The organism is Sporosarcina thermotolerans (assembly GCF_042658975.1).
In the GTDB taxonomy this organism is placed as follows: Bacteria; Bacillota; Bacilli; order Bacillales_A; family Planococcaceae; genus Sporosarcina; species Sporosarcina thermotolerans.
In genome coordinates this window covers 1-57,671 of record NZ_JBHSRM010000028.1, presented here as the reverse complement: position 1 = coordinate 57,671, position 57,671 = coordinate 1, and the positions used below count along the sequence as shown (strand labels likewise).

Genomic DNA, 57,671 nt, shown 5'->3' with positions numbered 1-57,671 from the left:
TACCCGGGAATAAACTGAATCGTGCACGATCGGAAAGGTCAACCAAGTGTTGAATTTTGAAGACGTGTTAGTTAAGTATGAAACAATGATTTTTGCATGTATGCGTCAATTGAATATTTATCGCGATTATGAGCAATTCCGGCAAACAGGTAGGGTGGCTCTCTGGCTTGCGTGGGAACGATTTGAATATGAAAAAGGGGATTTCGCACCGTTCGCTTATCGGTACATCCGTGGTGCGATGATGGATGAAATGAAGAGGGCAAACCGCTTTGAGCAGCGTTTCATGCCAATTGAGGATGAGATTTTGACAAAATTAATCGAGGTAGATGACGCAGGAGACAAAAGGGGAAGTGAACGTCTTCGATATGCGGTTGAATCGTTAACTGAAGATGATAGGAAATTGTTGCAATGGCTGTTGATAATGAGTAGGGAAAGAACAGGTGTTGAAATTGAATATAGTGGTTTGATATATCGGGATATTATTGAGGATGATAAAAAAACAAGTTTCACGATAACTATTAAGTAGTTTAAATTTAGGTGTTTCCGGACAGCGTTTCTTGACATTCCCGGATTAGATGCAATACCTCTTTGTGATCGTCCTTCAACCACTTTTTAATATTTTATACGATTGTTTTGAGCCATGTCGATTATCCTTTTATCTTCCCTGATAATTGGAAATCGCGTGGCTCATTTTATATGTTGGACCTATCCTTATTTTTCAAGATGTATAGTGTTTCTATTAGTTAATTACATAAAAGAAGTTATGAAGAAATTTAAATATTTTAGTTTGTATAACTTTGTAGCTTATTATCTGATAAAGTATTAGAATTTAACTGGTAGACTTTATAATTATTGGAAGATAGGGGAACGGCATATGGCATTGGCATTATTTTTCATATTTTTCCTACTATGGTGTGTGTCATTCGTTATGAATATAGTAGGACTTGTTAAACCGAAGTTGGTTTTGTATTGGGGCAGTCAAGAAAAGAAAACTCGAGGAAAGGTCTTCCTTTACTATGGGGTATCGTCTTTTGTATTTTTCATTGTATTCATGGTCTCCTTAGGTACCTATGGAGCTTCGCTTCCTGACCCAACACCAAGTGAGGTGGCAGCTGCTCAGGCAGAACAAAAAGCCAAGAAGGAAGAGAAAGCTAAGAAAGAGGCTGAAGAGAAAGCGGAAAAAGAAGCCAAGGAAAAGGCTAAGAAAGAAGCCAAAGAAAAGGCGAAGCAAGAAGAAAAAGAAGCCGCAGAAAACGCGAAAGCAAAAGAAAAGGCTGAAGAAGCAGTAACAGAAAAGGAGAAGGCTGAATCCAAAGTTAGGAAGGAAGCAGAAGAAAAGGCTAAGAAAGAGGCCAAAGAAAAGGCGAAGCGAGAAGAAAAAGAAGCTGCAGAAAATGCGAAAGCAAATGAAAAGGCCGAAAAAGAAGCCCAAGCTAAAAAAGCAGCAGTAGAAAAAGCAGAAAAAGAAGCTCAAGCGAAGAAAGAAGCTGCAGAAAACGCTGCTTTAGCCGAAGAGAAATTTAAAACATCGGCTGTAGAAATAGATTATATCGAATTGGCAAGAGATCCTGACTCTTTTATAGGAACAAAAGTGTTGTTACATGCCAAGGTTATGCAAAATTTAGAGGATGGAAAAAAACTTACCCTTCTATTAAACGTAACGGATGTAGGATATGGTATTTGGGATGATACTATTTTAGTAAATTACACGATGACCGAAAAAGATAAAAGAATACTCGAAGATGATATCATTTTTTTATGGGGAACAGTTAAAGGATTGAGAACATACGGATCCATATTAGGAGAGCGAATTACCGTTCCGGAAGTGGACGGCGCCTACGTGGATATTCTATGGAACGATAAATAATAGTGTCAAGTACCAGGTTCTCATTGAATTCGGAATTGTTTTAGAACCTGGTACCTTTTCCAATTTATGAAGAATCCGGGGGGGTTACCCGTCTATTCTATAGTTGATGATGGGTTTATTACCAGACAACCCTGATTAGCTTTGAAGGATCTGATTATGAGGTTCAAATAGAAAATCATCCTTTTAAATACTGTTAACGGATGGATAGTCGGTGAGTTTCAGTATTTGTAAATCGAGTAAGGGCAAGTAATTAGCACCGACCTCTCGCACCACAGCGGTTGGTTTATTTTATAAATACTGGTGTTAAATTGGCATGCACAAGCACCGATACTAATAATTCGTACATAAGCAGTTAAAAATCGTACTGAGTCGTTGTCATAAATTGTCTGGTCATGGAAGGGGATGTATGTGAAGATAGTACCTATTATTAAACTAATTAATATGAGTTTGGGAGACTATTATGATAACAACCTATTGCACTAATTGCGGAGAAGAAGTAATTGCTAACTCGAATTTTTGTGGTAATTGTGGTAAACCAATTAAAGTAATAACAGACATTAATGATTCAAAAACTAAGCCGAAAACAAAGTCCAGATTATTGAAACAAGAAAAGCGCAAATTACTTTATGTTTTGCTTATTGTGTTTGGTGTTTTTATTATAGCTTTTTATTTAAATAATACGCCATCTAATGCAGTTGGAAAATACATGAAGTATGCGCGTGTATCAAATACTGGGGAAGCAATGAAGTACTTGAGTGTTGATGCAGATATTAGTTCGATTGAAGTTACACTAAGAAATGCAAGATACTATACACGAAATGAAATTAGATATGAGATTGATTCATTTACAATTATTTCCGAAGAGAGAGATGGGAACAAGGCAACAGTTCTTACACATGCTACTTACGAAAATGGTGGAGTAAAAAAAACCAAATACACTTTATCCAAAATAGAGGGAAAGTGGAAAATTACTGGTATCGAACGATTAAATTAAATTTAGGTAAAGTTAGTCACAAGTTGAACATGGATAAAAAAATGAATAGAAATTGGCATGCGAGGGCGATTACCATATAATCATGGGCAACAACCGACAATATCTTTTGCGGAAAAGAAGAAATGGATGAATACCTTTGATGAAGCAAGGGATATTCTTGGTTTAAAAAATCATTCTTATCAATAATCATCATCTAAAAAACCCAACCTTTAATTTAAAAATTAAGGGTTGGGTTAGTTTTTGGGGTACCAGGCTCTCATTGAATTCGGAATTGTTTTAGAACCTTTTTTCTTTCCTACACAGGCACCTTTAAAAACGACAGGAAACTGCTTTTCCATTCAACACATCACTTTAGGCGAGTGAGTATGCAAGTTGTATGCTAATTTCTTTTAGTTGATCATTTCCTAAATCTGTAGGTGATTCTTCAATGGTCCAGTTTTTTGAGAGAATCTGATTCAGCGTTGTTAATTCTGTTTTTGTAACTTTTAACTGTTCCATGCCCTTGTCTGTCAAAGTATAATCTTCTTCAGCTATTTTTTTGAATTTCATTTCCAAAAGGGATTGTAGCCCTCTTATGGTAATGAATTTAACTTTATATCCATCCGTAAGAATAGATTTGAATGCACTTTTATCTTGATTGTAAAGTGCGATTAAATCATCATAATTATAATTCTTATTGATGGATTCCCAAGCACTTTTATTCTCTTTCTCAAGTTGGGTCAACAATTCCTGATTTGAAATGCCATTGCTTCGGATTGTTTCAATCATATACGCTTCCATTAATGTAACTTTATTAATGCCCATCGTGAACCCTCCAGTGTTAATGTAATTGGTGCGCCTCTCAAAAACGATTTTACAGGCATTGCCACTCAGTGCCCTTTTGAAATCTCTACAAACTCAGATTGTTGTAATCGGTATTTATCTGTCTCGTTTTGTTCTTCCATGGATTTAGGATACCATGTTCTCATTGAATTCGGAACTGTTCCAAAACCTGGTGCCGTTTTTAACTTTTTAGGCAGCCCCTCTTTCTCCATCCAACCAAATACCATCCCCCCACGACAATCACCGTACCAACAAAACAAACTAAAATATGCAGTGGCGCGTGTCCAAGGCCCATAAGAATCCACCCGAATACCGCCATGCAACCGGCAATGATAAATGGAGGCACTCCAATTTTTATTTTCGATAAAAAGACCAATAGTATTACGGGCGCAACCGCTGCAAAAAAGGTTCCGAAGACGAAAAATAACTCCAATAGAGTAATTTGGGTTAAATGCAACGTAAACGGGACTCCGATAATGACTAAAATCGCGATGGCTTCCTTTATGTACGTTGCCTTTGCCTGAAGATCAGATGCAATCTTGAAAAGTGTCGTTACTTGACTTGAGAGGGATAGTAAAAATAGGAATAAAAATATCAAAGTCAACATAATACGAATGACTTCATTATCGTAGTTGGTAAATATTCCTGTGAACATCGTAATGGTTGTGTCGAACTTTCTGTTTTGAATGGCAGATAGTGTAATCATTGTAAAGGAAAGCGGAATCGTACTTAAAATAATTCCGCTAGTGAATAGCCCGATTTTTAACTTTTTTTTATCACTGAATAAAAGAATATCCCATGTTTTTCGATCCGAGAGTAGATGACCCAAAATGGCAAGCATAAAAGAGACGATTAATGTTGGTAACATACTTTTACCCATATAAATGATATATGGATGATAAAGGCGAACGCCTTGATAAACTGATTCTGTTCCTTTAATAAAGTATCCGTTAACTAACAGCATAATAATGGTAAGAAACAACAAGCCAACCTTAATCGTATCAATTTTTTCTGTGTAGCCCAATCGGATAAGAAAGTGGCTTGAAAAACCGGCTAATAGGAAGAATCCACAACCAATTGGAAAAGGGATATTGAATACATAAAGTACAATTGCTGCGGAATATGAAAGAATGACTAAACTTGCAAGTGTGCCGACAAATAAGACAATGTTAAATAGCCTGCGGGCACTCGTAGACAATTTCAATTCCAAAATATAATTAAAGGAGTGGTTGAAATGATTTTCGCGGACAATCAAAATAATAGGAACTAATAGTGTAAATGCTAATACAACCGCAATCGAGAAACTAATTGGGCCAACTATACCATAGGGAATGAAGCTTGATGGGGCGGTAAAAATGGCATTGCCCAACGCCCACCTAGATACAATAGATATCGCTAACAATCCCATACCGAAAGACAAATATCTAGTTTGCATAAAGCGTCATCTCTCTGAATTGTTTTGGGGTTATCTGTTCCTTCTTTTTAAACTGTGTTGAAAAGTAATGCAAACTGTTGAATCCGATTTGTTCCGCGATTTCAGAGATATTTTCATTTGTTGATGTCAATAGATATTTCGCCTTTTCAATTCGATAATCATTCAAGTAATTCATAATGGACGTCTTAGCCTCATCACTGAACTTCCGGCTTAAATACGAGGGGCTTACATGGATCCCTTCGGCAATATCATTTAACGAGATTCGACTCCTGTAATTTTCTTGGATGTACGTAATGGCTGCATTCACAACACGGGAGTAGTTCCTTAAAAAGGTGTCGGGCGTTAACTTTAAAACAACGTCTATTAGTTCAGATTCGATAATGGGCTTCGTTAAATATTCTTTAACGCCAATTTGAATGGCTTTTTGTGCAAAGGAAAAGTCTTGGTGAGCGGATAAAATGACCACTTGCGTATGAGGTTGTTTAGAGATAATATCTTTGGCAAGTTCCAACCCGGATTTACCCGGCATTTCAATATCTAAAAACGCCAAATGTAAATAGGTTGAGTTCATAAAGGACTTTGCTTGTATACTGTCATTTGCTAAAAAAAGATTCCAAGACGGAAAAGCAGGTTTTAATATAAACTCCAATTGTTCGATGACAATCGGTTCATCATCCACGCATAATATATTCAATGCCGTCAATTCCTTTCTTAGTGAGACTTCGGAATTTGGATTCGAATAGATGTCTCCCCGCTTCTTCCCTTTACCAATTCCATTAAGCTGTTCGTAAAAAGCAAGTCCAAACGTTGTTTCAAGTTAAGTAAGCCATGTCCATTCTCCATAGCTTTTTCGAGACTGAGATGTTCAAACCCTAACCCATTATCCGTTATCGTAATAGAGAAATGGTCGTTCTCATTTTTGGTTTCAAGTTGTAACAAAAGTTGTCCTACTTTCTTCTCCAATCCATGTTTGAACGCGTTCTCTGTCAATGTTTGAATGAGATACGGGGGTATTAAGTAATCCAATGTGCTTGCATCAATTGACCATTCAATCGTTAAGCGATTGGAAAAGCGTAAACCTTGTATTCGTAAATAGGATTTTGTATATTCAATTTCGCTATGTAAAGGGATGAGTGGATCTTTATTCTGATACTTGAATTTCAATAATAGTGAAAGTGATTCCAATGACTTGATGAGCGTATCAAGGCGGTTTAAGCGGGCTAAACCGATTAATAAGGAAATCGTATTGAAAAGAAAATGAGGGTGTATTTGCTGATTCAACTGCATATAAGTACTTTGCTGCAGTGAATTTGTCAGTTCCATTTCCCTTTTTTCATGGGATAGGTCCGAGATTTGTTTCTCGAAGGAGATGACCATTAGCAATAGGAGCAATGCCGCCATTGTAACGAAAACGGACATAATGGAAAGAAATGAAAAGGTTTCGGATGAAATGATCATTTTTTGCTCATCCTTTCAAATGCTAGGTAAGTATAGTAAAAACATAGTGGGTAGATAGTAATAGTTTGATTGTTTAGAACCTTTAAAGTAGTATAGCATAATTCGAAATAAAAAAAGAGCAAAGATGAATATCTTTGCCCTTAAAAAATGATAGTCGATTTTACATGAAGTCCGAACTAAAATGGCATGCGGATTGGTGGTCGGTAGCGATTTCGAGTAAAGGTGGTTCCGTAGTTCTACAAATTTCCTGTGCAAATGGGCACCTTGTTTGAAAGCGGCAACCTGTAGGCGGGTCGATAGGGGAGGGAATATCTCCTTGAAGAATGATGCGCTCCCGTTTTAATGCCCGATTTGTTTCAGGGATTGCTGACAGTAAAGCCCTTGTATACGGATGATTGGGTTTGTCGAATAACGTTTTTTTAGATGCGGTTTCAACAATTTTTCCAAGGTACATGACAATTATTCTGTCCGATATATGGCGAACAACGGCCAAATCATGCGAGATGAATAAATACGTAAGACCGTAAACTTTTTGCAGATGTTTAAGCAAATTTAATACTTGGGCCTGTACAGAAACATCCAAGGCAGAAACTGCTTCGTCACAAATGATTAATTTTGGTTCAACTGCCAACGCACGTGCAATTCCAATTCGCTGGCGTTGTCCGCCGCTAAATTCATGTGGATACCGGTCAATATGTTCTTTTCGCATCCCTACTTGCTCCAATAATTCGATTGCTCTCTCTTTTCGTTCATTCTTCGGAACAACATTTAAAAGCCTCATTGCTTCCTCAAGTGTTTCCCCAATTTTTTGTCTCGGATTTAGTGAGGCGTATGGATCTTGGAAAATGGCTTGTATATCTTTTCGAATGAGACGCATCTCTTTTTTACTTTTTCGTAACAAATTTGAATTTCGGAACAGTACTTCTCCATCTGTAGCCATCTCCAACCGTAAAATCGACCGGCCTGTCGTTGATTTCCCACACCCGGATTCCCCGACAAGGCTTACTGTTTCACCCTCGTTGATTTTAAAGCTAATGCCATCCACGGCTTTTACATGATTGACGGTTCTTCCGAATATGCCCCCTTTTATGGGGAAGTATTGTTTTAAGTTGTTTACTTCAAGAAGGACGTTGTCTTCATCATACAGGTATGTCAATTTTCATAGCCTCCTCACGTGATGAATGATCATATCTGTCCGAATACATCCAACATCTTATTTTATCGTCATTTTCCACTAGTAAAGGCGGTGCTTCCTGTATGCATAGTTCTTTCGCGAAAGGGCAACGTGGTGCAAAATTACACCCAACGGGAAGGTCTGTCGGACTTGGTACCGTACCTAAAATCGTTTCCAGCTCGTCCACGTCTTCGTGGATCGTTGGGATGCTTTTCAGTAAGCCTTGTGTATAAGGATGCTTTGGATTATTGAACAATGTGTCGACGTCTGTATGCTCCACAACTTGTCCACAATACATGACAACAACTTCATCACAAGTTTCCGCTACAACCCCTAAATCATGGGTGATGAGCATGACAGCCAATCCAAGATTATTCTGTAATTCTTTTAGTAAAGATAAAATTTGTGCTTGAATCGTTACATCAAGAGCTGTCGTAGGCTCATCGGCAATGAGTAGTTCGGGATTACAAGCAATTGCCATCGCAATCATAACTCGTTGCCTCATGCCTCCACTTAATTCGTGCGGCTCTTGTTTTGCCCGTTTTTCGGGTGAAGGGATGCCGACTAATTTTAGCATTTCAATTGCTTTTGCCCATGCTTGTTTCCGAGGGAGTTTTTCGTGAATCCGGTATGCTTCAGCGATTTGTTCACCTACTGAAAAAACAGGATTGAGTGATGTCATTGGTTCTTGGAAGATCATTGAGATTTTATTCCCCCGGATTTTCCGCATGCTTTCTTCGGACTTTTGAAGGAGGTCATCTCCGTGCAGCAATATTTGTCCGTCCACAACTTTTCCGGCAGTTGGATCTACAAGGCGCATGATGGACAGGGAAGTTACGCTTTTTCCACTTCCAGACTCCCCGACGATTCCGATCGTTTGTCCCTTCCGTAAGTCAAAATCCACTCCATCTACCGCTTTTATAACTTGCGAACCCGAAAAGAAATGTGTTTTCAAGTTCCGTACTTGCAAAACGATCTCGTTACCCATTGCCCTACCTCCTTTTTGATTAATTCAAATCAACCTTTTTATTGAGCATCCGATAGGAAATGTCGACGACTAAATTGACTAAGACGAAAATAACGGAAACAAATAAAATCGTCCCTTGCACTAACGGAATATCACGTGACCGGATGGCGTCAATGATGAGACGGCCGACTCCGTTTATGGCAAATACTGATTCGATGAGGACAGTTCCCCCTAACAATGCCCCGAATTGCAACCCTACGACTGTGACGACTGGAATAAGTGCATTTTTTAGCGCATGTTTATAAATAATAATGCTCCGCTTAACCCCTTTGGCCTTCGCCGTTCGGATATAATCTTGGTTTAAAACGTCCAACATACTGGAACGTGTCATCCTCGCTACAATTGCTGCGCCACCGATTCCAAGCGCAATTGACGGCAATACGACATGCTTGAATGTCCCCCATCCAGCGACCGGAAACCATCCAAACCCGACAGAGAAATAAATGATTAAGAGAAGTCCGAGCCAAAAACTTGGAAGGGAAACGCCAATCAGTGCAATGATCATGAGCCCCAAGTCGATGAAGGAGTTTTGTTTATTCGCTGCCGTGATGCCGATGAAAATCCCAAGGATGATCGTGATTAATATACTCCAAAATGCCAATTCGATTGTTATAGGCAGCCGTACTAAGATTTCCTCCAATACGGGTCTGCCCGTGCGAAGGGAAATGCCCAAATCCCCCTGTACGATCTTGCCAACATAGTCGACGTATTGGACGATGACGGACCGATCCAATCCAAGTTCGCTGCGAATACTATTGATTTTCTCATCACTGGCCCCTTCGCCTGCAATTAAGAGCGCAGGATCACCCGGTACCATTTGCATAATGAGAAATACAACGAGGCTGACGCCCAAAAGTACTGGAATGATTTGGATGAACCTTCTTAAGATAAATATGATCATACAATCCCCTCCTTATCGTTTCATTTTAGGATCCAACACATCTCGTAGGCCATCGCCGAAAATATTGAATGCCAATACGATGATTGCGATTGCCATGCCGGGGTAGAGCGCGAGGTGTGGTGCTGTCATGATGAAATCCCGCCCTTTGCTTAACATTGCCCCCCATTCGGGTGAAGGTGGCTGCGCTCCCATTCCTAAAAATGAAAGCCCGGCAACCGAAAGGATAGAGGTAGCTAATCGCAACGTCCCTTGTACGATAATCGGACTGAGAATGTTCGGCAGTATATGTCTAAAAATGATTGTTGAATCATGAGCCCCTAATACTTTTACCGCATCGATGTATTCGCTTTTTTTGATGTCTAGCGTAGAGCCTCTCACAATCCTTGCGAACGTAGGGATGGAAAAGATTCCGACTGCAATAACGACATTAATGAGGTTTGGTCCTAAGGCACTTACGATTGCCAACGCCAACAATAGCCCTGGAAACGCTAATAGAACATCGACAAATCGCATGATGACCGTGTCAATCATTTTGCCGTAGTAACCTGAGATCAGGCCTAAAATAATTCCGAAAAATGCTCCGATAAAAACAGAAAGAAAGCCGACCCCTAACGAAATTCTTGCGCCATAAAGAATTCTGGTGAAAACATCCCGCCCTTTGTCGTCGGTTCCCATGAAATGTTCAAATGAAGGCGGTTTTAGCTTATCTTGAAGCATGACCTCATATGGGTCGTAGGGGGCAATGACTGGCGCAAATAGTGCAATGAGAATGTACAAAAGTACGACGATGCCACCAAATAAAGACATTTTATTGGCGAGCAGTCTTCTTAAAATGGTCGCTCCCTTGTCTGGTTTTATTTTGGCTTCTTTTTCAGTTAACGTTATCCCAATTGGCGATTTCATTTGATCACTCCTTGGCTTTAATTTCGATAAACTTACCTTAACAAAAATCCGATGAATATTTAATTGAATATTGCGAAATGGTAAAAATCCAGTAAACAATGAACAATATTTTATAAACATGCCATCTGATATTTTTCTATAATTGAGGTAGAAATAAGAGAAAAGGGGTTGGTAAAGATGAATGAGCGTCTCTCTAAATTGACGGATAGGTTGATAGGTAGAGAGTGGCAAGGGGTAATCATTTATTCACCAGAGAACAGATACTACTTTTCAAAGTATCGTGGGACGGCGGGGATGTTAGTTATCCAATCGGGTAGTCAAAAACTGATTACAGATTTTCGCTATGTAGACCAAGCCAAGGCCCAAGCTTCAGACTTTGACGTATTGCAACATCAACAAAACATGGTAGAGCTAGTTTGCGATCAATTTTCACATCTGAAGCGTGGAGTGGTGGGGCTCGAATTTGGCGCTGTACCTGTCGAAATCTATTTGGAGCTGAAAGAAAGGCTCCCGCAAATTGAATTTGTAGATTGCAGTGAAGTTACAAATGCAATTCGTTCGATTAAGGACGAGGAAGAAATCGAAAGTATCGCAAAAGGAATTGAAATTTGCGATCAGGCGTTTGCACATATTTTGACCTTCATCGAACCAGGAAAAACAGAGAAAGAAATCGGGCTTGAGCTTGAATTATTCATGAAAAAAGCGGGGGCGGAAGGAATTAAGGCAAATCACGTGATCGCCTCGGGTCCTCGTGCCAGTTTGCCCCATGGACAGGCAACCGACAGAGTACTCGAAGTAGGGGACTTTCTCAAAATGGATTATGGGGCAATCGTTAACGGGTACATTTCGGATTTTACCCGTACAGTTGTATTGGGACCTCCAACTGAAAAGCAACTAAAAATCTATTCGATTGTTAGGAAAGCCCAGGAAGAAAGCTTGAAAATCATTGGTCCAGGCGTAAGATGCTGCGATGTTGACGATGTTGGACGAAGTATCATTGCGGACGCAGGGTACGGTCCTAATTTTGGCCATAGTTTAGGGCATTCATTAGGCTTATTTATCCATGAAAGTCCGGCCCTACGCTCAACCGATCAAACGATTTTACAACCGGGCATGGTCATTACAGTAGAACCAGGAATTTATATTCCGGGCTGGGGTGGCGTGCGTATTGAAGATCTACTCGTCATTACGGAAGATGGGTATCGAAATTTAACAACTTCCACTAAAGATTTGCAAATTATCAATGTAAGGGAGGAAGTTCATTGAAAAAGAATAGTTTGCTTGTCATAATTATCGGGCTTGTATTGGTGTTAAGCGCATGTATGAGTGGAAATGCGGGTGACACAGGCAAAAGCGAAGGCGGCGGAAAGTCCAGCGAAACAAAGGATCTGATTGTCGCGACTTTATCGGACGCAACGAAGTTAGACCCACATTTGGGGACGGACATCCCTTCAGCAAATATTTACCATGGAAGAATCTATGAAGGACTTGTCTATCAAGATAAAAACATGGAAATTCAGCCATTGTTAGCAACATCATGGGAGAAACTTGACGATTTAACTTGGGAATTTACACTTAGGGAAAATGTTAAATTCCATGATGGCACAGATTTTACTGCAGAAGCTGTAAAACGAACGATTGAACGTGTATTAGATGAAAAGACAGCATCCGCACGCGCAAATCTTTTTGAAATGATTACGGAAGTTAAAGTGATTAACGACCATAAAGTACAGTTAATAACTGAATATCCGTATGCTCCATTGTTGGCGAACCTATCGCATTACGCTTCAGGAATTATCAGTCCAACTGCAATTGACTCAGGAAAAGAAATCGCGCAAAATCCAGTTGGTACAGGACCATACAAATTGGCAAACTGGAAAATCGGACAAGAGATTAAGTTAGAACAATTCGATAAGTACTGGGGCAAACAATCGGGACTAAAAACAATTACATTTAAAGTGATTCCGGAAGATTCAACGCGAGTGGCAATGGTTGAAACGGGGGAGGCCCACATTGCAGACCCGGTTCCAGTGACAGAAGTTGACCGTATCACGAATAGCGATTCGATGAAGTTAGTTCGAAGTGACTCATTAGGCAATGACTATATCGGATTCAACTTAAATAAGGAACCATTCAACAATGTCAAAGTGAGACAGGCAATCAGCTACGCCATCGACACGGAATCAATCATTTCAGGCGTCTATAATAACGTCGGCACATTGGCCACCTCAACAATGGGACCAGCCATTTGGGGATTCAATGACAAGCTGAAAGGCTATTCATACGACCTTGAAAAAGCAAAAGCATTGATGGCCGAAGCAGGCTATAAAGATGGATTCAAAACAACAATCTGGACAAACGACAACAAAGCAAGAATGGACGTCGCAGAAGTCGTCCAGTCCCAACTGAAAGGGCTTGGCATAGACCTTGAGATTAAAGTTGTGGAATGGGGCGCCTACCTCGAAGGCACTGGAAAAGGGGAACACGACATGTTCATCTTAGGCTGGTCCAACATGACCGGCGACGCGGATTACAACCAATACTTCCTGTTCCATTCCGCTGCCCATGGCAATACAGGGAACCGCGCATTTTACAGCAACCCTAAGGTCGATGATCTGATCAACAAAGGACGCCAAGAAACAGATCCTGAAAAACGCCTCGCCATTTACGCAGAAGCACAAGAAATAGAAATGAACGACGCACCGATGATTTTCTTTAGGAATAGTGAATATATCTCAGCAATCGGGAAAAATGTTCAAGGATTCTGGATCCATCCGTCGGGTGTTTATATGTTGGATGATGTGACGGTGAAGTGAGTAAATAAAGTCGAATGAAAACAGCGATTTATTTCCTTTTTAAGAGGGAATGGGTCGCTGTTTTGCTAAAAATAGTCATAGGTATGAACCGGCAAAACGACATAAATATTAGCTTCAATTCCACCGTTGATAGGATGGAAATAATAAAAAAAGTGATGTTCGTTTGCTTTATGCCCCTAATTCAATTGATCCATAGGCTTTTTTTATTTCTGCCTCCCAATAATTTTTATTAACACATTTAAAAATGAAAGATTATAGAATTATCCCACTAAGATTGCTAAATGCTGAACGCACATGTACAATAAACAACAAATACGTGCTATTACTATCCATATAAGAAAGGGGGTTCCCAAGATAAAGTAACAAAAGCGTAATAAATCGTTAAACACAGGTGCAATCGGCTTCGTGCTATAATTGGAATCCTTTTTATTTAATTCCTGTATTTGGGATGAATACATAGTAAATAATTCAGAAGTTGTCGCATTAAATGTTGTAGAAGGGCCGCTGGGCGTGGGATATGTCATAAGGGAAAATTAGGAGGTAGCAATAATCTTCAAACAGCGAACCTATTCATTTGAAGATTTTTTATACAAATATTATTGAAATCGTTTTCAATGTGAGAGATAATAAAGTGGAAATCAGGAGCTATTATATTATTTTTTTTACAAAAATAATTGAAATCGTTTTCAAAGAAGGAGGAATATATCCAACAAATGAAAAATAAAGTGACAATCAAGGACGTAGCGAAGTATGCAGGGGTTTCGCCTTCAACTGTTTCACGGGTCCTTAATAATTATCTCCATATTAAGCCAGACAAAAGACAAAAGGTAGAAGAAGCAATTAAGGAACTTAATTTTGAGCCTAATGAGATTGCCAGAAGTTTGATAACAAACAAATCAAAGACAATTGGCTTAGTAGTTGACGATATTTCAAATCCCTTTTTCTCAGAAACTTCCAAGGTAATCATATTGAAAGCTAGGCAATTAGGTTATGAAATTCTTATCTATGACACTAGTGGAGAAGAAGACTTAAAGAAAACGTTGAAGTTTTTATTGAGTAGAAATTTATCAGGTATCATTGTTGGTTCAGTGAGTAGGTACGATCAGAACTTTGAGGAATTAGTAGGTGAGAGTATTCCAGTAGTGTATTTTAATCGAAAACCAGAGAAATCAAATTTTTTCTCTGTCACGATGGATAATAAAAAAGGTTCTAAAATGACCATTAGTCACCTAATTCAAAAGGGTCATTCCAGGATAGCATTTATTGGAGGACCATTTGAATACTCTACTTATTACGATCGCTACTTAGGATATTATGAATCTATAAACGAATTCGGTCTAACCATCGATGAAGAATTGATCTTAAAAGGAAAACCCACAAATGATTATATCCAAAATTTTGTAACAAGAATTCTTAGTAAACCAGATAGACCGACAGCAATTGTTGCTTCAACGGATCAGATTGCTATTACAGTTTTAGATGCTATCGAAAAGAATAATTTCAGGGTTCCAAATGATGTTGCTGTAATAGGTTTCGATAATATCCAGGTTTCTAGTAATCCCTATATTGGATTAACAACAATCTCTCAGCAGAAAAGTAAAATGGCGGAATTAGCATTGAATACATTGATACTTTTGATTGAAAAGAATCTAAAAGAGACTCCTGAAGATGTGGTAATATCGCCCAAGTTGATCACTAGAAAAACAACCTAACAAACTGGTTTATTAGTTTTTGTGAAATGAGTAAACAAGAAAGAAAGGAAAGTGGAGAATGGAATTTCTTACAGAACTATTTGGATTAAATGGTAAAGTTGCCATTGTCACTGGTTCGAGTAGAGGTATAGGTAAAGAGGTAGCCATATCTTTAGCTAAAGCTGGAGCAGACATAGCTTTGATTGCTAGAAATGAAGAGGATTTAAATGAAGTTGCTCGTGAAATCGAGAAACATGGAAGAAAAGCACTCAGTGTTCCAATGGACTTACTAAATATTAATGAGATGGAAGATAAAATAAAAAAAATCCATACGCATTTCGGGAAAATCGATATATTAGTAAATAATGCTGGTATTAATATTCCTAAACCTGCTTTAGAAGTAACGGAGGAAGACTGGGATAAAGTATTAGACATTAATCTGAAAAGTGTTTTCTTTCTATGTAAAACAGTAGCTAAATATATGATTCCAAATAATGAGGGTAAAATCATCAATATGTCTTCGCAGATGGCCTTTGTCGGTTATTATAAACGAGCTGCTTATAGTTCCAGTAAAGGTGGATTATTACAACTTACTAAAAGTTTAGCAATCGAATGGTCAAAATATAATATCAATGTGAATTCGATTGCACCGACATTTATAGAGACTCCAATGACAAAACCGATGTTTGAAGACAAGGCGTTCCTAGAAGAAGTTTTAAACAGAATTCCACTGGGGAGATTAGGGAAAATAGAAGATTTATTCGGAGCTGTAATTTATCTATCTTCATCGTCTTCTGATATGGTAACAGGTCATACAGTAATGGTTGATGGTGGATGGACAGTTTGGTAATCCAAAATTAGATTAATAGGAGTGATGACAATGATAGGAGCATTAAATTATAAAACAGTAGCAAAAACTCACGATTTTAGAATGCCTGAAAATGTAAAAATTGGTCGCAATTCTTTTTTTTCGATTCATGAAGATATTAGAAATCTAAATCCTACCAAAATTATTTTTGTAAGTGATAAGGGTTTAAAGAATGCTGGAGTAGTTGAAGAGGTTATTAATGAGTTAAGTATTCATAATATCCCAATTGAAGAATTCACAAATATTGTTGGTGAACCAGATTTTGAAATTGTTCAAGAAGCCATTGATTTCATACAGAAACATCATGGTGATCTTGTGATTGGACTAGGTGGTGGCAGTGCATTAGATGTCGCCAAAGCCTCTGCAGCATTAGTTAATAAGGAGCCTATTATTGTTGAGAAGATCTTAGCTGGAGAAGCGGTTCCTGAAGCAAAAGGGGTAACCTGTATTTTAGTTCCTACGACTTCAGGTACAGGGTCAGAAGTTACCATGAATGCCATATTTGGGGACCATAAAAATGATGTAAAAAGGGGGATTGTAAGTCCATATTATTTGCCTGATATTGCAATTATAGACCCGGTACTAACTGTAAGTTGTCCGCCAATGGTAAGTGCTGCATCGGGAGTAGATGCCTTTACACATGCCATTGAATCTTATGTTTCTAAGAAAGCTACTCCTTTAACGAAAATGTATGCTGAAGCTGCGATGAAACGATTCTCCAAAAATATTTCTAAAGTTGTTTTTAATGGAAGTGACCTAGATGCAAGAGAGGAAATGAGTTGGGTTAGTTTCTTAGCGGGAGTATCGCTTGCTAATGCAGGGGTTGGTGCAGTTCATGCTTTGGCTTATCCACTTGGTGGAAAGTATAACATTGCTCATGGAGTAGCAAATGCATTGTTGCTACCTTATGTATTTAACGTAACAGGAAAAACATGTATCGATGAAATGGTACAAATTGCAGACTTCTTACATTTAGGAGACTTTAGAGATGAGCCACATCAAGCGCAAAATGCCGTTGTTGATTATCTGTACGGGTTATTAGAAGCTTTAAATCTACCAAAAAGCTTAAAAGAATTACATGTGGTTGAAGATGATCTTAGGAATCTAGCAATTGAAGCATCGAAAGTGAGTCGTTTACTGGACAATACACCGTTTAAATTAAACATGGAGTCTATTCATGAGATTTACCAAAATGCTTATGATGGAACATTAAACTAAGGGAGGATGAAATAGATGAAAAAAAAGCTATATATTGGTGGCAACTGGGTGGAGACAAGTGAATATTATGAGTTGCGCTCCCCTTATAGTCAAGAAGTTATCGCTGAAGTACCATTAGCAGACAAGACTCACGTGGAAGAGGCTATTCGTGCTGCGAGTGAAAATGTACATGTGATGAGAACTATGCCTGCCCATGAAAGAGCTGATATCCTATTACGAGTAGCCACTCTATTAGAAGAGAATCTTGAGGAAGCTGTTAGAATACTAGTGTTAGAAAATGCCAAGCCTATTAAAGCTGCAAGGGCAGAAATTGGTAGAACAGTACAGACATATCGATTTGCTTCAGAAGAGGCCAAGAGACTATATGGAGAAACTATTCCAATGGATGCGGCTATCGGTTCTGAAGAAAAATTTGGATTTACCGTTAGAGAACCATTAGGGGTTATTGCAGCAATTACGCCATTTAATTTTCCTTATAATTTAGCTGCACATAAACTTGGTCCTGCCATTGCAGCAGGGAATACAATTGTTTTAAAACCAGCTAGTCAAACACCATTAAGCTCTTTGTTTATTGCTGAGTTATTCGAAAAAGCTGGATTACCGAAGGGTGTACTTAATGTCATTACAGGTAGTGGGGCAGTTATAGGGGATTTACTAGTAACAGATGAAAGAGTTAAGATGGTAACCTTTACAGGTAGTTTAGAAGTCGGACAGAGAATTAAGAAATTAGCAGGATTAAAACGGGTTACATTAGAATTAGGTTCCAATTCACCCGTTATTATTGATAAAGTTCAAGATTTAGATAGAGCGGTCAACAAATGTGTTATGGGATCATTTGCTTATTCTGGACAAGTATGTATCTCTGTTCAACGAATTTATGTTCATGAAGATATATACGATGCCTTCTTAGAAAAGTTTACCCAAGTAGCACAAACATTGAAAATCGGAGATCCGTTAAATGAAGGCACAGATATTTCAGCTTTAATTCATCCAAATGAAATTACAAGAATACAGGAATGGATTGAAGAAGCAGAAAGTGAAGGAGCAACAAAGGTTTTGGGTGGCGATTTATTCAATGAAACTATACTCTCGCCTACTATTTTAACAAATGTACCCCATCATGTATCTTTATGTACATTAGAGGCATTTGCTCCAGTTGTGTTTGTTAATAAATTTAAAGATATTGATGAGGCGATTAAAGATGCAAACAACTCCCAATACGGGCTACAGGCTGGTATTTTTACAGATTCTATCCAAACGGCACTAAAAGCAGTAAAAGAAATTGAATCCGGTGGTATTAATGTAAATGATGTACCTACTTTTAGAGTGGATCATATGCCATATGGCGGTGTGAAAAATAGTGGTACAGGTAAAGAAGGTATAAAATATTCTACGGAAGAAATGACGGAGATAAAATTTATTTCATTCTCATCTTAAAAGTAAGAATAATAGACTGCTAAACAACCTTTTATTGGTGATAGAAATCTAAAAATTTAAAACATCAGTTGACTTAATAATTCATATGATGTATATTCTGGGTATCAAAATATTCCATTTAGGTAATATAATTTCAACATTTAATATTTACTAAATGCAGTATCACAAAGAAATGCCCTTTGGATTTACAAGTAATTATTGAAGTAATATAACTTCTGTACTCTGTTACTTATTTTTTTTACCAGGATTGAAATCGATTTCAAAGGGCGATTAGTTTAGAGGGTATATGCAGTAGGTAACCTTACTCTCTTTTTTTAACAAGACTTGAAAACGCTTACTATCTAAGGGGTTAGGAGGGAACTATGAAAAAAAAGGTTATTTTATATAGAGCAATAGCAGATGATCTTTTACAAATCTTAAAAGAACAATTTGAAGTGAAGTATCATTTGTTTGCTTCTGAAATGACCCCTGAGTTTTATAAGGATTTAGAAAGTGCAGAGGGGTTAATAGGTAACAAGTTAAGTATAGACCGTACTTTACTAAAAAAAGCACCGAATTTAAAAATAGTAACTAACATTTCGGCGGGGTATGACAATTTAGATTTAAATGCCCTTGCTGAACGTGGGATTATGGCAACAAATACACCTGATGTATTAACAGATACGGTTGCCGATACTATGTTTGGATTAATATTATCTACAGCTAGACGAATTCCTGAGCTACATAATTATGTAAGGTCTGGACAATGGAATGAGAAAAATATTGGTGAAGAATTATTTGGAGTAGATGTTCATCACAAAACCTTGGGGATTATTGGAATGGGAAGAATCGGGACAGCGGTAGCTGAAATTGCCCACTATGGATTTAAAATGGATATACTTTACAATAATCGTTCAAACAATGCTTTTGCTGATGAAAAACTACACGCAAAAAATGTATCACTAAATCATCTTCTTGGAGAATCTGATTTTGTACTAGTATTGGTACCACTATCTGATTCAACCTATAAACTTATTGGAGAGTCGGAATTTAACTTAATGAAAAAATCAGCAATATTTATCAATGGCTCCCGTGGTGAGGTAGTAGATGAACAAGCATTAATTTCTTCATTAAAAAACAAAGAAATTTTAGCGGCAGGGCTTGATGTCTATGAGAAAGAGCCAATTTCAAAAGACAGTCCCCTATTAAGTTTAGACAATGTTGTTACACTCCCTCACGTCGGCTCAGCAACTAGGGATACAAGATATCAAATGGCGAAGCTGGCAGTGAAAAATTTGATCATGGGGTTGAATGGGGAGGTTCCACCATCACTAATAAATCGTGAAGTACTTACACACCAAGGGAAATAAAATATATTTGGTGCTCATCTTCTATTGAGTATATTGAAAACGATTTCAATAAAATTGAGTTGATCCTACGTAACATTGGTGTGTATCGAAAATGGAAGTTTGTTGCTACATGAGAATTATTAATACTAAAGTGAAAGTAGGGATAATATTGTTTGAGTACGACATATTTGTCCAAGGGTTTCCTGGTAAGTCCCCAACCCATGGAGGACTTGGTTGGAGTTCGATAGCCCTGTTGTCCCAGAATGACCAAAATATCATTATTGATGTTGGTAGTTTTGGTGTCAGGAAACTTCTATTTCAAAAACTTCATGAAAAAGGATTAACGCCAAATGACATAACGATGGTTTTGTTGACCCATACTCATTGGGATCATAGTGTGAACTGGAATTTGTTCCCTAATGCCACTATTGTTGTGGGTGAAGTGGATATGAATTGGGCATTAAACGAACCAACCGGACATTCAGATGTGCCAGAACTATATATTAAGGAATTAGATCGTTCTCCGCAAAAAAGGTTAGTTGGCCATTTAGAAGAAATTGTTCCAGGAATTGTTGCTCATCAAACGAAGGGCCATACACCGGGGCATTTAGCTTACAGTGTAGACAATGGTGATTTCGATATAATTTTCAGTGGGGATGCAGCAAAAAATAGGGCAGAACTTTTATCCCGCAATGTAGATATGACATTAAGTCTATCAGATAGCCTGGATTCCATTGATTATTTATGGAATTTATGGAGAAAGAAGAAAGACAACATCATGGTACCTGGGCACGATATTCCTATGAAACTTGTTGATGGGAAGCCAGTATATCTTCAAAAAAGAGAAGCTGAATTGCAATGTTGGTTTTCTGATAATCTGGAAGATCTCACCGACGTCAAATTGGTAGATTAATAGACTTTAAATAAAAACCTAACCAAACACATTAATTACAGAAGAAAATGGAGTGTGAATTCAATTGAGTAACAGACAAAAGCAACGGGTTATCGTAACAGGTGGCTCAAAGGGACTTGGACGGGGTATTTCACTAGCTTTCGCTAAGTCAGGTGCCTCAGTAGTCATTGCTGATGTAGACTCGGATGCCGGTGAGAGATGCGCGAGAGAGATCAACGACTTAGGAGGAAATGCACTCTTCGTATATACCGATGTGTCGTCTATTGATGATGTGAAAAATCTATTTGAGCAATCTCATCAGTTCCATGGTGGCGTTGATGTACTAGTTAACAATGCGGGCATCGCCCACGGGCCTAATTCGGAACGACACTTTCTTAAAACGGACTATGTAATGTGGGATAACCTTATGAAAGTGCATCTCTATGGCCTTTACTACTGCAGTCAGGAGGCTGCCAAATCCATGGTTCGCCAAGGCGATGGAGGAGTAATTATTAATATGAGTTCAGGAGGGGCAACAAAAGCTCATCGAAACCGCGTAGCTTATGATGCAACAAAGGGTGCGATTGAGGCTGCTACTCGAGCAATGGCACTTGACCTTGCTCCACGAAAAATCCGTGTTAATGCTGTGATGCCAGGAGCTATGGAAGTTGAAAGCCGTACTTCTGTCGGGGAAGAAACATCTCCTGCAGATGTAATCCCACTAGGGAGGTTAGGGACCCCACAAGATGTAGGTCAAGCTGTTCATTTCTTGGCTTCACCAGAAGCTTCCTATATTACAGGGCATGTACTAGTTGTTGACGGGGGGCTTACCTCACAACTTCGACCACCAAAAATGGATGCGAATGTTGAAGTACACTTTGATGAGGTTGAACTATAGGCGCTTGAATAAATCCAATAAACTTGGATCCAAGGGACAGTAATACGATAAGACGCTAAGTTAACTTTTTTTAAAAAAATTATATGAAACTACTAATAAGGGGTGCAAGACATGTTAAATAAAAAAATACTATTTTTATTAATTTCAATACTTACTTTAGGAGTAATTCTTGCTGGTTGTGGAGACACAAAAGCTTCAAAGTCTTCTGACGGAGATAAAGTTATCGAATTCAATGCAGGTCATACGCTATCACCAGGTAGTGCTAGAGATGAAATATTACACAAATTTAAAGAGGCATTAGAAGAAAAATCTGACGGTAAAATGACAATCAATATTTTCCCTCAATCACAACTAGGTGGGGAAGTACAAATGCAAGAAGCTGCGCAATCCGGAAATCAGGACATTGTTTTTACATCATCATCAACTCTTGCAAATCTTGCACCGGAATTTGGAATTATTGATTTACCATTTCTATTTGACAGTTTGGATGAAGCAAATCAAGTATTAAGATCTGATGCGGGAACTCAACTGTTAGAATTGCTTCCTGAAAAAGGTCTAATTGGATTAGGATATTCCGAAACTGTAGATAGAAACGTCTTTGCAAATAAACCTATTCATACAGCAAAAGATTTAGCTGGGCTTAAGATTCGTATTATTGAGGCTCCGGGTTATGTTGAAACATATAAGGCAGTAAAGGCCCAGCCAACACCAATGGCTTACTCTGAATTGTATACTTCTTTACAGCAAGGAGTGATTGATGGAGGAGATACTTCTGCTGACCAATTTGTAATGGATAAGTTCATGGAAGTATCTGATTACTTCAGTCTAACTCAAATGAACTATATTGCTATTGTTGCTATCATGTCAAAAGATGTTTGGGATGGATTAACTCCCGAGCAACAAACTATCGTTCAGGAAGCTTTTAATGAAGCTTCAGATTTTGCACCGGAAGAATTTAAGAGACAGAGAGCACAATACTTAGAAGAAATGAAAGCAAAAGGTATAGAAGTTGTAGAGCCAGATTTAGATTCGTTAAAAGAAGCAACGAAAGGCGTACAATCGAAAATTATAGGAAGCATTCCGAATGGACAAAAATTGTTTGATACCTTCCAAAAGGAAAAGGAAAATTTAAAATAACCTACTAATAATTAATGGTAAGGTTGTAAAATTATGTGGAATCTCGGTTGGTATCGGGATTCCATATTGTTTCCATTAGTTATCTACTAAATAAATAAGACTATATTGTCTATAGCTCGGATTATATAGATTCATGAAAGTGATAACTTTTTGACGAAATATCAATGATTCAAATTGGGTTTTGAAAATTTGAATAAGGAGGTAAAAATATGTTTTTTTTAAAGTGGATAGACAGAATAAATAAGTTTTTTGAAGTGTTAGTAGCAATAGCATTTTTACTGATGACTGTTTTTATAGCTTTACAGGTAATAGTACGATTTGTTTTTACAAGTTTTGATCTTAATATTTCTGTACCTTGGACAGAAGAACTCTCAAGATACCTTATGATATGGGCTGTTTTTCTTGGAGGGGCTTTAGCCATGCGTAGAGATAGTATGATTCAAGTGGATCCTTTTGTAAATGCACTTCCTGGGGCTATAGGAAAAACAATAAAAGTTGTTTCCTTACTATTGACCGCTTCCTTCTTTATGTTTTTATTTATCTTAGGCTATCAATATGTCATACAAGGAATGGGGCAGATGTCTCCTGTTATGAGAATTCCTATGGCGGTAACCTATTTAGCAATTCCAGTCGGATCATTTGTAATGATACTGAATATAATTGCTTTATTCATTGAAGCCCATGTAACTAAAAAAGACATTCGCTATTTGTCTACTGTTGACGAAGAAAAATATTTAGATGATATAAAAGAAAATTAAGCGTTAGTAGGAGGCTTCAAAGATGATAGTATACTTATTTATTTTTATGGGTGTATTAATTTTAATTAGTGCCCCGATTGCTGTGGCTCTTGGATTTTCATCCTTGCTTGTTTTAGAAATAGGAGGAGTGCCTCTAGGAATCGTTGTCCAAAGAGCATTTTCAGGTATAAATAGCTTTTCTCTAATGGCCGTTCCATTCTTTATTTTAGCAGGAAATATTATGCAAGGAGGAGGTATAGCCAAGCGATTAATGAGTTTTGCTAATGTACTTGTTGGGTGGTTTAAGGGCGGGATCGCAGCTGCCACTGTATTAGGTACCATGTTTTTTTCTACCATGTCTGGATCATCAGCAGCTACTACAGCAGCAATTGGTTCGATAACTATACCTAATATGACCAAAAAAGGATACCCCAAACCATTTGCGGCTGCGGTAATAGCATCCTCGGGGGAACTTGGTGTTATTCTACCACCATCGCTTGCCCTGATTATGTATGGCCTAGCAGCTAACGTGTCCATTGGGGATTTGTTTTTAGCTGGAATTCTCCCTGGCATCTTTGTTGCTTTATCGATGCTAGCGACTGTCATTATTGTGGTTAAAAGAAAAGGATATGATGAAGGTGAAGGTATAGCCAAGGGACAATGGTTGAGACAAGCATGGCTTACCTTTAAGAGTGCGATATGGACTCTTATCATGCCTTTAATTATTCTTGGGGGAATTTATTCCGGTTATTTCACACCTACAGAGGCAGCAGTAGTGGCTGTTGTTTACGGTATTTTTATTGGTTTTGTCGTACACAAAGAGTTAACGTTCAAAAAATTAATGAATATTTTTGCTGAGTCCGCTATTACATCGGGAATTATATTATTAATTGTAGCGTTTTCTACCGTTTTTGGACATATTTTGACTATTAATCGCGTGCCCCATATGATAGCTGATTTTATGTTAAACATCACTGAGAGTGCTATTGTATTCCTGATTATTGTGAATATCATGATACTCATCACTGGTATGTTTATGGAAGCGCTTGCGGCTATTATTATTTTGGCTCCTATTTTAGTTCCAGTTGCTATGCAATTTGGGGTTGACCCGGTTCATTTCGGTATTATTATGACTGTGAACTTTGCTATTGGGATGATTACCCCTCCATTAGCAGTTAATCTGTTCGTTGCCTGTCAGATTGCTAGAATACGGTTAGCGGAAATCATACCGCCTGTATTGATCTTTTTATTTGTTTTACTTGTTGACCTTGTAATAATCACATACGTACCTGCTATGTCTACTTGGATTCCTTCACTTCAGTGATAACCATGCTTAATACATGATTGATATCGATAAGGAAGGAATATTCTCAAAGAAAACAAGTGGAGTAAAAGTATAGATTCTATGTTTTTCATTTTTTGGGAAATAAGTTTATCTACTTTTCTATTAAGTTATATAAGGAGAGAACAAATTGAAAATTGGTATTATCCATGCAACATGTAATGCGGTGCCACCATTAAATGATGCTTTTAAAGAACTGGCTCCTGATGTAACCGTTCTCAATTTTGTTGATGAACATCTTCAATACTATGCCAATCAAATCAAAGGTATTGATGATAAAATATTTCGAGATTTTGTCAATATGGCTACTACGGCACAAGAAGCAAATGTTGATGCCATTATTGTAGCATGTACTGTTTTAACACCTGTTGTTGATACTGTTAAGCCATTCATAAAGGTTCCGATATTAGCGGTGGATGGGCCTATGTTAGAAAAAGCTGTTAAAGACTATAAGAAGATAGGTGTTGTTGCAACGAATGCACCATCTGGTCCAGCTACAAAAGCCCAATTGGAAAAAATAGCCAAAGAATTCGGTAAGGAAATTGAGGTAGAGACAGAAATAAATACAGAGGCAATGACAAAACTGAAAGCTGGGAATGTAGAAGAACATAATCGTTTGAATGCTCTTGCAGCAGAGCAATTAAAAAATAGAGGCTGTGAGGTCATCGTTCTAGCGCAAATTACACAGGCATCTGCAAAAGAGCAAACAGAAAAAATAGGACTTCCTGTTTTAACTAGTCCGAACGAAGCCGTAAAAACAATCTTAGAGTTAACAACTATTTAATAGATGAAGTCGAAAAAATAATTTCATTATACTAACCCAAAAAACTAGTTCCATTTATGGAGATAACGAATACTTAAAATAATGTGTATCAGTGGTCAGGTGTATCTCGTAGATATACTTGACCCAAATAAGTACAAATTCATCAGATGAATTTGTAAGGTACCATATTATGGAGGAATTTAATGTCTAAGATTCAATACCACGAGCTTTTAGAAATAATGGAAAATAAGATTAAAAGTGAAGAATGGAAAATTGGCTCTAGGCTACCAACCATGAATGAATTAGCTGCAAAATACGATGTGGCAAATTGTAGAGGCAACACATAATGAATATGCCTTAATAGTATATGACAATTTACAAATAGAATTAAAAAGAATGCGTGCTTATACGAGACGCCCAGACATGATTGAAAAGGCAGTTCATTACCATGAAATGATAGCGAATGCAATTGCCAATAGAGATTCTCATAATGCAAAAATGCTAATGGAGTCTCATCTTCAAAATAATAGTGAACTAGCAATGTATGAATTGGCTGTATTGTCTACTAGTAAGCAAGATTGAAATATTACTGGATTAAAGCTATAGAGGTAATAACATAGTTAAATAGTGTACTAAAAAAATATATAAATGGTAATTAAAATAAAAAGATATGTCTAACAAGGAGAGATTGATAATGAAGGTAAGCTATATTGGATTAGGTGTAATGGGTGCAGGGATGGCATTAAATCTTGGGAATGGTGAAGCAGAAGGACTCTATGAGTTTCTTGCGTGTGATGCAAATGAAGCCTCTCTAGAACAGTTCAAAGAAAGAGGGCTGAAAACATCAACGAATATTGTAGATACAACAGACAGTGATTATATCTTCTTATGTCTACCAAACTTAGAAATCGTAAAATCGGTTGTTTTAGGAGAAAATGGACTACTTAACCATTTGAAGCCAGGTCAAACGATTGTTGACTTCAGTACGATTAGTTATTTAGGTGCGGTAGAAATTGCAGAAGCATGTAAGTCAGAGGGAATTGAATTCCTGGATTGCCCTATTTCTGGTCAACAAGCAAAAGCTTTAGATGGAACACTAAGCATTATGTGTGGTGGTAATGAAGAAGTATTCCATACGATAAAGCCTATGCTGGATCGAATGGGCACCCAAGTTCTTTATATGGGTGAAAATGGGGCTGGACAGTTAACGAAAATGATTAATAACTGTGCATTAAATATTTGTGTTGCAAGCTTTAGTGAACTATTACCAGTTGGTGTGAAACTTGGATTAGATGCAGAAAAATTAGGTGATGTATTAATGACAGCTACTGGATCAAGCTTTGCATCGAAAACATTAATTCCTAAAGTATTAGAAGGAAACTTTGAACATGGATTTTCACTAGGTAGAGCGTACAAAGATATGGAAAGTATGTATGAAGTATTAATTAAATCTGAGATTCCACTACCAACATTAAATGGAACCATGCAATCCTACCAATTAGCACTACAAAGTGGACATCGTGATGATTATAAGCAAGGAATGATCAAATTCTATGAAGACATGCTTGATGTTAAAGTTCGTAAAGAAGGATTTAAATAAACAAAACAAAAGTAATGGGCTGAGCAATATTCCCCATTACTTTTGTTGTTAATCAATTTTCAAAAAATAATGCGTTCTATAGGAATTAGTGAATTATGTCGTAAGGGGGAATAACTAGTGATTTTTGGTTGTATTGCAGACGATTTTACAGGTGGTAGTGACATAGCATCTTTTTTTGTTAAAGGCGGACTTCGAACGGTTTTATTCAATGGAGTGCCTAGTGACCAAACTATTCCAGAAGTAGATGTTTGTGTAATCGCCTTAAAAACCCGTACACAGGATACACAAGAAGCTGTAAAGGTTTCTCTGGATGCCATCAAATGGTTGAAAGAACAGGGGGCACAGCAGTTTTATGTAAAATATTGTTCGACGTTCGATTCCACTCCTGAGGGAAATATTGGACCAATTAGTGATGCAGTGATGGAAGAATTAGATGCGCCTTATACGATTCTTTGCCCAGCTCTTCCTGTGAATGGACGTACTGTAAAAAATGGCTGTTTATATGTCCACGGTGTTCCTTTACATGAAAGTTCGATGAAAGATCACCCGTTAACACCAATGTGGGATTATGATTTAGCACGTATAATGGAACCGCAAAGTAAGTTCACTAGCATGAAATTACCGAAAGGGCTAACAAAGGAAGAGGCAGAGGAATTTATCGTAAAGGTTCAACAAGAAAACGCTTCTTCTCCTTTTTATATCATTCCAGATTTTGAAAAGGAAGAAGATGCGGAACAAATCGTTCAGTTATTTGGCAATCTGATACTACTTACCGGAGGCAGTGGGTTGGCAGAACCCCTTGCTAAAATGTATCAACAAAATGTAGAAACGGATGAATTTGGACGTTCTAATTCGAAGGTTATACTCTTATCGGGGAGTTGTAGTGAAACAACCCGAAAACAGATTGAAGCCTATTCACAATCTGGAGGAGAAAGCTACTTCATTGATCCAATGAAATTGTTATCTGGTGAGGAGTCGGTTGAAAAGATTTGGAATGTCATTAAAAACACAGATGAATCAATCTTAGTCTATAGTAGTGATACACCAGAAAATGTGAAACTAATCCAAGAGCAAGGAAAAGAAGAGGTTGCTGAGTTGTTAGAAAAAACAACGGCAGAACTAGCTGCACTTGCTGCAGAAGCAGGTTATCATCGCATAATTGTTGCTGGTGGGGAAACAAGTGGCGCCGTAACAAAAAGACTAGGCTTTACCAGTTATCATATTGGAGAAAGTATTGCACCTGGAGTTCCTATTATGATTCCTACACAGGATACTAGCATCAGACTTGTATTAAAGAGTGGAAACTTTGGAGATACAGACTTTTTCTTACAGGCATTGTCAAGAACATAATAGAAAGTAGGGTTACATTGAATAAAACATTAGATGAAAAGTTTGATGATGCAATTTGGGTCGCCCACAGCCTCTTTAATCGTGGAAAGGCAAGTGGCAGTATTGCTAATCTAAGCTTCAAGCATGAGGATAAAATTTATATTACAGCTACTGGAACATGTTTCGGCACCCTGAAACGAGATGAGTTTGCTGTAATTGATTTGGAAGGCAATCCGTTTAATGAATTAAAACCTAGTAAAGAATTGCCGATGCATTTAGCAATATTTAAAGCAAAGCCTGATGTTGAAGCTGTCGTTCATGTACATAGTACGTACAGTGTACTTTGGAGTTTTGTTCCTGGTTTAGATGAGGAAGATTGTATTCCAGATCACACCCCATACTTGAAAATGAAGTTAGGCACAGTTGGACTTGTTCCTTATGAAAAACCAGGAAGTAAAGAATTATTTCATGAGTTTGACAAACGTGTAAACACAAGTGATGGGTGGCTCTTGGCACAACATGGTCCCGTTGCACCAGGTAAGAGTATCCTGGAAGCCTTTTTTGCATTAGAAGAATTGGAAGAGAGTGCACAGATAGCTTGGGAGTTACGAAATAGATTGTAATGAATTAGTTAAAAAGTTTACCAATAAATAATTGTTATTTTAGGAGGGAATTGAATGAGTAAGAAGATTGGCCTTGTGCATGCTACAATGAATTCCGTCGAACCAATATTACACGCATTTCGAACACTTCATCCAGAAGTAGATTTAATAAACGTGATGGATGAGGGACTAATTTGGGAATTAAATGAAACCAATCAAATAACACATAGTATGACTCGTAGATTAATAGATATTGCATCCAAAGCAGAGGAAGCAGGTGCGGATGCCATTTTACTGACATGCTCTTCCTTTTCTCCATACGTTCCTGGATTTAAGCATTTATTCAAAGTACCTATATTAAGTTCAGATGAAAGCATGTTAAATGAAGCAGTGAAATTCGGTGGGAAGATTGGTGTGATTGCAACTGTGGAAAAGGCAGGCCCAACTACGACGAATTTACTTTATGAAACTGCAAAAGAGCAAGGGAAAACAATAGAAGTGGAAACGGTTGTCATCAAAGAGGCTTTCCAAGCATTACAGAAAGGAAATCAAACGGAACATAATGAATTGATTCATGCAGAGATTAATAGGTTATCTAATTCTTGTGATGTTATTCTACTAGCCCAGTATTCTATGGCACGTGCACTTGATACATATGAAAGAGGAGAAATTCCAATTTTGACAGGTCCAGAAGTCAGTGCGAATGCAATAGTTGCGTTAGCGGGGGAATAGCATATAGAGTGCTTGGTACTTCCCTAATAAATAAAATTACTAAATAGAAATCCGGGTGAAGTGACCAGTGAAAAAAATTAACGGGTTCGGTTGATGGGGAGAAAACCGTCATTAACAAGTCAAATAACAAACATTTTCGCATAATGTTTTAGACACGAATTGACGATAGAAAAAGCAAGCAAAAACGCACAGTATGCGTGTTTTTGCTTGCTTTACTTTTTCAATAAGGTTTCGTATTAAGCTAGTGATACAGCTTCGAAACCGTTGATTTCCGTTCCAGGCGGACGCTTTCCGCGGGGCGCGGGTGAGCCTCCTCGTCGCTTCGCTCCTGCGGGGTCTCACCATTCGCGCTTAATCCCGCAGGAGTCGCCGCCTTCCACTCCAATCAACTTAAAGTGTGTTATTCCATTAAAGCGCCCGATTGCTTGAATTTCATTTCAATTAATTCTTGTCCAAACCATCTACCTCAATCAATTTAATATCTTTGATAAAATCATACTTTTGCTTATTAAAATCTGATTGATTTAGAGGACCCGTCACTTCCCAATTATCGACTTGGATTATCCAGAAATAATTCTTTCCATTATCAATTTGCTTCGCAACGATATATTCCTCATTCCAACCGACCTCTACGACTTCAGAAGGAACGATATTAGCCCCCCAATGACCCTCTTCAAATTTTGGAGCAATTGTTATATTATACGCCGATGTCCTAACAACAGACATACTACCTGGCAAATCTATATCATAGTCAGACGCTCCTGCGCATCCAGCTAAAAGTAATAAATTTGTAATTACTAAATATATAAATGTTTTTTTAATCATAACATCCTTGTCACCTCACGAATTTCATAATAGGCTCCGTTTGTTGAATAATCAATTTAACTGTAATCTATTTTACCATAAAAAACTCTTTTCCCTTCAGTAGTTTCAATACTTTGAAATTCGTTTTTATACGATTTCCCTTCAATAAATTAACAGGTGTTTTAACAGCGCAATTAGCACTGCAATCCCAATGCCACATAAATTTATGTGATGTTGTGAATTATTATGCTAAAAGCTGTACCAATTCATTCACATTACGTGTCATAAGGTTGATATAACAACGAAAACAGGGACACCAATTCATATGCGAATTGAGTCCCCAGTTGGTATGTTATTTAATGTTTTCTCCCCACGTTCCGAACCCGTTAGAAAAAAATATATGTCTCTTTATTTCTCATTATGATGGTTTGGGGCTTTAATGTGTCAGCTGACTGTTGGGTAAGCATACACCTGTAGGTAAAAGTTATACGTCATTCGAATTTACTTCATTAAGGCAATTAGGCTATATATCATCTTCTTTTGCTGTTAAGTCTATACTCAACAGTTTGGTCCTTCTGTTGTATGGCGGTTAGTCTACTTCAAACTAATACTTGCTGTCAGATGACACGAAGTACAGTAATGAACTCCAAACTTGGATTGTTTTTTTGATATAATAAAAGGAACAATGACTAAAAGGAGATTTTATAATTGAGTATCCAAATTAGACCCGCACAACCGACAGATGCGGATAAAGCCGTCCCGCTAATTATCGACGCAATTGGTGACATCGCCAATCGGCTAACAGGAGCAACCGAAGAAGAAATTGTCACAGAAAGATTGCGCGAGCTATTCATGCGAACCGACAACCGGCACTCCTATCTGTATACATATATTGCGGAGATAAACGACGACATGGTGGGCGTTATCGTCTTGTATCCAGGGGAAGATGCCCCTGACCTTGATCGTAATTTGACGAATTGGCTGATGGAAAAAGGTGTTCCAACTCCAGAAATCGATGCAGAATCATTATTAGGTGAATTGTATATCGACACAGTTTGTATCGATCCAACTTTCCGTGGCAAAGGAATCGGAACTCAATTATTCACTTTCGTAGAAGAGCTTGCAAAGCGAAAAGGGTACACACAATTAGCCTTAAATGTCGAAACTCAAAAAGATTCAGCAATCCGACTTTACAAACGACTCGGCTACGAAATTGTCTCTCCCTGGACAATCATCGGCGAACCATTCCATCATATGGTGAAACATATCTGATTTTAAGAGTCTGAGTGTCTTAGGTTCTCATTGATATAACATGAGGAAATTTATTTTTAGAAAGCTGTTTTCCGGACCTTATAACACGAATTTCAAAATGAAAGCAGTTTCCCTTTGACAGGAAACTGCTTATCCATTTCAATTCATCACTTTAGGCAAGTTGGCAAGTTGTATGCTAATTTCTTTTAGTTGATCATTGTCTATATCTGTAGGTAATTCTTCAATTGTCCAGTTTTTTGAGAGAAGCTGATTCAGCATTGTTAATTCTTTTTCTGTAACTGTTAAATGTTCCATGCCCTTATCTGTCGAAATGTAATCTTCTCCAGCCGTTTTTTTGAATTTCATTTCCAAAAGCGCTTGTAGCCCTCTTATGGTAATGAATTTCACTTTATATCCATCCGTAAGGATTGATTTGAATGCACTTTTATCTTGATTGTAAAGTACGATTAAATCATCGTAATTATAATTTGGGTTAATGGATTCCCAAGCCCTTTTATTCCCTTGCTCAAGTTGGGTCAACAATTCCTGAATTGAAATGCCATTGCTTCGGATTGTTTCAATCATATACGCTTCCATTAATGTAACTTTATTAATGCCCATCGTGAACCCTCCAAAGTTATAGTAATAACTGCGGGACCTAACACCGTATGGTTATCTTCGGAAAATAGAATCGCCAAGTTTAAGGACATTGGTTTGTCCTTCATCAGGTATTGTCAAAGCATAAGTAGTCTCATCCGAGATGAATGTGAAAGGATTGTCTTGTGATACCTCGGCTGTCCATGAGTTTTTTACATCCAATCCAGACAAAATAGAGGCATTGATCTGATTGGAATCTATTCGAATAGTAATTTGACCGTTTTGGTCAACTTCCGAAACATGTAATTTTACAGTAACATAATAACCATCGGCGGAGGTAGTCTTGTAAGTCCAACTTCCAGCAATATCATATGTACGTTTCCAATCATCCATCCTAACTTCTTCCGTCTGTTCCCATTTACTCGTATCTTTGTTAAATATGAAAGTATATTTAACTGTACCGCTTTCCTCTAACATCCTATTTTCGGCTTCTTTATAAATGAATATAGTATGAATTCCATTTTCAAGATCCAAATTTTCTTCAACCATTTCATTTTTCCAAGTTCTTACCTTTGGCGCACCTTCAACGTATACTTTCCCTGGAGGGTGTACAAGAGCTGAAGCGTTTATTCCTTCTTTTGGGGTGACACTACTATCATTGACTTTTAATAAGTCTGTCAATCTCCATTGTTTATCCTCATACAAAAATTCTCCCCGGTAAACGGAATCCATTCGCAAAGGAGGTCTATCTTGAAGATTTACACCAAAACTTAGTCCCTCGACTTGTTCATCAATCAGTACGCTCACTTCTACAGTATCGGAATTGCCATCTGTTTCTCGGTTAGTGAGTTCTTGGACAGTAATTTCTGTGTCTGCACCGAACTCTTGCTTGAGTCTTTCTTCGATTTGCAATTTTATGCTTTGTTCATCCTGAGGTTCGGGAGAACTTAGCGAGCAACCGGCCAGTAGAATGGTAAGAATGAAAACTGTGAACTTTACTACAGGATAATTACTCGTAATACTTTTTATCATATGGTTACCCCTCTCAAAATCAACCTTTATATCAATACTTGTTCTCAAATTTAACGGAATTCATCACTCAGTACTCTAGCCATAAATACAGAGAACTGAGCTCTGTTCAACTTACCGTTGGGATCGAAAGCTCCCTTGCCTACACCGACAGTTATTTTATTAGCTGCCAAAGCTTGAATGTGACTATAGGCAATGTGTTTTTTGGGCACGTCCGAAAATTCAATTCCCGAATGTCCTTTAAGTTTATACGCCTTTTGAAGCATCATTGCCATTTCGGAACGTAGCAAAGTTGCATCCGGATTGAATTTAGATCCGCCACTTACTATTCCTTCATCTACTAACGCTGCAACTTCCTTATAGGCCCTATGAGATTTCGGTAGATCGCTATATTTGGGATCGGGACGGTTTGAAACGTCTAACTTTAACGCTCTTACTAACATCATCGCAGCTTGGGCTTTTGTCACTTCTGCATCCGGCTTGAAATCCCCACCTTCGAATCCGTTAATTATTCCTAAGTTTGCAAGGAAACCAATTTCCTTTGCTGCCCAGAAATTAGTAGCAACGTCCTTGAATTCTTTATCCGGGTTAGCTGAGGATTCCGTATAGGCAAGAATATGCCTGGCTAAGATTTCGGATTGATCATTAAATAAGTAATTCGCTTGTTTAGCAAATAATGCTTGTTTGCTTGTTTTAGTAATCATACTTTTCGAATTGGATGTGCGGTAAAGATTGGGCATGATGTCCATGAGTATTAATTCTCTAACCCTGATAACTGAGGTGATAACACTTCCATATTCTTCAAAATTGTACTCTACGATAATTGTGGCTAACTCGTTTGCAAGCTCGTTAGAAAGTTCTTTGCTGGATATATAGGAGGAAAAGTATCCGCTAAATTCATTTTCAATCGATTTTATAAGGAGTGCCCTAGGAATTATGGAAAGATCGATCGGCTTCTTCTCTACAAAGATTTTTTTTAGATCCTCAGCAGTGCTAACTTGCGCAAAAAAGGTATCTACTGCATAGGTTAAAGATTTCAATTCGTCTTCTTCTTTAAGAAATAAAAAATAGTTACCCGTTTGCATATTTACAAATTGAGTACCTAACGCCTTAAACTCTGCATTCACTTTTACTAACATTGAGTCATCCGCGTTTTTCTTATAAAAATCTTTCAGATTATCAATGATTGAGTTATGACTTTTGGCCACGAAGGATAAATAGTCTTCGAATTGCTCTTTATTCTTTTTATTAACACAAGTACCTAATTCTTTTAAGTTACCAAATAGCTTTTCATTAGCATCAGCCAATTTAGCCTTTGTACCATTTCCCTGATCAAACATATTCATGACCGATTGTAGACTAATTGTTTTTGGCCACGTTAAGCCGCCACTTTCATCTAATTCCCCAAGCAATTCCGGTATTACTTTAGTCTGTAATCTTGTAATCTCATCTTTTAGCGCTTGATAAGAACATGTTGTCTCACTCTGGGCTTGTCCTTGTGCATGCACTTGAAAAGGTGAAAAAAGTGTTGAGGAAAATAGTAGGGCAAGAATGCAGCATATCAGCGCCTTTTTACACATCCAAATCTCTCCTTATTTACTGTATTTTTACTATTTTGGCTACACCTAATAGTAGGTAAAAAGTGGAATGTTGTCAAACTACCGACACATCGTTTGAGTACCTGTGCAATATTGAATTTCTTTTGTAAAGGTACCTGTGCGAGAATGAATTCAGTTAACTCACTACAATTGCATAAATATAAATGAGAATTGTATAGATTCAAGGTTTGTGTTGAAAAAATGTATATATATTCAAATTGTATGAATTGTCATGAATGTTTGCTGCACAGGTACCCTCAAAAAGAACCAGGCACCTTCAAGAAAAACATATTGACAACGCTTTCAATGGAGATTAAAGTTAGATTAGAAATAAGGAACACTGTTCCGTAATGCGGAACAGATAGAGAGGAGGAATAATACAGGTGGTTCAGTCCGTTGATCGTGCTTTACGCATACTTGAACTACTAAAGGAGAACCCGAGTGGCCAGGGAGTTACTGAAGTCGCGAATGCTTTGGAAGTCGCAAAAAGTACTGCCCATCGGCTTTTGCTTTCATTAGAAAGGCACGGGTATGTCCAGAAGGTAGGTAGAGAAAGTACTTATCGCTTGGGCTTGAAATTTATTGAAATGAATTATTTTGTTGTTAAGCATTTAAATATTGTTGAGATTGCTAAACCGATTATCGAAAAGCTTAGTAAGGATACTGGTGAGATTGTTCATCTGGTCATGCTTGATAACCAACAGGTTGTTTACATAGACAAAGTGGACAACCAATCATCTATTCGAATTTATTCACAAGTTGGCAGAAGGGCTCCATTGTATTGCACAGCAGTAGGTAAAAGTATTTTAGCTTATAGAAATGAAGAAGAGGTTCTTGAATATATTGATCAAGTTTCTTTCAAAAGGTTTACTGAACATACTTTTGTTAACGGTGAGGACCTAATTAAGGAACTTCATGCGATTAAAAAAAGAGGATTTTCCTATGATAATGAAGAGCATGAATTAGGAATCCGTTGCGTTGCGGCGCCTATCTTTGACTATACGGGTGAGGTTCAATACGCAATCAGCGTTACGGGTCCAGAAAATAGAATGACTGATGAAATATTGAAGAGCACAATTCCCAAACTGCTTGAAACCGTTGAAGAGATTTCTATCAAAATGGGTTTTCAAAAAAACATATAAATGAGGAGGATTTATTGTGAAGAAATTTAAGGGATTAAACGTATTGGCCATGTTAACTGTTCTCGTTTTAGTATTAGCTGCTTGTGGTTCAAAAGAGGGGGACAAAGGTGCTTCATCGTCCGCTGACTTTCCTAACAAGAAATTTGAGTTAATCGTTCCTTACTCCGCAGGTGGTGGTACGGATACAGTTGCCCGATCTTTTGCAGATTTAGCTAAAGATGATTTAGGCCAACCAATCGGAGTCGTTAACCGTGAAGGCGGTGGTGGAGCCGTAGGCATGCAAAATGGTGCAAATGCAAAGGCTGATGGTTATACTCTATCAATGGTAACAGTTGAATTACTAACATTACCGCATACAGGTTTAGCGCAATTTACATATGAAGATTTCAAATTGGTTTCCCTTTTGAATGAGGATCCAGCTGCTATTACAGTTCGCGCAGATGCTCCTTGGAATACAATTGAAGAATTTATTGAAGCCGCAAAAACAGAAAAATTAAAGGTTGGTAACTCGGGAACTGGCGCTATCTGGCACCTCGCTGCAGCTGCTTTTGAAAAAGAAACGGGTACTACGTTAAACCACGTGCCATTTGAGGGGGCTGCTCCAGCAGTAACTGCTCTTTTAGGTGGACATATTGATGCTGTATCAGTAAGTCCTGCTGAAGTTCAAACTCATGTAGAATCTGGCGATTTTAAGGTTCTTGCTGTAATGGCAGACGAGAGAGTAGAAAAGTTGTCTGACGTTCCAACTCTTAAAGAACAAGGTATTGATCTATCAATCGGTACATGGAGAGGTATAGCTGTACCGAAAGAGACTCCTGACGAAATCGTAAAAGTGTTGGAAGAAAAATTCGCTACAACGATTCAAAGTGAAGAATTCAAGGCTACCCTTGAGAAATTAAACTTAGGCCATCGTTATGAAAACGGAGAAGGTTTCTTGAATTTAGTTAAATCACAAGATGAATTGTTTACAGACCTGATTCCCGCAATCGGCTTGGGAAAATAATAAAATAAGTTGGTAAAAGGCTAACGATGTTTAGCCTTTTCCTACATTCATTTATAAGTTTAGTAAGCCCACGTGGGATGCTCTCACACCACAAACTTTATTATCGGAGGTGTCATCATGACGCTGGCGAATCGGATCATCGGTATTGGTTTACTTCTATTTTCCATTTACGTTTGGTTGTCCGCAAACGCATTCCCACCATCAAATTCAATCGGCCCCGGAGCTGACTTTTTCCCTAAGGTAACAGCGACTATTCTTGGCATTTTATCAGTTTTCTTAGCATTTAAAAAAGAAGAAGATGCTGAAGGTATTTTCACTTTACAACGTAGCAACGTTCCTAAATTTATCGGTGGGTTTATCTCATTAATTATTTACGTGATCTTAGTGCCTTTTCTCGGATTTTTCGTTTCAACGGTACTTGTAGCATTTGTATGGATGCTGTTAATGGGAATCCGTAAATGGGTTGTCCTAATTTCTGTATCAATAGTATTTAGTGTACTCGTTGTGATTCTTTTTGAATATGTCATGAATGTTCCAATTCCACACGGAGTTTTATATTAAAGGAGGTCTAAAAAATGGATTTACTCCTGAATGGTTTTGCCCAAGTATTTCATCCTAGTATTTTCATCTTAATTATGCTTGGGGTTATCGCCGGTATCGTCATTGGTGCCTTACCCGGTTTGACAGCAACTATGGGTGTAGCCCTCTTCTTGCCGATAACATTTGGTATGGATCCAGTCGCGGGTCTCTTACTTTTAGTAGGCGTTTACTTCGGAGGGGTTTATGGTGGTTCGATTGCATCGATTTTGCTGAACACTCCAGGAACACCTGCATCCGCAGCAACAGCTCTTGACGGTTATCCATTTACGAAACAAGGAAAAGCGGGCAAGGCTTTAGGCATTTCCGTTATTGCTGCAAGTACTGGTGGAATATTTAGTGTAATCATGCTGATCTTCATATCTCCACAGCTTGCACAAATCGCATTGGATTTTAGTGCGCCTGAAATGTTCGGATTAGCCCTCTTCGGTTTAAGTATTATCTCGAGTATTTCAGGAGGTTCCGTCCTGAAAGGGTTAATTTCCGGAGTGTTTGGTCTTGTCATTTGTACAGTCGGTATGGACCCGATGACAAGCTACCCGCGTTTTACATATGACAATATTTCATTATTAAACGGATTGAACTTTATCCCAGTTATGATTGGTTTATTCGCAATTTCAGAAGCACTTGTCATTATGGAAGAACAATTAACGGGTGGACAAGGGTTCAAAAAAATCATTGCAAGCTACGCACTTCCAAAGTGGAATGAGTTAAAGAAGCTTTGGGGAACGATTCTTCGTTCAAGTGGTATCGGAACGTTCATCGGGATTATTCCTGGTGCCGGAGCCGATATAGCAGCATTCGTTGCTTACAATGAAGCAAAGCGCTTTTCGAAGAAAGAAGAAAAAGAGACGTTTGGTAAAGGTAATCCGAAAGGGATTGCAGCACCGGAAGCAGCAGGTAACGCTTTAACAGGCGGTGCATTTGTACCGTTATTAACGCTTGGTATTCCTGGGGATGCCGTTACTGCGATCATGTTAGGGGCTTTAGTCGTCCAAGGGATTCAACCTGGACCACAATTATTCGAAACAAGCGGCGATTTAGTGTATACACTTTTTAGTGGTATGTTAGTGGCCAACGTTTTGATGTTGATCTTTGGATTACTTGGTATCCGCCTATTTACAACAATCCTAAAGGTGCCTAAAAATATAATTGCACCTGTCATCATTGTATTATCAGTTGTTGGATCTTTTGCAATTGCGAACAACTACTTTGATGTATTTACAATGCTTGGTGCGGGTATTATCGGTTACTTTATGAAGAAGTTTGGTTTCCCTGCATCACCAATTGTCCTTGCACTTATCCTTGGTCCAATGGCAGAAAGTGAAATGAGACGTGCACTTGTCATGTCAGAAGGAAGCTATATGATTTTCCTGCAAAGACCGATTTCTTTAACATTTATCATTTTAGCGATCGTTTCACTAGTAGTGCCGCTAATAATGGGGAAAATTAAGTCTAAAAAAGCAATGAGCAAGTAATTATTTGGAGGTCATTCGTCATGTTTCCTGAACTTGTGACAATTGGAGAAACAATGGTTGTATTAGAAGCAGCAGAAGAAGGCCGCTTGAGATATGTTCCTCGGTTCAATAAAAAGCAAGGAGGAGCAGAATCCAATGTGGCTATTGGTGTAGCACGGCTTGGTCATACCTCTGGATGGATCAGTAAGGTAGGAGATGACGAGCTTGGTAAGTACATCGTTTCTTCTATTCGCGGGGAGGGTGTTGATACCTCTCGTGTTCTGTACAATCAGGATTATCCAACAGGACTTTATATTAAAGAACGAGTCACTCCTGAAAAAACGCAAGTGTATTACTACCGCAGCAATTCAGCTGCGAGCCAACTGACAAAAGAGGATATCGATTGGAATTATTTGAAGGAAGCTAAAATAATCCATATCTCAGGAATTACACCTTTCTTAAGTGAAAGTTGTCTTGAAGTCACTCAAGCAGTTGCGGATTTTGCTAAGAAGAATAATATATTCCTATCATTTGATCCGAATCTCCGTTTCAAATTAATGGCTAATGTAGAGAACGCTAAAGAAATTCTATTACAACTTGCTAAACAAGCGGATCTTTTCATGCCGGGTATTGACGAGGCGGAATATTTAGTCGGTACGAGAGACTATGAGGAAATCGCCGAGTATTTCCTGAGTGCGGGCGTTTCTAAAATTGTCATTAAAAATGGAGAAAAAGAGACGTTTTATGCTTCTAAAAACGGAGTGGCCGGCACTGTTCCAAGCTTTAAAGTAGAGCGTGTAGTCGATCCGGTCGGTGCAGGTGATGGTTTTGCAGCAGGTTTATTAACAGGTTTATTAGAAGATAAATCATTGCAGGAATCTGTTGAAATCGGCGCGAAGGTTGGCGCTATGGTCGTTACCGCAAGAGGAGATATTGAGGGATTACCAGAAAGAAGCGAATTGGAAAACTTCCATAACAAGATTTTAGATGTACTAAGATAGGAGATGGTTAACGTGAAACAGGAATTACTAAGTAAAACATTGGAGTCTGGTGCAGTCGCTGTTGTCCGTCGAATTGAAGAAGAAAAAGTCATCAAAGCAATCGAAGCACTTGTAGAAGGCGGCATTACTGGGATAGAAGTAACCTTAGATTCCCCTAATGCACTTCAAACCATCAAAGAAGCAAAACGATTATTTGGCGACAAAGCCGTTATCGGTGCTGGAACAGTATTGGATGGAAATGCTGCAAATTTAGCCATTCAACACGGAGCAGATTTCATCTTCGCACCTACTCTAAGTCAAGAAACAATTGCTGTTGCCAACCGTTACGGAAAAATTGCTATTCCAGGAGTATTCACTCCTACAGAAATTTTGCAAGCATACGAATGGGGTGCCGACGTAGTAAAAGTATTCCCAGCGAGCGTATTAGGCAGCCAATTTATCAAAGATGTTAGAGGTCCACTCGGCCACATCCCAATGATGCCAACTGGTGGCATTAATCTCGATAACGTCAGCGAATATATCAAAGCCGGCGCAGTAGCTGCCGGAATCGGCGGTTCCCTTTTAGACAAAAACTTCATCGCCAATAACGAATGGGACAAGCTTGCCGATTTGGCGCGCCAGTATGTTGCGAAAATAGCAGAAGCACGAAATTCTGTTAGTTGATGTGAAGTTCCCTTTTTGGAGTAAACGAGAACTCTTTGCGCCAGAACGAGAACTCTTTACGCAAAAAAGAGAACTCTTCTATTAAGAATGAGAACTCATTTGGTGTAAACGAGAACTCTTTGCGCAAGAATGAGAACTCTTCTATCAAGAATGAGAACTCGTTTGGTGTAAACGAGAACTTTTTGCGCAAGATCGAGAACTCTTCTATTAAGAATGAGAACTCATTTGGTCTAAACGAGAACTCTATGAACATAATCGATTCACTACACAATGAAACCAGCATAAAAGACAGAGTCACGTCATCACAAAAAAGGGTATCCACGTAAAACATTAAAAATTGTTTTACGTGGATACCCTTATCTTTTTTATTTCACTACAATTGCACAGTTACCTTCAAACAGAATAGACGATTGTCCAAGGAAATGAAAAATGATAGAATGGTCTTAATTAACTATAAAATTGAGGTGTAGTGATGACGTCAGTCATGTCAGAATCAACCTATAAATCCACCCACTCAAAATCAGGTCTTCATAGAGGGGCTGTATTGGGGTTTGCTTTATTAGTCTTATTATCCTATCAAAGCCCTATATTTTTGGTAGGTGGTTTTATCTTGTTTTTGTTAGTAACCTCGCTTCATATGGTATGGAAGATGCTTATTTTCATTGCCTTGTTAAGTATCGTATTATTTATCCTTCCATTTCTTGCTCCGTTGGCTATTATATTAATGATCATTTTATTTATTCTTAGAATCGGTTATGTCATAAATAACTGGCGGCCGATCGTTCTTGGGCTCCTTCTATACGGTTCGTCCATTCCGTTGTTTTTCAGTACACAAGCGTATAGTTACCTCTATTCGAATACGATGGAACCGTTCATTGTTTCTATTATCGGTGCTGCATTTTTGCATTTTGGACTAAAATGGGTGTACGGCTATGGATATAGTACGAAAATGGCACTCGGAATCATGGGAAGTGTACCGCTCGTTATATTGGCATTCATCTTACCATTTTTGAAATTGCATCTACCTACTCCAGAAGTATTCTTCGAAGCAGCACCCAATGCAGTACCAGCCGGAGAGCCGGTTATCATTGCAAACGAAGTTAGGCCAGTGCCCGTTGGACAGATTGTGTCTACAGAACCTGTCATAAGTGCGGTCGAACCAAGGTTGGCATTAACAGGGCATACGGCACCTGCTGAACCGGTGCTATATCAGCCAGCTGAAGTACGTTCTGTAATTGGAGCACACACACAGACTGATCTTAATGACCAGCCTAAACCAGTCCAATATCCAATTGTCAACCAGCCGGTACATGAAGTACCTACTGGAATATTGCCGATGCTCAATGGATTCGTGCAAATTAATCCGAATATTTTCGCGGGAATTGATGTCGTGCAAGATGGGGTTGTCCAAATGAAAACCCATTCTAATATATTTGGTGGACAAGATATATACGGCACATCTGGACAAAAAATGGCATTCACCCAGCCAAATCTGTTCGGTGGGGAAACACTCGTCAATACTGAAAACCAAACCCTACTAAATACGCAGAAAAATGTATTAGGAGGCCATGATATTTTCGATACTCACAATCAGAAGTTAGGATACACCACGTCCACAGTAAATGGAACCATAGAAATGTACGATAAAAATGGAAAACATATCGGAACAATGCGAGATAATACACTAAGCATGAAATGATATAAAACTATTCACAACCAGGGTACCTGTGTAAAACATAATTCATTTGAGGAAAGATGCTATGAAGTTGTCGAACTTTATGTGAAATAGAAAAAACCGCTCAAAGCAATGAGCGGTTTTTACATTTGCTTATAAGTAATCCATTAGTTCTCCTATAGCGGAGTCTGCGATAAGGAGTCCAATGATAACGCCAAAAATTACATTCAGAACCAAATAGAACATATATGCATAGAAGCTATCAATACCCTTGGATTTAAGGCTAAGTTCCCTGATAAGAACAAATACCGGGATCAGACCGAATGCAATGATTAAGCCTAAATAGATGCTTATTGTTGCAATATTTATGGATTTCAGCAGTCCAAGTAGTATTCCAAGCACCGAAAGGACAATTGGTACAACAAAGTAGCCCCCGAATTTAGTTAGTACTTCAGAGAACTTAAGGTTTTCCGAAAAAAATTTCGACGTCAAGAAAACGGCCGTAGTGTTGACTCCAATTAATATGAGGAAGAAAATGGTTGCATAGAAGAATATCTGGAAAAATGACGGTCCGATATAACTAATATAGGGATTACTTAAAAATCCTTTTAGCAAGATATATACCGCCAAAACTGTAAGCAGTATATACAACCCTATGCTAATAAGGCTGTTTCTACTATCTGATTGAACAGATGGAGATTTCAATTGCTTGGCGAAATAACTGAGATACATTTTCGATTGTTCTTTGACTTTCTCTAATTGTTCACTCTTCTCTATAACGGGTTGGACTGATTGAGTTGTAGCCGCTGTCTGTCCTCCCGCCTGACCATCAAGCTTTCCACCGCATTTTCCGCAAAAGTTCCCTTCACTTTGCGCATTTCCACAAACTGTACAAGTTTTCATTTCCAACACTCCTTACTATTCATTTTTAGTCTTTTTTGTATCCAAATCTGTTATCTCGGTGATATAAAACTTGTCATCTATATAAGAGAAGACATATTTCTTTTTTCGTTCATAATATAGACTCTCGTTATCCGTCTGGAAATTAAATGTCTCGAAAGTATAAAGCTCGAATTCTGTTTCTGAGATTACTTTTATATCCGTGATGTCATTTAGAATGAACTCATAATAGTAGTATCCTTCAATATCATCATGATCTGTTACAAACTTTGCATAGTCCTGTTTTATTTTACTTCCATCTATGAAATAGTCTTCTATATAACTGAAATTAGTATAGTAAATAGCAGTTGAATAATCGGATCGGAAACTTTTGTATAGATCTTGAATTTCCCATTCCCTTTCGGCAATTCTTTGTTCTCTTTGGTAATGTTCAAAAGGTAAATAAACATAGGTACTATCCAATGTAAGAATATCTGACTTCACTTCATTGCCGTCTTTATCCTTTGCCACTGCGAAAACCTCAACAGTTGGATTCAGTTGTGCCGGGTAAAGGGAATATAACTCACTTACCTTTTTGCCTGTTGATTTACCACCAACATAGACAATTGCATCTTCCAAATCAGATTCCAATGTTATGTACCTAAAATCCCAGTCAACATCAACCATTTCTGTATTGTCCCAATAATTATGTAGTGAATAAGCCCCTTTTCCGGACAATGGCATAATCCCCTCGTCATATTCATAAGACCATTCGTAAGTTCCTGGGATGAAATTCCCAATAATTATCTGTTCCTCATTCGCTTTACTAATTACTTCCTTGCCGCCGAAATTAAATTTCATATTCTCATATGGTGCCCACACACTAACCTCGACAGGAATGATTGTAAATTCGATGTCATTGTATAATCCCAACAAAACAGGTTTCTTTTGTACATTGATAAATTCACCATCGTTATAAATGATATCTGTATGTTCTTTTCGTTTAATTTTCTCGATTTCATTAGTTAGGTCATTACGTAGATTTATCCACCCATACTCACTGACCGTAGCGTAGAAATTTTGCGGATTTGCAACCGTTCCTTCTTTAAAATGAAATGCATTAAAGAACGTGTCTTTATCCTTGTTATTATAGGCAATATTCATTGCCTCAATTTTTTTAATAGGATCATACACGTTTGTTAAAACTATGTTAGCAACAATGCATGCAAAAATGATAATGGCAATAATGAAGATGAGAGCCTTTTGCATTTTGCTCATTGGCTTTCTTGAAGTTGGCGGCGATGGTGGATTTGTAACTGCTTTGGGTAGTTCTACAGTATTAGGAGTACTAACTTCATTTTCAAATCCCTGTCCACAGCTCGTACAAAAAACAACTTCATTACTCATTTCCTTTCCACAGTTTTTACAAAATTTCATGAATCCAGCTCCTTCCAAATTGTTCAGTAATAGTATACCTGTTTGAATTCTGAAAAAATAGACTGGGTATATTCACATATTTGTCAATAGTTATTTTTAATTCTAATTAACTATATAAACAAGTAAAGGTACCTATGAAAGGTACCTGGGCAAGGGGTATTCAGTTAATTCACTACAGATGTATTTGTTTTCTCTTAGAGTCATGCGAGCTTCAAACTATTCCAAGATAGATAAATACATAAGATCATTAGAGCAAAGAAGAGGACGGAAACCTTTGTGTTATTCCGAAATTTGAATCCATACGTACAAAAAAAGATTGCGGCGGCTAATTTGGCACAGGATTGATAATAACCATTGTTAAAACTGCTAAATATAATCGAAATAAGCAAAGTAGTTAAGGTAAGGATTTTAAACCACAAAGGCTCGGACAAGTAATGTTTATACATAAATTTCATTTGCTTCATTAAAGGCACCTCCTTATGAATAGTAATAATATGCATGATTGAAGATTGATATCCCGATTGCAAGAATTATAAAAAGCTCTATTATAAATAAGTGGGAAGTAAAGAAAAGAGAGTGAGTATTCATCCAAAGTTAAGGAGGACTTCATGGGATTTAAAGATGAAATTAAGCGTGAAATGCGCAACGTGATGAAAGATGTAGAAAAAGAAGTACGAAAATCGTGGGAGTTTGATTATAAAGGGCATCGTATTGAAATTAGAAACGAGATGAAAGAAGAGCTGCTGATCATTGACGGGATGATAGTGGCTCGGAATAAACGAAAGTCAATACTCTCCCATATTATTCCGTATTCTAAATTATCGGGAACACTTGAAATGAAAGATGGAAAAAAGCATAAGGTTTCCGTTAAACTTGGTGGGTACGTACAGCTAAATTGTATTGTAAAAATCGACAACAAAAAGATCTTAGATGACTCATTGAAGCTGGAATTTCTTCCATGGGATCATAAAGAAAAGATTGTTCCCTTTATTCAGCAACAAGTTCAAGAGCATAATAAAATAATCGATGAACGTTTACCGGATGAAGAATACTTATATGATGAAAATCAACCGCGATTGGCTGCAGGTTTGGCCGATAACTTCGCGGATGGCATACCCACCCCATTTTACGTGAAAAAACTGCTGAAACTTTTTGAAGAACAATTATCAAATCCAACGATCAAAACGCGGAAAGCGACATACGAAAAAATTATCTTTGACACTATCGCGAGCTATGGCGACGAATTTATTGTTCAATTCAGGCAAGCTCAATTGGACGAAAACCTTGTACAGGAAGAGGCAATTTGGCTTCTTAATCATGCGGCACATAGAGAGGTTGTGAAATTCGCAATCACAATACTTGGTTGTACTAATTGTGAAAAATATAAAGAGCTCTTATATACATTAGGTTTGCATGAGGAATTCACGTCATATGTCATATTCGCCATGAAAAATGGTACAATTCGGGCAAATGATCAAATTTGGCAACTTGCACAGTCAGTTCGTGGATGGGGGAAAATCAACGCGGTTGAACAACTGGACGCGACAACGCCAGAGATTAAACATTGGCTACTCACAAAAGGCTGTGAGAATAACATTGGAAACGAATATTTAGCTTATACATGTGCCGTAAAAGGTGAATTGGACGTAGCCCTATACGAAGAAACAATTTCAAAAGAACTATATGATGGAGCGGGTCTAATCATCCAAGCACTGCTCAATGAAGATGCTCCCCGAGGAATCGATGATTATCCGTATGCAAGCGTAGTTCTCTCCCGTTTCGTTCACCATGCTCAGAAATACTGTCAAACACTAAAAGATTTTTATCCACTTTTGGCAATAAATGAGTTTATAAATGCTGATCCAAAAGTTTGGGAAGAGCGCTTTACAAACCAATGGAAACAACATGAATACAAATCTATTCAGGAAACGGTTCAACTGTTCATAAATGACCCTAAATGGTCTTTGGCAACAACAAAAAAGTTTTCGAATTGATAAAGCCTAAGAGACTGTCCCTAAATGAGATTCAGTATATTCACTACAATTGTATAATAGTAGGTGGAAATATTGTAAGGCCAGCGTGTGTGATAGCTGGTCTTTGTTTTGGGTTGTAAGGAGCCCATTGTAAAGGTACCTGTGCAAGGTTGGATTCAGTTTATTCACTACAATTACATAAATATAAATTTGTAGAGTTGAGGTTTGTTTTATAATGATGTATTTATATTCAAATTGGTTGAATAATCATGAATGTTTCTTGCACAGGTACCTTCATAATTTGCACAGGTACCTTCAAAATTGAAGTTTGATATCCCGATTGAAGCGCATAATAAAGGAGGTGGTTCTTATCTGTGTTGCATTTCACTTCTTGGACCCCATCAACCTCTACTATTCCGAGTTCTTTAGTTTGACTTGAAATTGTTATAGGGGTATACTTTATTTAAAGGTATCTCGAATTCGAGATGTCTTAAGTTAAAATAATAGGGAGGCAATGTCGTATGAAATTACAAGACAAAGTAGCCATTATTACTGGTGCAGCTCAAGGAATGGGTGCAATGCATGCACGGAAATTCGTTGAAGAAGGTGCGAAAGTAGCTATTACAGATATTAACTTAGAGGCAGCTCAACAATTGGCTGATGAACTTGGAGAGAATGCAATCGCATTGAAATTAGATGTTTCCAAAGAAGACAACTGGAAAGAAGTCGTGAACAAAACAGAAGAGGCTTTTGGAGACATAACAGTATTAGTGAATAATGCGGGTATTGGTATATTTAAACCTTTAGAGGAATTGACGGAAAAAGATTTCCGTTTAACATTTGAAATTGATGAGCTTGGGGTATTCTTTGGTATGAAGACCGTTCTACCATCAATGAAGAGAGCTGGCGTTGGTTCCATTGTAAACATTTCATCTGTAGATGGATTAGTCAGTGCTCCAACTGCAATTGCTTACAGTGCATCAAAACATGCTGTTACGGGAATGACAAAAGGTGCTGCTGCAGAACTTGGCCAATATAATATTCGTGTGAACTCAGTTCATCCGGGTGTAATTGAATCTCCAATGGCTGAACAAGGTGATGTCGCAGAGTTCATTAAAAAACTTGAACAAGACATTCCTTTACGTCGTCGTGCAAAAACAGAGGAAGTTTCAAACCTTGTCATTTACCTGGCATCAGATGACTCCAGCTATTCGACAGGTTCTCAGTTCGTTGTAGATGGCGGTATGATTTCAGATCTTTAATACAAAAAGAGAGGAAGTAGTCATCATGGGAAAACTACAAGATAAAGTAGCAGTCATCACAGGCGGGGCATCAGGAATTGGTGCAGCGACAGCTGAACTTTTCGTTAAAGAAGGCGCGAAAGTTGTACTTGTCGACTTGAATGAAGAAAAAGGGAAAGCTTTTGAAGCGGAACTAAAAGGACAAAATGCGGAAGCTTTGTTTGTAAAAGCAAATATTACAAGTGAAGAAGATGTACAAAACGTCTTCAAAGAAGCCGTCAAAGCGTTCGGAAAAGTCGATGTCGTCTTTAACAACGCAGGTATCGGCCGCGTTCATCCAACTGAAACATTGGAGTACTCTGAATGGCGCAATACAGTCAATGTCGACTTAGACGGCGTATTTTTAGTCGCACGTGAAGCACTCCGTGAAATGTTGAAATCGGGTGGCGGAACGATTGTAAACACTGCTTCAATGTATGGTTGGGTAGGATCACCAGGCTCAGCTGCATACAATGCTGCAAAAGGTGGCGTTATTAACTTGACGCGCTCACTTGCATTGGAATATGCAACGAAAAATATTCGTGTAAATGCATTGGCTCCTGGTTTCATTGACACACCTATCATTCCTGAAGAAAGCAAAGATGTTTTAAAATCTATGACACCAATGCAACGTCTTGGACAAGCTGAAGAGATGGCAAAAGCAGTATTGTTCATGGCTTCGGATGATTCTTCATTCATGACAGGGAACGTACTTACTGTTGATGGTGGGTATACTGCGCAGTAATTAGGGTGCAGGGGATTGTAAAGGTACCTGTGTGTGGTTGAATACAGTTAACTCGCTACAATTATAAATTAGAATAGATCATTTGTGAGGTCGGTGCTTTTCATAGCCGACCTTATTTTTATGCATTTTATTTACCCCACTACTTTTTAAACAGTTTCCTCAATCTGTTGTATAAGCAACGAAATCAATTTTCTATTGGTTTTTCCTCTGTCAATCATGGTCTACAATTTAGTTGTAAAGCAAATCAAACAAGTTTGCAAAAATCAAAGTAGACATCATTGGGAGGAATGGGAAATGGTTAAAATCGGTATTATTACAGGAAGTACTCGTGATTCACGGGTGAATTTACAAGTTGCAGAATGGGTGAAATCTATTGCAGATCGAAGAACGGACGTTGAATTTGAGTTGGTGGATATTAAGGATTACAACTTACCAAAATTCAATGAACCGATTCCAGCAATTATGTCACAGGATTATCAAGCGCCCGAAGCAAGAGTTTGGTCAGAAAAAATCAGTGAGCTTGACGGGTTTGTATTTGTCACTCCTGAATATAACAAATCAATTACTTCCGGGTTGAAAGATGCGATCGACTACCTATATATTGAGTGGAATAATAAAGCGGCAGGTATTGTAAGTTATGGTTCAACTCTCGGAGTCTCAGCAGCAAATAATTTACGACTGATTTTAACAGTACCGAAAGTCGCTACGGTAGGGACGCATCCCGCATTAAGTCTGTTTACTGATTTTGAAGAAATGAGAACGTTTAACCCAGCACCGTTCCATGAAGAAACTGTTCAAACGATGTTGAATGAAGTTGTTGCTTGGTCGACAGCGTTGAAGACGATTCGGGAGTAAGTTTTCTAAGAGGGAAAGAGCATCTGAGCTCTTTTCCTTTTTTTTGTATGTTCACTGTTCACAGGTATTACCCAAGTAATAAAAAGTAGTCATTTTATATCAGATGCTTCTATAGTATATTATTCATATGACTATATTGGAAAAGTTGGTACTTTAGTGACGAATAATCCTGTGGGGTGACTGAATGTATTGCAAACAGTGTGGCAGTGGAGTTAAAGAAACTGATAATTTTTGTGGGGCGTGTGGTAATTCATTGGAAGAGAAAAGTGGTGATTTATCCTCGGCTAAAGAGATAAACAATCATACCAATTACAATGAAGAGGAATTATTGGCAGGTTTCGTTGGAGGTGGAAAGAGTGACTTCTATTTGGGTAAATGGAAATCAGGCAAGATGCGTTCTTGGAATTGGCCGGCTGCTCTTTTTCCACCATTCTGGCTTGGCTATCGGAAAATGTATAAAACAGTGTTCTTATTGTTTGGAGCGTTTCTGTTAATTGATGTAATCGTGGCCTTCCTTGGTTTTGATAGTTTGAGAATCGACAGTTCACTGGGTATTGCAATGGGGGTTGCCTTTGGAATAAGTGGGAACCTTTTGTATAAAAACTATGCTCAAAGCGAAATCAAGCGGATTCTTGATTCGAATAAACATGGAAATGTTATGGATCGTATCAAACAAAGGGGTGGAACAAGCCAAAAGGGAATATGGATAGTCATTGCGGTGGTCATTTCTTACGCGATTATCAGCACCATCCTCACGGAATACATAATAGATCGCGAGGAAATCGTTGCAATCACTCCTATATCCGATGTCGAAGGGGTGCAGTCCGAGGAAACAATTAAACAGTCGATACTGGACTTAATCGCCCTTAATTTTCAAGCCCTTGAAGAAGAGGATCTGGAAATGTACATGACTATGATCTATATGGATGACGCAAATGAAATATATGAAGAAACACGAAATTTAGTAGAGATGTTGTTTACAGAATACGACTTGGAATATGAGTGGTATGATCCGAAATTTATCTTCATCAAACAGGATGAGGTAATCCTAAGTTTACGCCAAATTAGTAGAGTGGTTGAAGGGTCAGCTTACCGTGACAATGAAACAACGATTGTTCATACGTTTAAGTTTGATAATGGAGTATGGAAATTTGCGGAAAGTGAAGTTGAATCAGTTATCTATTTGGATGAAGTTGCGCTTGATATAAATGTCGAACGACGTAATGACCAGTTCTATATAAACGGGATAACGTTGGGGATGGAAGATGACATCGTATCAATTTTGGGAGATCCGGACGATGAAGGCTACAATACGGATACATGGTATTTGGATGGAAATGTGACTATGACAGCGTATTATGACGGCGAAAGGGACTTTTTGTTAGATGCTATACACGTAGACTTTCTTGATGAAATGATTGTGGAACAATTAATAAATATGCTTGGGCCTAATTTTACAAGGACTCAAGATGGCGTTGAATTTGCAACTTCAGATCAAGTAATTGGTATTTATAAACACGAAGGCGGATTTGAAGTCTTCTTACGGAGTGCATTAGTGTATGTCGAGGAGACGGAGTTAACCGAGGAATTCATTCCATCCTTAAATATAGATCTCGATGGATTCAGTCATTTATTTGTACAATCCTATAATGAAACGTTGGCAGCTTTAAGTAATGAAAATACCATTGATGAACTTGACTTTACGGTACTTCAAGACGGATATTTCTTTACCAAACTTTACAAAGGAATTCAGCTCATTGGTACACTAAATCCCAATAAAGAAATAAGGTGGATTGGTGTTCGTTCAGAAAATGGAAAATCCAGCGGGGATATGGAAGAGTCGTTTGTTGAAGTGGAAATAGGTATGGCTGCAAATATCGCATTGATTACCGCCTTGGGGGATGAAGATGTGCAGGAAGAGATTTTCCAAAACATTGTTCATCAACAATACAATCAGTTCAAAGAAATTGGTGAATATTCAACAGGGATAGTTCGATATATTGACTCAGATTCTGAATACTATTCCATTTTACATGCGGAATCGGTCGACGATAGTGTGGATTTGGGGGATTATTACTGAGTTGTAAAGGTACCTGTGCGTGGTTGAATTCAGTTAATTTACTACATATAAATAATGATATTTCTGTGAACGGATCCGTGAGCACTCTAAAAGTTAAAAACTTTTGGGGTGTTTTATTTATCTCCTTTAAATCAAACGGGTCTCCTCGGAGAATACATTCATCATAGAGAACATATATAGAAAAGAAATCTACAAAAGCAGTGTCTCAGAAAGGGAGAAACCTAATGGATAAGTCGGTATTTGAACATTTGCATGAAACGAGAAGTAACCTCGAAATGGAAATTGCATTCTTAACCGATGCTCAATTTAATAGTAAGCCTGATATGAATTGTTGGAGTATCTCACAAGTTTGTCATCATTTAGTGCTTGTAGAACAGTCGACTATAAAGGCTATTGCATGGGGATTAAAAGGGGAGGATAATTCTTCGAAAGAACGCAAGAAAATCGAGCTTTTCATTTTGGACAGAACGAGGAAAATAAAAGCTCCCCAAATTGTTGAACCAGGAATAGAGCCATTTGAAGTTCAAGAAATCATTGATTTGTTAAACGAATCGAGAAAGAAATTAATGATATTCCTTAATGGAATCGAAGACCAATCCATTTTGAAGGAGAAATCAGTTAAACATCCTGCTTTAGGTGATTTGCCCCTTGATCAATGGATTGAACAGATCTATTTGCATGAACAGCGACATATTGAACAAGTAAAAGAGATTAAAAACCTATTAGATGTGAGGCAATAGCTTGCTGTACCGGCACCAAATAAGAGGAGGTTAAGATACTGACACAGGATAGAATGAATGGATTGATAATAGGGATTTTATATATAGTAGCTGCGGTCACATCAATCATCGCTGTTGTCTTTTATCAGCCAGTACTGTCAGAACAATGGTATATGGCCGTGGCTAACGGACTTGAGACGAAGGTTTTGATCGGAGTTCTAAATGATATTCTTCTTGTCTCCGCGGCTGTTGGAACAGCAGTCATGCTGTTTCCGTATATCCGTCGTTGGAATGAACAAATAGCATTAGGATATCTATGTTTTCGATTTATGGAAGCAGTTATTATTGCAATAGGTTTGGTAAGTATTTTAGGTCTATTGCATCTCAGTATGAATTTTGAAAGGGGCAGCTTAGGAGATGGGGATCTCCATGCTGCAGGTTTACTATTGCAAGCTTTTCATCGTTGGACCTTTATGTTAGGTCCAAATTTAATGTTAGGTTTAAATACTCTCATGTACAGTTATTTACTATTTAGGACTGGATTGGTGCCGAAAAAATTAGCGCTATTTGGGATGGTTACAGCAGTTATGGTATTCATAGCTGGTTTAATAGACATGTTTGGTATCGTGGAACCTAACTCTACAGCAAAAGGACTCATTGCTTTGCCTGTAGGCGTTTATGAGATGAGTTTGGCTGTCTGGTTAATTGTGAAGGGATTTCATATGCAAAATCTTGAAAAACTAAATAGAGGTAATCTTGTAAAGGTACGTGTGCGTGGTTGAATTCAGTTAATTCAAGACAATTTCATACTTGGTCAGCTTTTATAATGGCTGACCTTTTCTATGTTTGATTCATCGTACTGCTCTAATAAATATTTCAATATTATAAAGGAATTTCTCCATTTTGATAGAATTCTATTAATAAATACAATGAAAGGTGGAATGTTTATGAATTCAGTTTCTTCTCCCCTCGCTTGTAAAGTAAATAATGTTTTTATCCATGTTAGTAACTTAGAGAAATCGTCTGAATGGTATAGTGAGCTACTTGGACTCCCATTCAAGAAGGACAAGGTTCAATCACCTGTTTACAACATTCCTGTTACTTCTAAGACTGGACTTACTTTGGACGACCACACTTTTGATCCGGAGTTCATACTAAATCCTTCTGACCATGTTTTATTTAACTTTTTAGTTGAGGATATTGACGAAGCGTATGATTTTATTAAAAGCAAAGGGATTACAATTGTTCGAGAAATAGAGCGCATTGCCGATTTCGCTTATTTTAACTTTGAAGATTTGGATGGAAATGTATTAATGATTTGTAATTGTTAAAAGTATGTAGATGGTCATAGAAAAGGAAAGGCTGTCCAGAAAGATGTCGGAAACCGACTTTCTGTGACAGCCATTAATTCCTTTATTTTACTTGGCATTCTCGTCAGGTTGATGAATCCCAATCACATTGCCTTCTGTGTCGATATAATATCCTTGCCAAGCCATGCCTGGCAGGGCGTATTTAGGCAAAGCGACGGTACCGCCATTTGCTAAAATCTTCTCTTCCGTTACATCGTAATTCTCCACACCCATTGTACAAGCGAAACCGTTCATGGCTTGTCCTGGTATAGGTGGAGCACTTTGCCTTTGCATTAACGCGCCATTAATGCCAAGTTCACTATCATCGCCTGTCACTGCTCCGAAGTAAGGCATACCGGCAAAATCACTCCAATCCTGGAAGGACCACCCAAAAACTTCCCCATAAAACCCCTTTGCCCGCTCCATGTCATCAACATGGATTTCGAAATGAACTAATCTCCCCATAACTTCCTCCCGTTTCTTGTGGATTTTTATAAAAAATTTTACCTATTCGATTAATTATAGCATTACTGTTTTGGTTGTGTAAATAATGATTAGTTTGTTACTAACTATGCATCAAAAAGTAGTGAGTAGTTCCTCTGAACACTTTCTGGTTAATTTTTACTATTAAAAAGAAGGATTAGGTAAAGAACTGTCGAATAAAGTAATTAATATCGTTTTATTATAGGGAAAATCAACTAAAATCCTGATAACAAAATCCAAGAACGAAACATCCTGGTTGAATACAGTCTACACTCTAATGATGAAGGAGGATCCAAATGAAAGTATTTCGTACTGTCGGAAACGGAGTCAACTTAATAGCGGGAGGCATCGTCAAGGGCGGGGTTCATGTTACAAGTTCCATTGTATCTACAAAATTCCCCAAGACAGGGGCTTATCTAAAAGAAGTGGGAAATAGCGTCGTAGACTCGTCTGCGAAGGTCATCTCCAACACCGCTCATTTTGCGGACGGTGCAGCTAATGGGATATATGGCGCAGTAACTAAAGATCCGAGGCGGCTTGAGGAGGGCTGGGACGATATCAAATCTTCATCCAAAAATACGGTGAAGGGAATCGGCAGTGGAATTGTCTATACTGGTTCGGCACTAGGTCAGACACTCAAAGGCGCGGCTTTTCAGGACAAGGAATTAGTCATTGAAGGTATAAAAAAGGTTGGTAAGGTGGCAACTGTTGGTGCATTAGGTTTGGGCATAATTGATGTCCTTGTAGACGAAAATACCGTTCAAGCTGAGGAGTTAGTTACCCGAAATGGACATTTGGATGGTTCCGTACACGAATTATCAAATGTCCAGTTCGAGAAGAATATCTCTGTTCAGACAGATGGCACCGAGATTGAAGGCGTCTTCCCAGTCTTTGATACTCACTTTGAGGCAACCTTGCCGGAAGAAACTTATCTTATGTCAGATACAGTGCATATCGGAATTGCAAATATGCAACTTTATGAAGCGATTCAGGATAATCCTTCATTAGCCGATCAATTGGGATTCAATGAACAAGATATTGTGAACTTGAAATCCTCCGTCACCCCAGAAGGTTATGACTGGCATCATCATGAAGAACCCGGTCGGATTCAGCTTGTAAAGGAAGAGATTCATGGGATGACTGGTCACACTGGAGGAAGGGTAATTTGGGGTGGGGGTAGTGAGTTTAGGTAAGATATTCTGTGCCAAAAGAGTTTGTCCCGCTACCTATAGATGATATTAGAAATTGTTTGGATATACTCAACGTTCATAGGACTAATACCATTTTGGATAATTCTAAATGAGGGCAAATCGATTTATGGTTTTGATCCATCTGCGATGATGGTTGGCATAATTATAGGGGGCATATTTAAGTATATTTCACTTATTTTTTTGGCAAGAAAATATGGTAAAAGTTAATTTGTTAGCGATGGTTTATCGGTTTAAAAAGATAATGCACATAACAAATGGCCGTTTCTGCCGATTTAGAAAATCGGAGAAACGGCTTTACTTATGGATTTAAGGGTTAGGGTTAGGATCTAATAAATCTGCTCTTCGGAATATAGGAGGAATTCATAACTGCTTCGGAACAAGGGTGTTCCTCCAACCAAGTATGGTTCTTCTCTATAAATCGATAAGCTCTGCTCCAAGCTGGATAGGAAATGACACTATTTTCAAGGATTACTTTATCCATGAAGCTGCTAAATTCAATTGGGCCCCAACTGCCTCTAAAGACTTGGTCTAAACCATGATTTATATAAGGTAACGTTGAATTATCGAAGTCCGATAAGATTAAAGCTGCGACAAACTCCTTGCACCCGTTTATGCCAAAGCTGACTATTTTGTTATACTTTTCGCGTAGGGAGTTGAAGATACTATCTACAATGGCTGCAAGTTCATGCTGGTTGTATTTCATTACCTCCTCCAAAAAAGCAATGTCAATTGCCGACTTCAAATTCGCTCACTCCATTTGATATGTTTTTATTAGTAGTATTTATTTCATTAGTGTAATGTGAACAATTCGTATGAATTGATGTTATTGTACCATGACAATGATACTGAATCATAGAAAAGTAATGTGGAAATAATAAGATATTTAGTTCGAAAGTTATTTTATATGTATATTTATTACAAGTGAAAGACAGAGAGTATGATGTCTTGGATTTCCGGTGAGTAATTCATTGCTAATATAAACCGTCATGCAAAATTAAAAAGCCCAATTTCCATAGAGGGAATTGGACTACGTTTTTAAGCTCCTTGCACATTGCATTTTATATAGGGTATAAGATGAATATCAGTCATTATTAGAAGGATTTAGGTCAGTTGGAATAAACACTTCAAAGTTTTTACTGTTTTTATTCTTTTTATAAAAAACAATTGGAACGTCTATTTTTTCTCCTGACTTTACCATCTTATAGGTATCAGGTTTAATGGATATAGGCGTTTCTCCGATATATCCATCAATTCCTTTACTTTCATCCAAGGCTGAAGAAACCTTATAAGAGACATTAAAATGCGCACTAACCTTTTGTAAGACAGCTTTTTGTACATATAAGCCGTTGTAAGTCTTGTCTATTAATAAATCATCCAACCACTCATCCACAAGCGCATCATCGATTAACTGAATTGCCTCTTTTAACCGTTCGATTTGAGGAAGAATCTTTGCCTTTGCACGTGCTTTTGCCTCGGGTTCACGATCCGTATACCACTTTTCCCAATCATCAACGGTATGCTCTGGTACCTCAACCAAAAATTCGGGAAAGTACAATGTTGCCAGGGAACCAACGACATCTGGAACGGTTCCTTTTGCATTTCGATTTGCCAGATTTATGAGTTGTCTTGTATATTTCGGAAACTTCCTTTTCGCGGTTTTATTTGCTGATTCAATATACTTATTACTAATGTTCCCTATACTTTTCATTCAAACACTATCCCCTTCCACTTTTTAACTGCATACGACTATAATAATAAATGTTACTAAATTATACCAATTAAACTATCGTAAATTGGGTACCCACTGGCGTTGCATAGCTGTAAAAAATAGTAAAATAGCATAATAACTTGAAATTGAAAACTTGCAGAAAA

At 38.0% G+C, this 57,671-nt stretch carries 57 protein-coding genes; 39 read left to right on the top strand and 18 right to left on the bottom strand.

Going from position 1 to position 57,671, the window contains the following annotated elements:
* Positions 1 to 64: 64 nt before the first annotated feature.
* The 3 genes from ACFPZG_RS17765 (at position 65) to ACFPZG_RS17755 (ending at position 2,861) form a co-directional block, all read left to right on the top strand.
* Positions 65 to 526: a sigma factor gene (locus ACFPZG_RS17765; RefSeq protein WP_381428258.1), complete on the top strand. Its 462-nt coding sequence runs from the start codon at positions 65 to 67 to the stop codon at positions 524 to 526.
* A 348-nt stretch (positions 527 to 874) separates the two neighbouring features.
* Entirely contained in the window at positions 875 to 1,867 is a 993-nt protein-coding gene (locus ACFPZG_RS17760; RefSeq protein ID WP_317940320.1) for a hypothetical protein, read from the top strand.
* A 460-nt stretch (positions 1,868 to 2,327) separates the two neighbouring features.
* On the top strand, positions 2,328 to 2,861 hold the full coding sequence (locus ACFPZG_RS17755) for a zinc ribbon domain-containing protein (protein WP_317940319.1): 534 nt from the start codon (positions 2,328 to 2,330) through the stop codon (positions 2,859 to 2,861).
* A 351-nt stretch (positions 2,862 to 3,212) separates the two neighbouring features.
* On the opposite strand, the gene ACFPZG_RS17750 is transcribed toward ACFPZG_RS17755, so the two are convergent.
* From ACFPZG_RS17750 to nikC, 8 genes are all read right to left on the bottom strand, one after another.
* Positions 3,213 to 3,665: a hypothetical protein gene (locus ACFPZG_RS17750; RefSeq protein ID WP_283732916.1), complete on the bottom strand. Its 453-nt coding sequence runs from the start codon at positions 3,663 to 3,665 to the stop codon at positions 3,213 to 3,215.
* Positions 3,666 to 3,864: 199 nt separating this feature from the next.
* Entirely contained in the window at positions 3,865 to 5,091 is a 1,227-nt protein-coding gene (locus tag ACFPZG_RS17745) for a hypothetical protein (protein ID WP_381428255.1), read from the bottom strand.
* Between the two features lie 16 nt (positions 5,092 to 5,107).
* Positions 5,108 to 5,812, bottom strand: coding sequence for a response regulator transcription factor (locus tag ACFPZG_RS17740; RefSeq protein ID WP_317940317.1), 705 nt, complete (start codon positions 5,810 to 5,812; stop codon positions 5,108 to 5,110).
* A gap of 17 nt (positions 5,813 to 5,829) precedes the next feature.
* Positions 5,830 to 6,576: a sensor histidine kinase gene (locus ACFPZG_RS17735; RefSeq protein WP_283732911.1), complete on the bottom strand. Its 747-nt coding sequence runs from the start codon at positions 6,574 to 6,576 to the stop codon at positions 5,830 to 5,832.
* Positions 6,577 to 6,736: 160 nt separating this feature from the next.
* Positions 6,737 to 7,732 (bottom strand): ABC transporter ATP-binding protein, encoded by a 996-nt coding sequence (locus ACFPZG_RS17730; RefSeq protein ID WP_283732910.1) that lies wholly within the window; start codon positions 7,730 to 7,732, stop codon positions 6,737 to 6,739.
* Positions 7,716 to 8,738 carry an ABC transporter ATP-binding protein gene (locus tag ACFPZG_RS17725; RefSeq protein WP_317940316.1) on the bottom strand — a complete coding sequence of 341 codons (1,023 nt, stop codon included), beginning with the start codon at positions 8,736 to 8,738 and terminating at the stop codon, positions 7,716 to 7,718. Before ACFPZG_RS17725 ends, ACFPZG_RS17730 begins: the two co-directional genes overlap by 17 nt.
* A 19-nt stretch (positions 8,739 to 8,757) precedes the next feature.
* Entirely contained in the window at positions 8,758 to 9,678 is a 921-nt protein-coding gene (nikB, locus tag ACFPZG_RS17720) for a nickel ABC transporter permease (protein ID WP_317940315.1), read from the bottom strand.
* 12 nt (positions 9,679 to 9,690) lie between these two features.
* Entirely contained in the window at positions 9,691 to 10,581 is an 891-nt protein-coding gene (gene nikC, locus ACFPZG_RS17715; protein WP_317940314.1) for a nickel transporter permease, read from the bottom strand.
* A gap of 177 nt (positions 10,582 to 10,758) precedes the next feature.
* Between nikC and ACFPZG_RS17710 the strand changes: the two genes are divergently transcribed.
* The 19 genes from ACFPZG_RS17710 (at position 10,759) to ACFPZG_RS17620 (ending at position 29,971) form a co-directional block, all read left to right on the top strand.
* The gene (locus tag ACFPZG_RS17710) at positions 10,759 to 11,847 is read left to right on the top strand and encodes a M24 family metallopeptidase (RefSeq protein WP_317940313.1); all 1,089 of its coding nucleotides are present in this window, start codon (positions 10,759 to 10,761) and stop codon (positions 11,845 to 11,847) included.
* A complete protein-coding gene (locus ACFPZG_RS17705; protein ID WP_381428249.1) occupies positions 11,844 to 13,397 on the top strand; it encodes a glutathione ABC transporter substrate-binding protein in 1,554 nt (517 codons plus the stop codon). Before ACFPZG_RS17710 ends, ACFPZG_RS17705 begins: the two co-directional genes overlap by 4 nt.
* 713 nt (positions 13,398 to 14,110) lie before the next feature.
* On the top strand, positions 14,111 to 15,109 hold the full coding sequence (locus ACFPZG_RS17700) for a LacI family DNA-binding transcriptional regulator (protein WP_283732908.1): 999 nt from the start codon (positions 14,111 to 14,113) through the stop codon (positions 15,107 to 15,109).
* A 58-nt stretch (positions 15,110 to 15,167) separates the two neighbouring features.
* Positions 15,168 to 15,938 carry an SDR family NAD(P)-dependent oxidoreductase gene (locus ACFPZG_RS17695; protein ID WP_283732907.1) on the top strand — a complete coding sequence of 257 codons (771 nt, stop codon included), beginning with the start codon at positions 15,168 to 15,170 and terminating at the stop codon, positions 15,936 to 15,938.
* Positions 15,939 to 15,968: 30 nt separating this feature from the next.
* A complete protein-coding gene (locus tag ACFPZG_RS17690; RefSeq protein WP_317940312.1) occupies positions 15,969 to 17,174 on the top strand; it encodes an iron-containing alcohol dehydrogenase in 1,206 nt (401 codons plus the stop codon).
* Between the two features lie 15 nt (positions 17,175 to 17,189).
* The gene (locus tag ACFPZG_RS17685) at positions 17,190 to 18,611 is read left to right on the top strand and encodes an aldehyde dehydrogenase family protein (protein WP_317940311.1); all 1,422 of its coding nucleotides are present in this window, start codon (positions 17,190 to 17,192) and stop codon (positions 18,609 to 18,611) included.
* 362 nt (positions 18,612 to 18,973) lie between these two features.
* A complete protein-coding gene (locus ACFPZG_RS17680) occupies positions 18,974 to 19,960 on the top strand; it encodes a 2-hydroxyacid dehydrogenase (RefSeq protein ID WP_317940310.1) in 987 nt (328 codons plus the stop codon).
* Between the two features lie 109 nt (positions 19,961 to 20,069).
* The gene (locus tag ACFPZG_RS17675) at positions 20,070 to 20,852 is read left to right on the top strand and encodes an MBL fold metallo-hydrolase (protein ID WP_317940309.1); all 783 of its coding nucleotides are present in this window, start codon (positions 20,070 to 20,072) and stop codon (positions 20,850 to 20,852) included.
* A 64-nt stretch (positions 20,853 to 20,916) separates the two neighbouring features.
* Positions 20,917 to 21,729: an SDR family NAD(P)-dependent oxidoreductase gene (locus ACFPZG_RS17670; RefSeq protein ID WP_283732904.1), complete on the top strand. Its 813-nt coding sequence runs from the start codon at positions 20,917 to 20,919 to the stop codon at positions 21,727 to 21,729.
* A gap of 111 nt (positions 21,730 to 21,840) precedes the next feature.
* Positions 21,841 to 22,866 carry a TRAP transporter substrate-binding protein gene (locus tag ACFPZG_RS17665; RefSeq protein WP_283732903.1) on the top strand — a complete coding sequence of 342 codons (1,026 nt, stop codon included), beginning with the start codon at positions 21,841 to 21,843 and terminating at the stop codon, positions 22,864 to 22,866.
* 209 nt (positions 22,867 to 23,075) lie between these two features.
* Positions 23,076 to 23,624 (top strand): TRAP transporter small permease, encoded by a 549-nt coding sequence (locus ACFPZG_RS17660; protein WP_283732902.1) that lies wholly within the window; start codon positions 23,076 to 23,078, stop codon positions 23,622 to 23,624.
* Positions 23,625 to 23,646: 22 nt separating this feature from the next.
* Positions 23,647 to 24,927, top strand: coding sequence for a TRAP transporter large permease (locus tag ACFPZG_RS17655; protein ID WP_283732901.1), 1,281 nt, complete (start codon positions 23,647 to 23,649; stop codon positions 24,925 to 24,927).
* 148 nt (positions 24,928 to 25,075) lie between these two features.
* Positions 25,076 to 25,729, top strand: coding sequence for an aspartate/glutamate racemase family protein (locus tag ACFPZG_RS17650; RefSeq protein WP_283732900.1), 654 nt, complete (start codon positions 25,076 to 25,078; stop codon positions 25,727 to 25,729).
* 182 nt (positions 25,730 to 25,911) lie between these two features.
* Entirely contained in the window at positions 25,912 to 26,055 is a 144-nt protein-coding gene (locus tag ACFPZG_RS17645; RefSeq protein ID WP_283732899.1) for a GntR family transcriptional regulator, read from the top strand.
* Positions 26,027 to 26,290 (top strand): FCD domain-containing protein, encoded by a 264-nt coding sequence (locus ACFPZG_RS17640; RefSeq protein ID WP_317940308.1) that lies wholly within the window; start codon positions 26,027 to 26,029, stop codon positions 26,288 to 26,290. Before ACFPZG_RS17645 ends, ACFPZG_RS17640 begins: the two co-directional genes overlap by 29 nt.
* Before the next feature lie 112 nt (positions 26,291 to 26,402).
* Positions 26,403 to 27,308, top strand: coding sequence for an NAD(P)-dependent oxidoreductase (locus ACFPZG_RS17635; RefSeq protein WP_317940307.1), 906 nt, complete (start codon positions 26,403 to 26,405; stop codon positions 27,306 to 27,308).
* Positions 27,309 to 27,425: 117 nt separating this feature from the next.
* On the top strand, positions 27,426 to 28,658 hold the full coding sequence (gene otnK / locus ACFPZG_RS17630) for a 3-oxo-tetronate kinase (protein WP_283732896.1): 1,233 nt from the start codon (positions 27,426 to 27,428) through the stop codon (positions 28,656 to 28,658).
* A gap of 17 nt (positions 28,659 to 28,675) precedes the next feature.
* Positions 28,676 to 29,260, top strand: coding sequence for a class II aldolase/adducin family protein (locus tag ACFPZG_RS17625; RefSeq protein WP_283732895.1), 585 nt, complete (start codon positions 28,676 to 28,678; stop codon positions 29,258 to 29,260).
* 54 nt (positions 29,261 to 29,314) lie between these two features.
* Positions 29,315 to 29,971, top strand: coding sequence for an aspartate/glutamate racemase family protein (locus tag ACFPZG_RS17620; RefSeq protein WP_317940306.1), 657 nt, complete (start codon positions 29,315 to 29,317; stop codon positions 29,969 to 29,971).
* Positions 29,972 to 30,412: 441 nt separating this feature from the next.
* On the opposite strand, the gene ACFPZG_RS17615 is transcribed toward ACFPZG_RS17620, so the two are convergent.
* Positions 30,413 to 30,796 carry a DUF3997 domain-containing protein gene (locus ACFPZG_RS17615; protein WP_317940305.1) on the bottom strand — a complete coding sequence of 128 codons (384 nt, stop codon included), beginning with the start codon at positions 30,794 to 30,796 and terminating at the stop codon, positions 30,413 to 30,415.
* Between the two features lie 687 nt (positions 30,797 to 31,483).
* On the opposite strand from ACFPZG_RS17615, the gene ACFPZG_RS17610 reads away from it, so the two are divergent.
* Positions 31,484 to 32,047 carry a GNAT family N-acetyltransferase gene (locus ACFPZG_RS17610; protein WP_317940304.1) on the top strand — a complete coding sequence of 188 codons (564 nt, stop codon included), beginning with the start codon at positions 31,484 to 31,486 and terminating at the stop codon, positions 32,045 to 32,047.
* A 138-nt stretch (positions 32,048 to 32,185) separates the two neighbouring features.
* Here the strand turns inward: ACFPZG_RS17610 and ACFPZG_RS17605 are convergent, their stop codons facing one another.
* Genes ACFPZG_RS17605 through ACFPZG_RS17595 form a run of 3 tightly spaced genes read right to left on the bottom strand, consistent with a single transcriptional unit; the run spans position 32,186 to position 35,232 of the window.
* Positions 32,186 to 32,647 (bottom strand): hypothetical protein, encoded by a 462-nt coding sequence (locus ACFPZG_RS17605; RefSeq protein ID WP_283732892.1) that lies wholly within the window; start codon positions 32,645 to 32,647, stop codon positions 32,186 to 32,188.
* 51 nt (positions 32,648 to 32,698) lie between these two features.
* Complete coding sequence (locus ACFPZG_RS17600) at positions 32,699 to 33,655, bottom strand: hypothetical protein (RefSeq protein ID WP_317940303.1); 957 nt, start codon at positions 33,653 to 33,655, stop codon at positions 32,699 to 32,701.
* Positions 33,656 to 33,705: 50 nt separating this feature from the next.
* On the bottom strand, positions 33,706 to 35,232 hold the full coding sequence (locus ACFPZG_RS17595) for an S-layer homology domain-containing protein (protein WP_317940302.1): 1,527 nt from the start codon (positions 35,230 to 35,232) through the stop codon (positions 33,706 to 33,708).
* 401 nt (positions 35,233 to 35,633) lie between these two features.
* Between ACFPZG_RS17595 and ACFPZG_RS17590 the strand changes: the two genes are divergently transcribed.
* The 6 genes from ACFPZG_RS17590 to ACFPZG_RS17565 all read left to right on the top strand — a co-directional run bounded on the left by ACFPZG_RS17590 (position 35,634) and on the right by ACFPZG_RS17565 (position 41,113).
* Complete coding sequence (locus ACFPZG_RS17590; RefSeq protein WP_283732888.1) at positions 35,634 to 36,392, top strand: IclR family transcriptional regulator; 759 nt, start codon at positions 35,634 to 35,636, stop codon at positions 36,390 to 36,392.
* Between the two features lie 16 nt (positions 36,393 to 36,408).
* Positions 36,409 to 37,395 (top strand): tripartite tricarboxylate transporter substrate binding protein, encoded by a 987-nt coding sequence (locus ACFPZG_RS17585; RefSeq protein WP_283732887.1) that lies wholly within the window; start codon positions 36,409 to 36,411, stop codon positions 37,393 to 37,395.
* 117 nt (positions 37,396 to 37,512) lie between these two features.
* Positions 37,513 to 37,956, top strand: a complete 444-nt coding sequence (locus ACFPZG_RS17580; RefSeq protein WP_283732886.1) for a tripartite tricarboxylate transporter TctB family protein — start codon at positions 37,513 to 37,515, stop codon at positions 37,954 to 37,956.
* 14 nt (positions 37,957 to 37,970) lie between these two features.
* Positions 37,971 to 39,470 (top strand): tripartite tricarboxylate transporter permease, encoded by a 1,500-nt coding sequence (locus ACFPZG_RS17575; RefSeq protein WP_283732885.1) that lies wholly within the window; start codon positions 37,971 to 37,973, stop codon positions 39,468 to 39,470.
* A 20-nt stretch (positions 39,471 to 39,490) separates the two neighbouring features.
* A complete protein-coding gene (locus ACFPZG_RS17570; protein WP_283732884.1) occupies positions 39,491 to 40,450 on the top strand; it encodes a sugar kinase in 960 nt (319 codons plus the stop codon).
* Between the two features lie 12 nt (positions 40,451 to 40,462).
* On the top strand, positions 40,463 to 41,113 hold the full coding sequence (locus ACFPZG_RS17565; RefSeq protein ID WP_381428232.1) for a bifunctional 4-hydroxy-2-oxoglutarate aldolase/2-dehydro-3-deoxy-phosphogluconate aldolase: 651 nt from the start codon (positions 40,463 to 40,465) through the stop codon (positions 41,111 to 41,113).
* Here the strand turns inward: ACFPZG_RS17565 and ACFPZG_RS17560 are convergent.
* Positions 41,106 to 41,396 carry a hypothetical protein gene (locus ACFPZG_RS17560; RefSeq protein WP_283732882.1) on the bottom strand — a complete coding sequence of 97 codons (291 nt, stop codon included), beginning with the start codon at positions 41,394 to 41,396 and terminating at the stop codon, positions 41,106 to 41,108. The genes ACFPZG_RS17565 and ACFPZG_RS17560 overlap by 8 nt on opposite strands.
* Before the next feature lie 189 nt (positions 41,397 to 41,585).
* Between ACFPZG_RS17560 and ACFPZG_RS17555 the strand changes: the two genes are divergently transcribed.
* A complete protein-coding gene (locus ACFPZG_RS17555; protein ID WP_283732881.1) occupies positions 41,586 to 42,812 on the top strand; it encodes a hypothetical protein in 1,227 nt (408 codons plus the stop codon).
* Positions 42,813 to 42,941: 129 nt separating this feature from the next.
* On the opposite strand, the gene ACFPZG_RS17550 is transcribed toward ACFPZG_RS17555, so the two are convergent.
* Together ACFPZG_RS17550 and ACFPZG_RS17545 are read right to left on the bottom strand one after the other, a co-directional pair.
* On the bottom strand, positions 42,942 to 43,691 hold the full coding sequence (locus tag ACFPZG_RS17550) for a DUF6574 domain-containing protein (protein WP_317940301.1): 750 nt from the start codon (positions 43,689 to 43,691) through the stop codon (positions 42,942 to 42,944).
* A gap of 15 nt (positions 43,692 to 43,706) precedes the next feature.
* Positions 43,707 to 45,104 carry a TcaA 3rd/4th domain-containing protein gene (locus ACFPZG_RS17545; RefSeq protein ID WP_283732879.1) on the bottom strand — a complete coding sequence of 466 codons (1,398 nt, stop codon included), beginning with the start codon at positions 45,102 to 45,104 and terminating at the stop codon, positions 43,707 to 43,709.
* 608 nt (positions 45,105 to 45,712) lie between these two features.
* Between ACFPZG_RS17545 and ACFPZG_RS17540 the strand changes: the two genes are divergently transcribed.
* The 8 genes from ACFPZG_RS17540 (at position 45,713) to ACFPZG_RS17505 (ending at position 54,087) form a co-directional block, all read left to right on the top strand.
* On the top strand, positions 45,713 to 47,098 hold the full coding sequence (locus ACFPZG_RS17540; protein WP_317940300.1) for a hypothetical protein: 1,386 nt from the start codon (positions 45,713 to 45,715) through the stop codon (positions 47,096 to 47,098).
* Positions 47,099 to 47,598: 500 nt separating this feature from the next.
* Entirely contained in the window at positions 47,599 to 48,339 is a 741-nt protein-coding gene (locus ACFPZG_RS17535; RefSeq protein ID WP_317940299.1) for an SDR family NAD(P)-dependent oxidoreductase, read from the top strand.
* A gap of 25 nt (positions 48,340 to 48,364) precedes the next feature.
* Positions 48,365 to 49,102, top strand: a complete 738-nt coding sequence (locus tag ACFPZG_RS17530) for an SDR family NAD(P)-dependent oxidoreductase (RefSeq protein WP_283732876.1) — start codon at positions 48,365 to 48,367, stop codon at positions 49,100 to 49,102.
* A gap of 294 nt (positions 49,103 to 49,396) precedes the next feature.
* Entirely contained in the window at positions 49,397 to 49,957 is a 561-nt protein-coding gene (locus tag ACFPZG_RS17525) for an NADPH-dependent FMN reductase (RefSeq protein WP_283732875.1), read from the top strand.
* A gap of 253 nt (positions 49,958 to 50,210) precedes the next feature.
* On the top strand, positions 50,211 to 52,037 hold the full coding sequence (locus ACFPZG_RS17520) for a DUF2628 domain-containing protein (RefSeq protein WP_381428226.1): 1,827 nt from the start codon (positions 50,211 to 50,213) through the stop codon (positions 52,035 to 52,037).
* Positions 52,038 to 52,261: 224 nt separating this feature from the next.
* A complete protein-coding gene (locus tag ACFPZG_RS17515) occupies positions 52,262 to 52,777 on the top strand; it encodes a DinB family protein (protein ID WP_317940298.1) in 516 nt (171 codons plus the stop codon).
* A 53-nt stretch (positions 52,778 to 52,830) separates the two neighbouring features.
* Entirely contained in the window at positions 52,831 to 53,538 is a 708-nt protein-coding gene (locus tag ACFPZG_RS17510; protein ID WP_283732872.1) for a DUF4386 domain-containing protein, read from the top strand.
* 165 nt (positions 53,539 to 53,703) lie between these two features.
* The gene (locus ACFPZG_RS17505; RefSeq protein WP_283732871.1) at positions 53,704 to 54,087 is read left to right on the top strand and encodes a VOC family protein; all 384 of its coding nucleotides are present in this window, start codon (positions 53,704 to 53,706) and stop codon (positions 54,085 to 54,087) included.
* Between the two features lie 87 nt (positions 54,088 to 54,174).
* On the opposite strand, the gene ACFPZG_RS17500 is transcribed toward ACFPZG_RS17505, so the two are convergent.
* Positions 54,175 to 54,570 (bottom strand): VOC family protein, encoded by a 396-nt coding sequence (locus tag ACFPZG_RS17500; RefSeq protein WP_283732870.1) that lies wholly within the window; start codon positions 54,568 to 54,570, stop codon positions 54,175 to 54,177.
* Positions 54,571 to 54,884: 314 nt separating this feature from the next.
* Here ACFPZG_RS17500 and ACFPZG_RS17495 point away from each other — a divergent pair, with 314 nt between their 5' ends.
* The gene (locus tag ACFPZG_RS17495; RefSeq protein WP_283732869.1) at positions 54,885 to 55,781 is read left to right on the top strand and encodes an HNH endonuclease; all 897 of its coding nucleotides are present in this window, start codon (positions 54,885 to 54,887) and stop codon (positions 55,779 to 55,781) included.
* Positions 55,782 to 56,118: 337 nt separating this feature from the next.
* Here ACFPZG_RS17495 and ACFPZG_RS17490 read toward each other — a convergent pair whose 3' ends face one another.
* Positions 56,119 to 56,502, bottom strand: coding sequence for a hypothetical protein (locus ACFPZG_RS17490; protein ID WP_317940297.1), 384 nt, complete (start codon positions 56,500 to 56,502; stop codon positions 56,119 to 56,121).
* A gap of 378 nt (positions 56,503 to 56,880) precedes the next feature.
* Positions 56,881 to 57,507, bottom strand: a complete 627-nt coding sequence (locus ACFPZG_RS17485) for an MjaI family restriction endonuclease (RefSeq protein WP_283732867.1) — start codon at positions 57,505 to 57,507, stop codon at positions 56,881 to 56,883.
* Positions 57,508 to 57,671 lie beyond the last annotated feature (164 nt).

Bases quoted from the DNA above. Each gene is read 5' to 3' on its own strand.
- ACFPZG_RS17605 (WP_283732892.1), bottom strand. From the start codon at position 32,647: ATGGGCATTAATAAAGTTACATTAATGGAAGCGTATATGATTGAAACA.
- ACFPZG_RS17535 (WP_317940299.1), top strand. From the start codon at position 47,599: ATGAAATTACAAGACAAAGTAGCCATTATTACTGGTGCAGCTCAAGGA.
- ACFPZG_RS17690 (WP_317940312.1), top strand. From the start codon at position 15,969: ATGATAGGAGCATTAAATTATAAAACAGTAGCAAAAACTCACGATTTT.
- ACFPZG_RS17560 (WP_283732882.1), bottom strand. From the start codon at position 41,396: ATGCTGGTTTCATTGTGTAGTGAATCGATTATGTTCATAGAGTTCTCG.
- ACFPZG_RS17680 (WP_317940310.1), top strand. From the start codon at position 18,974: ATGAAAAAAAAGGTTATTTTATATAGAGCAATAGCAGATGATCTTTTA.
- ACFPZG_RS17620 (WP_317940306.1), top strand. From the start codon at position 29,315: ATGAGTAAGAAGATTGGCCTTGTGCATGCTACAATGAATTCCGTCGAA.
- ACFPZG_RS17615 (WP_317940305.1), bottom strand. From the start codon at position 30,796: ATGATTAAAAAAACATTTATATATTTAGTAATTACAAATTTATTACTT.
- nikC (WP_317940314.1), bottom strand. From the start codon at position 10,581: ATGAAATCGCCAATTGGGATAACGTTAACTGAAAAAGAAGCCAAAATA.
- ACFPZG_RS17555 (WP_283732881.1), top strand. From the start codon at position 41,586: ATGACGTCAGTCATGTCAGAATCAACCTATAAATCCACCCACTCAAAA.
- ACFPZG_RS17700 (WP_283732908.1), top strand. From the start codon at position 14,111: ATGAAAAATAAAGTGACAATCAAGGACGTAGCGAAGTATGCAGGGGTT.
- ACFPZG_RS17760 (WP_317940320.1), top strand. From the start codon at position 875: ATGGCATTGGCATTATTTTTCATATTTTTCCTACTATGGTGTGTGTCA.
- ACFPZG_RS17640 (WP_317940308.1), top strand. From the start codon at position 26,027: ATGTGGCAAATTGTAGAGGCAACACATAATGAATATGCCTTAATAGTA.
- ACFPZG_RS17510 (WP_283732872.1), top strand. From the start codon at position 52,831: ATGAATGGATTGATAATAGGGATTTTATATATAGTAGCTGCGGTCACA.
- ACFPZG_RS17505 (WP_283732871.1), top strand. From the start codon at position 53,704: ATGAATTCAGTTTCTTCTCCCCTCGCTTGTAAAGTAAATAATGTTTTT.
- ACFPZG_RS17660 (WP_283732902.1), top strand. From the start codon at position 23,076: ATGTTTTTTTTAAAGTGGATAGACAGAATAAATAAGTTTTTTGAAGTG.
- ACFPZG_RS17755 (WP_317940319.1), top strand. From the start codon at position 2,328: ATGATAACAACCTATTGCACTAATTGCGGAGAAGAAGTAATTGCTAAC.
- ACFPZG_RS17665 (WP_283732903.1), top strand. From the start codon at position 21,841: ATGTTAAATAAAAAAATACTATTTTTATTAATTTCAATACTTACTTTA.
- ACFPZG_RS17550 (WP_317940301.1), bottom strand. From the start codon at position 43,691: ATGAAAACTTGTACAGTTTGTGGAAATGCGCAAAGTGAAGGGAACTTT.
- ACFPZG_RS17530 (WP_283732876.1), top strand. From the start codon at position 48,365: ATGGGAAAACTACAAGATAAAGTAGCAGTCATCACAGGCGGGGCATCA.
- ACFPZG_RS17635 (WP_317940307.1), top strand. From the start codon at position 26,403: ATGAAGGTAAGCTATATTGGATTAGGTGTAATGGGTGCAGGGATGGCA.
- ACFPZG_RS17675 (WP_317940309.1), top strand. From the start codon at position 20,070: ATGAGAATTATTAATACTAAAGTGAAAGTAGGGATAATATTGTTTGAG.
- ACFPZG_RS17745 (WP_381428255.1), bottom strand. From the start codon at position 5,091: ATGGGATTGTTAGCGATATCTATTGTATCTAGGTGGGCGTTGGGCAAT.
- ACFPZG_RS17500 (WP_283732870.1), bottom strand. From the start codon at position 54,570: ATGGGGAGATTAGTTCATTTCGAAATCCATGTTGATGACATGGAGCGG.
- nikB (WP_317940315.1), bottom strand. From the start codon at position 9,678: ATGATCATATTTATCTTAAGAAGGTTCATCCAAATCATTCCAGTACTT.
- ACFPZG_RS17515 (WP_317940298.1), top strand. From the start codon at position 52,262: ATGGATAAGTCGGTATTTGAACATTTGCATGAAACGAGAAGTAACCTC.
- ACFPZG_RS17685 (WP_317940311.1), top strand. From the start codon at position 17,190: ATGAAAAAAAAGCTATATATTGGTGGCAACTGGGTGGAGACAAGTGAA.
- ACFPZG_RS17525 (WP_283732875.1), top strand. From the start codon at position 49,397: ATGGTTAAAATCGGTATTATTACAGGAAGTACTCGTGATTCACGGGTG.
- ACFPZG_RS17750 (WP_283732916.1), bottom strand. From the start codon at position 3,665: ATGGGCATTAATAAAGTTACATTAATGGAAGCGTATATGATTGAAACA.
- ACFPZG_RS17545 (WP_283732879.1), bottom strand. From the start codon at position 45,104: ATGAAATTTTGTAAAAACTGTGGAAAGGAAATGAGTAATGAAGTTGTT.
- ACFPZG_RS17600 (WP_317940303.1), bottom strand. From the start codon at position 33,655: ATGATAAAAAGTATTACGAGTAATTATCCTGTAGTAAAGTTCACAGTT.
- ACFPZG_RS17575 (WP_283732885.1), top strand. From the start codon at position 37,971: ATGGATTTACTCCTGAATGGTTTTGCCCAAGTATTTCATCCTAGTATT.
- ACFPZG_RS17735 (WP_283732911.1), bottom strand. From the start codon at position 6,576: ATGATCATTTCATCCGAAACCTTTTCATTTCTTTCCATTATGTCCGTT.
- ACFPZG_RS17725 (WP_317940316.1), bottom strand. From the start codon at position 8,738: ATGGGTAACGAGATCGTTTTGCAAGTACGGAACTTGAAAACACATTTC.
- ACFPZG_RS17645 (WP_283732899.1), top strand. From the start codon at position 25,912: ATGTCTAAGATTCAATACCACGAGCTTTTAGAAATAATGGAAAATAAG.
- ACFPZG_RS17485 (WP_283732867.1), bottom strand. From the start codon at position 57,507: ATGAAAAGTATAGGGAACATTAGTAATAAGTATATTGAATCAGCAAAT.
- ACFPZG_RS17655 (WP_283732901.1), top strand. From the start codon at position 23,647: ATGATAGTATACTTATTTATTTTTATGGGTGTATTAATTTTAATTAGT.
- ACFPZG_RS17580 (WP_283732886.1), top strand. From the start codon at position 37,513: ATGACGCTGGCGAATCGGATCATCGGTATTGGTTTACTTCTATTTTCC.
- ACFPZG_RS17710 (WP_317940313.1), top strand. From the start codon at position 10,759: ATGAATGAGCGTCTCTCTAAATTGACGGATAGGTTGATAGGTAGAGAG.
- ACFPZG_RS17570 (WP_283732884.1), top strand. From the start codon at position 39,491: ATGTTTCCTGAACTTGTGACAATTGGAGAAACAATGGTTGTATTAGAA.
- ACFPZG_RS17695 (WP_283732907.1), top strand. From the start codon at position 15,168: ATGGAATTTCTTACAGAACTATTTGGATTAAATGGTAAAGTTGCCATT.
- ACFPZG_RS17595 (WP_317940302.1), bottom strand. From the start codon at position 35,232: ATGTGTAAAAAGGCGCTGATATGCTGCATTCTTGCCCTACTATTTTCC.
- ACFPZG_RS17495 (WP_283732869.1), top strand. From the start codon at position 54,885: ATGAAAGTATTTCGTACTGTCGGAAACGGAGTCAACTTAATAGCGGGA.
- ACFPZG_RS17490 (WP_317940297.1), bottom strand. From the start codon at position 56,502: ATGAAATACAACCAGCATGAACTTGCAGCCATTGTAGATAGTATCTTC.
- ACFPZG_RS17540 (WP_317940300.1), top strand. From the start codon at position 45,713: ATGGGATTTAAAGATGAAATTAAGCGTGAAATGCGCAACGTGATGAAA.